We start from the raw sequence: 45,643 nt of genomic DNA on the forward strand, positions 1-45,643 counted from the left end.
GCCCCTGCACGGCCCCGGACCGGCCGTCTCGCGGGTGCGGTGAGTGTCGCCGGGCCGCGGGCGCGGTCGAGGTGTGGGTGGGGCCGTGCAGGGGAGTCCCCGCAGGGGCCGGCGTACGTGCCGGGCTCCGCCGCGGTGCGGGCTTCCGCGCCGGTCCCGAGGAGACGCCCCGGAGGGGCCGCACCCACCCCACCGGCGGGCGGCCGCGCCCCGATCCGTTGCCGGGCAACAAAACCAAGCCCGTCCGGCGATTGAGGACGGAACGGGTCACCCCGGACCGGGGCGAGGAATCAGGCGCCCCGCCCCGGAGGGAACGACGCGCCCCGCCCCGGAGGGGACCACGGTGCCCCTGGTACCACCAGGGGGGAACCCGTCACCGGGTCCGGAACGATCACCGCTTCCAGGCCGAAGACCTCGCGTACGAGTTCGGCCGTGACGATGTCCTCGGGGCTGCCCTCGGCGACGATCCGGCCCGCCTTCATCGCGACCAGGTGGTCCGCGTACCGCGCGGCCTGGTTGAGGTCGTGGAGCACCGTGACGACCGTGCGGCCGCGGGTGCCGTCCGGTGCCGGGGCGGCGAGCTGCCGCACCAGGTCGAGGACCTCCACCTGGTGCGAGATGTCGAGGTACGTCGTCGGCTCGTCGAGCAGCAGCAGATCCGTCTCCTGGGCCAGTGCCATCGCGATCCAGACCCGCTGCCGCTGCCCGCCGGAGAGTTCGTCCACCGACCGGTCGCCCAGCGTCGTGATGTCCGTGCGCTCCATCGCGTCGGTCACCGCCCGCTCGTCCTCCTCCGACCACTGCTGCCACCAGTGCTGATGCGGCTGACGGCCGCGGGCGACGAGGTCGGAGACGGTGATCGCCTCGGGGGCGACCGGGGTCTGCGGCAGCAGACCTATCGCCTGGGCGATCTGCCTGGTCGGGATCCGGGACAGCTCCGTGCCGTCGAGGAGAACCGCTCCGCCGCGCGGCTTCAGCAGCCGTCCCAGGGCGCGCAGGGTGGTCGATTTGCCGCAGGCGTTCGGGCCGACGATGACCGTCACCCGGCCGTCGGGGACGGTGAGGTCCAGCTCGTGGACGACCGTGCGGTCCTCGTAGGCGAGGGTCAGTCCGCGTGCGGTGAGCCGGCCGGCCGTGCCCTCGGCGACGGCGTCGGACGTACGGGTCGAGCTCATGCCTTGCCTCCATTGCGGCCACCGTGGCCGCGGATGATCAGCCAGATCAGGTACGGGGCGCCGACCGCCGCCGTCAGCACACCCACCGGCAGCTCGGTGGGTGAGAAGAGCCTGCGCGCCAGCAGATCGCCGAAGACGACGATCACCGCGCCGAGCAGAGCCGAGCAGAGCAGCGGAATCTGGGCGGTACGGGTCATCCGGCGGGCGATCTGCGGGGCGAGCAGCGCCACGAAGTCGACCGGTCCGGCCGTTCCCGTGGCCACGGACGCCAGCACCACGCCGAGCGCGACGAGCCCGAGCCGTACCCGGGAGAGCCGGACTCCGAGGGCCGTCGCCGTGTCGTCGTCCATCGCCACGGTCCGCTGGGCGCGGGCCGCCCACAGGACGGCCGGGGTCAGGACCACCAGCGTCCAGCCGATCGGCGCCACCTCGTTCCAGCCGCGGCCGTTGAGGGATCCGGTCATCCAGATCTGCGCCTGCTGAGCGACGAGGTAGTCGCCCTTCGTCAGGAACAGGGTGGTGACGGACCGCAGCGCGATGGCGAAGCCGATGCCGATGAGGACGAACCGGGTGGCGTGCAGCCCGCCGCGCCACGCGAAGGCGTACACCAGTGCGGCCGCGGCGATCCCGCCGATGACCGACAGGTACGGCAGGACGGTGTACGAGGTGACGCCGAAGGTCATCGCGCCGACCGTGAGGGCGCCCGCGCCCTGGCTGATGCCGATGATGTCGGGGCTGGCCAGCGGATTGCGGGCCACCGTCTGGATCAGCGCGCCGGCGATCCCGAAGGCCGTGCCGACGAGCAGTCCGACGACCATGCGGGGCAGCCGCAGCGTGCCGACGACCAGTTCGTTCCGCGACGGCTGTCCGAGGATCACCTTCACGACCTCGGTGGGCGCCACGAAGCTCTCGCCGACGCAGAGGTACGCGACGCAGACGGCGGCCAGCAGCACCGCGAGGACCGCCGCGACGACTGCCGCCCGCCGGTGCAGCAGGAACCGGCCGCGCGCCCCGATCCGGACGACGCCGTATCCGGCGGGCCTGACCCGGGTGACCGTGCCGCTCATGCGGGCACCGCCTTCCGGCGTACCAGGGTGACCAGGAACGGCACCCCGATCAGTGCCGTCATCACACCCGCCGGGACCTCGCTGGGCGGGAAGACGATCCGGCCCACGACGTCCGAGACGAGCAGCATCACCGGGCCGATCAGCGCCGCCATCGGCAGTACCCACCGGTGGTCGCTGCCGACGATCGCACGGGCGATGTGCGGGACGGCCAGGCCGATGAACGCGATCGGGCCGGCCGCGGCCACGCCGACGCCGGTCAGCACCGTGGCCCCGACACCGCCGACGATCCGCACCGTGGCGACCTTCTGCCCCAGCCCCTTCGCCACGTCCTCGCCCAGTGCCAGCGCGTCCAGACCCCGTGCGACCGACAGCACGAGCACCGTGCCGACCAGCAGGAACGGCCAGATCCGCTGGGCCACGTCGGTTTCGCGTCCGGCGATCGAACCGACCTGCCAGAAACGGAACTCGTCGAGCGCCGACGCCTTCGTCGTCAGTACCGCCATCGTCATCGACACCAGCAGCGCGTTGATGGCGGCGCCGCCCAGCGCGAGTTTCACGGGTGTCGCCCCGCCCCGTCCGCGGGACGCGATCGCGTACACGGCGACGGAGGCGATCGCCGCGCCGGCGAACGCGAACCAGACGTACCCCGTCAGCGTGTGGACACCCGCGTACGCGATGGCGAGCACCACGCCCACCGAGGCGCCCTGGCTGATGCCGAGGATGCCGGGGTCGGCGATGGGGTTACGGGTGATGCCCTGGAGCACCGTGCCCGCGAGGGCCAGCGCCGCGCCGACCATCAGCCCGATGAGGGTGCGCGGCACCCGCATCTGCCGGATCACTTCGGCGGCGTCGGAGTGCCCGCCGTGCAGCAGGGCGTCGAGGACCGCGGACGGCGCGATGGTCCGCGCCCCCACGGCCAGGCTGAGCAGGACGGCCACCAGCAGCGCCGCGACGGCCGCCGCCGTCGCGAGGGCGCGTCTGTGGCGGCGAGGTGCGGCGGTTTGCATCGGACCCAATCGGCAGGCTGGAAGAGCCTAGGTAAGGCTTGGCTAAGTCTAGGTGGGGCCTGTCGGGCGCCGGACGGCGAGGGGGCGGTTCGGCGGCTCGGCACAATGGATGCCATGGCTTCGCACCCTCTGACGGTCGGTTTCGACCTCGATATGACGCTCATCGACTCCCGGCCCGGCATCAAGGCCGCCTACCAGGCACTCTCCGCGGAGACGGGGACCTCGATCGATGTCGACCTGGTCGTCAGCAGGCTCGGTCCGCCGCTGGAGGACGAGCTGGTCAACTGGTTCCCGGCGGCTTCGGTGGCCGCCGTGGCCGACCGCTACCGGGAGATCTATCCCACATACGCGATCACGGGGACCACCGCGCTCCCCGGTGCCCGGGAGTCCATCGAGGCGATACGCGAGCGGGGCGGCCGGACGCTCGTCGTCACGGCCAAGTACGAGCCGAACGCCAGGCTCCATCTGACGCACCTGGGGATCGAACCCGACGTGCTCGTCGGCGGCCTCTGGGCGGAGGGCAAGGCGCTGGCGCTGCGGAAGCACGGCGCGCACGTCTACGTCGGCGACCACACCGGGGACGTGCGCGGCGCCCGTACCGCCGAGGCGCTGTCGGTGGCGGTCGCGACCGGCCCGTGCGACGCGGACGAGCTGCGGGCGGCGGGCGCGGACGTCGTCCTGCCGGACCTCACACTCTTCCCGGCCTGGCTGCGTACCTACGGGTGACCGGGATCCGTCCCGTCACCGTGCGGCCCGCCGTGCGGAGGCCGCCCACGCGGACCGCACCACCCCCGCCGCGGCGATCAGGAAGCCCACGCCCATCAGCATGCACACCGCGTAGGCGACGGGCGGGAACGGGTCGGTCCCGAGGAACAGCGGGGCGACGGTGACCACCGTGGCCAGCGCCCCGACGAAGAAGACGATCGCACCGACGCGGACGAGCCGGTCACCTGCGCCAGAAGGAGTAGTACTCACCCCGCCAGGGTAGTTGCCGACCCGGCGCGAGCGGCCCTCCACCCGGAGTGAGCGGCGTTTCGGCCAGAGTCCGGATGACCAGGCTTGACGAGGGGTACTGCACCTGTGGAGGCTTCTGCCAGCAGGGGAGCACGACCACTGGACGGCCTGACCTGCTGAGGCTTGGTTACGGCTTACGGTTTGAGATGGGGTGCGTGCTTTGCCGACTGGCAAGGTCAAATGGTTCAACAGCGAGAAGGGCTTCGGCTTCCTTTCCCGCGACGACGGTGCGGATGTGTTCGTGCACTCGTCGGTGCTCCCTGACGGAGTCGAAGCTCTCAAGCCCGGCCAGCGTGTCGAATTCGGCGTCGTCGCGGGTCAACGCGGTGACCAGGCGCTCTCGGTGGCGATCCTCGACCCGACCCCTTCCGTTGCGGCCGCGCAGCGCCGCAAACCGGATGAACTCGCGTCCATCGTGCAGGACCTGACGACCCTGCTGGAGAACATCACGCCGATGCTGGAGCGCGGCCGGTACCCCGACCGGGCGGCCGGCAAGCAGATCGGCGGACTGCTGCGCGCAGTCGCCGACCAGCTCGACGTGTGACCGTCCCCCTCCGCGGAGGTCGGACCGACCTGCGATTGGAGGGCGGCGTCACGCGAACGACAGCGCGTCCGGGCCGAGGGGCGGCACCAGCCCCTCGGCCGCCGCGCGCGTGAGCAGCCCGCGGACCGCCGCATAGCCGTTCTCGCCGAGGTCGGCGGTGAACTCGTTCACGTACAGCCCGATGTGCTGGTTCGCGACCGACGGGTCCATCTCCTGGGCGTGCTGCAGCACGTACGGCGCCGAGGCCCGCGGGTCGTCCCAGGCCATCCGCACCGAGGTGCGGATGGAATCGGCCAGCAGGTTCAGCTTCTCGGCACCCAGCGAACGCTTGGCGATGATCGCGCCGAGCGGGATCGGCAGCCCGGTCGTCGCCTCCCAGTGCACGCCCATGTCGGCGAGGTTGTGCAGTCCGTAGTTCTGGTACGTGAAGCGCGCCTCGTGGATGACGAGACCGGCGTCCACCTTCCCGTCCCGCACGGCGGGCATGATCTCGTCGAACGGCATGACGACGATCTCGCCGACGTCGCCCGGCAGGACGTCAGCGGCCCAGAGCCGGAACAGCAGATACGCGGTGGAGCGCTCGCTCGGCACGGCGACGGTCTTCCCCGTCAGGTCCGCGCCCGGCTCCTTCGTCAGGACGAGCGGCCCGCAGCCGCGGCCCAGAGCCCCGCCGCAGGGCAGCAGCGCGTACTCCTCCAGGACCCAGGGCAGTACCGCGTACGACACCTTCAGCACGTCGAGCTCACCACGCTCGGCCATGCCGTTGGTGATGTCGATGTCGGCGAACGTGACATCGAGGGCGGGCGCCCCGGGGACCCTGCCGTGCGCCCAGGCGTCGAAGACGAAGGTGTCGTTCGGGCACGGCGAGAAGGCGATCCTCACGGTGCCGTCAGTCGATTCGGTCATGGTGGGTCCAACCTTCCAGTACGGGGGTGAGCTTCCCGAACGCCCCGGTGAGTGCGGTCAGCGCGTCGCCGATGCGCCAGGCGTCCCGGTCGCGCGGGCCGACGGCGTTCGACACGGCCCGGATCTCCAGCACGGGTACGCGCAGCCGTTCGGCGGCCTCTGCGACGCCGAAGCCCTCCATGGCCTCGGCGGCGGCGTGCGGGTGGGCGGACAGCAGCGCGGCGGTGCGTTCGGCGCTGCCGGTCACGGTGGAGACGGTCAGGACGTCGCCGGTGACCGCGCCGGTGGCGGCGGCCACGTCCCGTACCAGTGCGGGTGGCGGTACGAAGCGGTCCCGGCCGAAGCCCAGGGCGGTGACGGGCACGAATCCGCCGGGGGTCTCGGCGCCCAGGTCGGCGGCGACGATCGCGCCCGCCACGACGAGGGAGCCGAGGGGGGCGACGGGTGCGAACCCGCCGCCGATACCGGCGGAGACGACCAGTGCGTACGGCTCCGTCCCGGCACCCGAGGCCAGGGCGACCCCGGCCGCGGCGGCCGCGGCGGCCGGGCCCGCGCCGCCCGCGAGGACATCGACGGGGCCGGCACGGTGCAGCTCGGCGCCGGGCACCTCGCGGACCTCCGGCCGGTCCGTGAACGCACGCGTGACCGCGTCCCGTTCCACCGGGACAGCGGTCACGACGAGCACGCGCACGAGGGGGTTCCTCCGGGGGCGGGAGGGGGTCAGCTGGTCTTCTCGAAGTTGAAGTGCCAGATGCCGGTGAGCTTCTTGCCCTTGGTCTCCACGATGCTGACCTGGGTCTTGTTCGTGGCCGTACCGGTCTGGCTGGAGAAGAAGGCGCTGCCCGGGATGGACCGGTAGGTCCTCTTGTACGGCTCCTGCTCGGCCTGCTGGCCGTTGATGAAGAGGGTCCAGCCGTTGTCCGCGATCCCCGGGTCGACGCCGAAGCGGACCTTGTCGTCCATCGCGACCTTGACGGTGTGCTCCGCCTTCTTGTTGTTCAGGCAGCCCTGGATCAGCGACTCCTTGATGGCGTCGCCGTCGTTGTAGCAGGTTGCCTGGACACTCACCGAGTCGTCGCCGACCGTCACGGTGGCGAGCGGCGTCGGCTTGTCGCAGGCGGACAGGACAAGGAGTCCCGCGGACACGGCACCAAGAGCGACGCCGATTCGACGGCCCTTACCGGAGAAGAACGCAACGGTCATGGGCCGAAGGCTATCGGTCGCTTCCGCTCACGCCACGCGGGGGTGCGGCGAGCCGCGCCGTGCGGCCCTGAGCAGACCCCGTACGGAGGCTGCGGCGCCGAGGGCGAGGATGCCCGCGGCGACCCACATGCCCAGTACGCCGTTGAGGGGGAGCGCGATGCCGATGCCGCCGCCGATCACCCAGGACATCTGGAGCAGCGTCTCGGACCGGGCGAACGCCGAGGTGCGCACCTCCTCGGGCACGTCGCGCTGGATCATCGCGTCCAGCGACAGTTTCGAGAGCGCCTGGGTGAATCCGGCCACCGCGCTGAGCGCGGCGACCATCAGAGTGGAGAAGAGGGCTGCGGCGAGGACGGCGACACCGAGCGCCAGGCCCAGCACCGAGGCGATGATCACCTCCGGGCCGCGGGCCCGGAGCCAGGAGCCCATCGCCGTACCGAGGGCGTTGCCGACCCCGGCCGCGACGCCGACGATGCCGAGCGAGATGGCGGCGCTCTGCCCGGCGAGGGGGTGCACCCGCAGCAGGAACGCCAGGAAGAAGATCAGGAAGCCGGAGAGGGCGCGGTGCGCGGCGTTGGCCTGGAGCCCGTGCAGGACGGAGGGTCCGACGGTCCGCAGCCCGGGCCGCTTCTCCTTCTCCCCGTTGTTCCTCCATGGCCTGCCCCTGGAGGAGGCGCGGCCCGGGCTGCCGGACGGCTGATGGCTGTGCGGCTCGACCAGCCGGGCCCGGCGTTCGCCCTTCGCCGAGTCGACCTTCCGCGGCAGGGTGAAGGCGAGGACGGTGCCCCCGATGAAGATCACGCAGGCGCCGTAGAGCGGCCAGGGCGGTCCGACGGTCTGCAGCCCGGCTCCGATCGGTGCCGCCACACCGGTGGCCAGGAGCCCGGCCAGGGTGACCCGTGAATTCGCCTTCACCAGGGAGAAGCCGGGTGGCAGCAGGCGCGGCACCACGGCGCTGCGCACCACCCCGTACGCCTTCGAGGCGACCAGTACGCCCAGCGCCGCCGGGTACAGCTCCAGGCCGCCGGTGGCGACCGCGCCCGACATGGTGAGCGCCAGCAGCGCCCGGGCCAGCATGGCGCCCGCCATCGCGGCGCGGCGGCCGTGCGGCAGGCGGTCCAGGAGCGGACCGATGACGGGGGCGAGCAGCGTGAACGGCGCCATCGTGACGGCGAGGTAGAGCGCGACGCGGCCGCGGGCCTCGTCCGTCGGCACGGAGAAGAACACCGTGGAGGCGAGCGCGACCGTGACCATCACGTCGCCCGCGCCGTTCACGGCATGCAGCTCGATCAGTTTGCCGAGCCCGGACTCACCGGCGCCGTGGGCGTGCGTCGCCTTGCGGATGCCTTTCGCGGTGCCGGTGAACGGCGTGTGCAAGGCATGACCGATCGACCGGCCCGTCCTGCGGAGCGGGCCGGATCCTTCGTGCGACCGGGCGGAAGCCACCTCGACATAGTGCCCCAGCCACAGGGGTAACGAACCGAGAACGGTGCGGGGCGTGGTGCGCGCCGCCCTGTCGGGTCAGTGCGGAGCCCCGCCGACCAGGCCGTTCCGGTGTCCGCCCGGGCCCGGCACGGCCGTTCCCGGGTCCGCCGGGATCCGGACACGACCGTTCCCGCGACCGTCCCGGCACGGACACGGCAGCGGATACGGCCTTGTTTGGGACGGGCAGGTGGGCGGGGAGCGGCGGAGAGGGTAGCGTGCGTAGCGCGTCACCGGCGGTTGTTCTTGGCCGCGCGCCTCTCGGCGATCCCGCAGAATGGGTTGCAGAAGGCGTGCCCGAGGCAGTCACAACGGGTGTGGACGTCGACGCGGCCCTCAGGTCCGCTCCGCCCGCAACCGTTATGGCCGAAATCGATTGATCTGCTGGCGCGCTCGTGAGACGGCGTATGGAGAGAAGCGAGACCTGTGAGTGCTGCTACGACGCGAAGCCGTACTGCCCGTACCCCTGCCCCCGACCGTCTGTGCGCCGAGGCGGTAGACCTCGCACGCTCGGCGGCCGAGGAAGTGGCCGCGCCGGGGGTGGTCGGTGAGCACGTGGCGACGGTCTCCGAGGGAGACCGGGTCGTCACGCACTATTTCGAGTGCAAGGAAGCCGGTTACCGGGGCTGGCGCTGGGCGGTGACGGTCGCCAGGGCCTCCCGCGCCAAGAACGTCACGCTCGACGAGGCGGTGCTGCTGCCGGGGACCGACGCGCTGCTCGCGCCCGAGTGGGTGCCGTGGAGCGAGCGGCTGCGGCCCGGCGACATGGGGCCCGGCGACCTGCTGCCCACCGAGGCGGAGGACCTGCGCCTGGAGCCCGGGTACACCGGTGAGGACGAGCCGCTGCCGAACTCGGTGGCCTCCGAGATGTCGGAGGAGCTGGCCGACCTCGTCGACGCCGAGGACGCGGAGCTGACGACGCGCCCGGAGACGACGCACCGTGGCTCGATCGCGGCGGTCGCGGACGAGCTCGGGATGCGGCGGGCCCGGGTGCTGTCCCGGTACGGGCTGCACGCGGCGGCCGACCGGTGGGAAGAGGCGTTCGGTCCGAAGACGCCGATGGCCCAGGCGGCCCCGGCGAACTGCGACACGTGTGCGTTCCTGGTGCCGCTCGCCGGGTCGCTGCGGCAGGCCTTCGGGGTGTGCGCGAACGAGTTCGGTCCGGCGGACGGACGGGTGGTCTCGCTGTCGTACGGATGCGGTGGGCACTCGGAGGCCGCGGTGATGCCGAAGCCGCCCAGGCCGGCGCCGCACGCCCTGGACACGATGCAGGTGGACGAGTACCCGCTGCGTCCGGCGCGGGACAGCGGGTCGGTCCCGACGGAGACGGACGGAACCGAGGACCTCGGCCACTCCTGACCCCGGCCGTACGTCCGCGGGTGCCTCGGCACCCGCGGGCCGTTTCCCGGCGCGCTCCGCCGGGCCGCGCCGGCCGTCCGCCCCCGGGTGGCCGTTGCCCGGGCGGGCATTTCACTCCTGTCCGGCGATCGAGGACGAAGCGTGCCGCATGGGCGTGCCGCACGTGCTTTCCGCTCGCGGTACCTTCGGGCGCACACTGGCGGCACGGGTGCACGCACGCGCACCCCGCCGCACACGGGTAAGCGCGTCACCGGACAGAGCGGAGTCAGAGCGTGAGCATGAATGCGACCGAGGGGGCCGATCCGTTCGGGACGGCACGGCTGCGGCGCGGGGTGCTCGATGCCTGGGGCGCCGGTCCGGCCCGGTTCCGCGAGGACGCCAACGCCGAGGAGGACCTCGCGCTCGGCGGCTACCGCGACCGCCTCGTCGTCGAGCTGGCCCAGAACGCCGCCGACGCCGCCGCCCGCGCGGGCGTACCCGGCCGGCTCCGCCTCACCCTGTACCCCGGCACCACCGGGGGTGCCGTCCTCGCCGCCGCGAACACCGGCGCCCCGCTCGACGCCACCGGTGTCGAATCGCTCAGCACGCTCCGCGCGTCCGCCAAGCGGGAGGGCCACGAGTCCGCCGTCGGCCGGTTCGGCGTCGGGTTCGCCGCCGTCCTCGCGGTCAGCGACGAGCCCGCGGTCATCGGCCGGCACGGCGGCGTCCGCTGGTCCCTCGCCGAGGCACGCGACCTCGCGAACGTGGCGGCCGTCGGCAGCCCCGGACTCGGGGACGAGCTCCGCCGCCGCGACGGCCACGTACCGCTGCTGCGTCTCCCGCTGCCCGCCGAGGGCACCGCACCCGACGGGTACGACACCGTCGTCGTGCTGCCGCTGCGCGACGGCGTCGCCGAGGACCTCGTCGGCCGGCTGCTCGCCGCCGTCGACGACGCGCTGCTCCTGACGCTGACCGGGCTCGACGAGATCGTCGTCGACACCCCCGACGGCGTACGGACCCTGCGCCGGTCCCAGCACGGTCCGTACACGCATGTCGAGGACTCCGCGCACGGCACGAACCGCTGGCGCACCGTCGCCCACCACGGGCCGATCGAGCCCGCCCTGCTCGCCGACCGCCCGCTGGAGGAACGGCTGCGCCCGCACTGGTCGGTGACCTGGGCGGTGCCCGTGGACGGGGAAGGGGCGCCGGTGTATCCGCGTACCGCTCCCGTCGTCCACGCGCCGACCCCGACCGACGAACCGCTCGGCGTCCCCGCCCTGCTCATCGCGTCGCTGCCGCTCGACACCACCCGCCGCCACCCCGCGCCCGGCCCGCTCACCGACTTCCTGGTGCAGCGCGCGGCCGACGCGTACGCCGAACTGCTCGCCGACTGGCGTCCGGTGTCCGTCGCCACCATCGACCTGGTGCCGGGACCGCTCGGCAGGAGCGAACTGGACGGTGCGCTGCGCGGCGCGATCCTGGAACGGCTGCCGCGCGTCGCGTTCCTGGAGCCCGCCGCCCCGCGCGACGCCGCGGCCGAACCGGACCGGTGGGACGCCTGGGACGCGGAGGCGGAGAACGCCCGCGAGGCCACCACCGCGCTGCGGCCGATCGAGGCGGAGGTGCTGGAGGGCGTCGGCGCCGGGACCGTGCAGGTGCTCGCCGAGGTGCTGCCGTGCCTGCTGCCCGCGGGACTTGAGCGCCGCAGCGAACTGCGCACCCTCGGTGTCGCCCGGGTCCCGCTGACCGAGGCGATCGACCGGCTCGCCGGTCTGGAGCGCGAACCCGCCTGGTGGCGGCGGCTGTACGAGAGCCTGTCCGGCGTCGACCCGGACCGGCTCTCCGGACTCCCGGTCCCGTTGGCCGGAACGGCGCAGGGCGTGGCGGGAAGCCCGGAGGGGACCGCACCTCCGCGTACCACCGTCGGCCCCCGTCAGGTCCTCCTCCCGCTCCCCGACGCCCTCACCGGACCGGTCCTGGACCGGCTGGCCCGGCTCGGCCTGAAGGTCGCGCATCCGGACGCCGCCCATCCGCTCCTGGAGAAGCTGGGTGCCCTGCCCGCCACCCCGCGCGCCGTGCTGACGACTCCGCAGGTACGCGCCGCCGTCGCCGGTTCGCTGGACGCCGGTGAGGTGTGGGACGAGGACGCGCTGGACGGCGAGGAGCTCGCCGAGACCGTCCTGACGCTCGTCCGGGACGCCGACCTGGCACCCGGTGACGAACCCTGGCTCGGCGCGCTCGCCCTCCTGGACGAGGACGGGGAACCCGCGCCCGCCGGTGAACTCGTCCTCCCGGGGAGTCCGTTCGCCCGCATCATGCGGGACGGCGAACTCGCCCTCTGCGACGAGGAGCTGACCGACCGCTGGGGCGAGCAGCCGCTGACCGCCTGCGGGGTGCTCGCCACCTTCGCGCTCGTCCGGGCCACCGACGTCGTCCTCGACCCCGATGAACTGGAGCCCCGCGAGGGCGATTTCGCCGAACCCGACGACGCGGGACTGCTCGACGCCGTCGACGTGTGGTGCGAGGACGTGCTCGACCAGCTGCCGGACACCCCGGTGCCGCCGGTCGCCACCGAGATCGTCGCCGTGCGCGACCTCGACCTGGTCGACGACGACGCGTGGCCGCAGGCGCTCGCCCTGCTCTCCCGGCCGCCGCTGCGTGACGCACTGACCCAGCCGGTGCGGGTGCTGCTCCCGGACGGTACGACCCGTTCCGTGCGCCCCTACACGGCGTGGTGGCTGCGCGACCACCCGGTACTCGACGGCCGCCGCCCGGCGGGCCTGCGGGCGGCGGGCGGCGACCCGCGGCTGTCCGGGCTCTACGACTCCGCCGACGCGACCGGTTTCGACGACGCCCAGGTGCTGCGCGCCCTCGGCGTACGGACATCCGTCGCGGCCCTGCTGGACGAGCCGGGCGGTGCGTCGGAGCTCCTGGGCCGGCTCGCCGACGAGCAGCGCCCGGTCGGCTCCGGACAACTCCACGAGCTGTACACGGCCCTCGCCGATCTGGACCCGGAGCAGGTCACGCTCCCCGACGAACTGCGGGCCGTGGTCGACGGTGAGGTGCGGGTCGTCGACGCGGCGGACGCGGTGATCGCGGACGCCCCCGATCTGCTGCAGCTCTGCGACGGGCTGCCGCTCCTGCCGGTGGCCCCGGCGTGCGCCGCCGAACTGGCCGAACTCTTCCAGGTGCGGCGGCTCGGCGAGACCGTCGAGGCGGCGGTGACGACGGACGGCGAGGAGCACCGGGTGCCGGATCCGGTACGGATCCTGCTCGGTGCCGGGACCCCGGAGACCTACGTCGAGCACGGTGAACTCCGTGCGGGCGGCGTCGAACTCGACTGGCGCCGCACCCCGGACGGCACCGTCCACGCCTCGACGCTGGAGGGTGTCGCGGCGGGTCTGGCGTGGGCGGCGGGCCAGTGGCCGCGCCGTTTCGAGGTCGCGGCGCTGCTGCAGGACCCCTCGCGCACGGAGGAACTGGCCCGGGACCGCTGGTTCGACTGAGGGCCGGGGAGCGGTGCGGCGCACCCGTGCCAGGGGCCGGTCACGTATTCGCAAATTATCCCCACGAGGCGCACAACCGTTCACACGTCCCGATCGTCTCGTATGTGGAGCCACCAGGCTCCACAGACGATCTTGGACCTGCGGACGGGCGATCAGCCTCCTCGGGTCCCCTTCTCCACATGGGGAATGAACATGCGTATACGTGCCACCGTGGCAGCCGTGACCGGCGCCCTGGCTCTCTCCGCTCTCGTCGTTCCGGCCTCGGCCCAGGCCGACGAGGCGTCGCACCACTCGGTGATCACCGACATCATGCGTGGGGCGTACACCGCCTCCGGCGCGAAGTCCGGCGCGCGTTCCGCCGCCGCCGCGTCGACGGACGACACCCCGCTGAACGTCACCTTCTCCAAGGTCACGGTGAACAGCGGCAAGCCGATCCCCGTGGGCACCACCAACACGGTCACCGTGCCCACCACGTACACCGTGACGCACGGCGCCGACGTGGACATCTTCGCCGATGACTTCGAGCTCGGTGTCGACCTCTACCGCGGCTCGTTCGACGACCCGACGAACGTGCTCTTCGGCGACGAGCTGCCCACCTGCAAGGCCGTCTCCTCGACGGTCGCCACCTGCAAGGGGCAGATCGACGTCTGGCCGCAGATCGACTTCATCAGCAACTCGGACGCCACGACCTGGAAGGCCGTCGGATACGCCGTCGACTACAACCAGGACCTGAACAGCGACGACTTCGACCCCAGCCTGGTCGTCTCCACGGCGCAGGACGGCCTGGGCACCACCCTGCTCCAGCGCTACTCGAAGCTGACGGTCAACGCCGCTCCGGAGCCGGTGAAGAAGGGCGCGACCATCACGGTCACCGGGAAGCTCTCGCGCGCGAACTGGGAGGACTTCGCCTACCACGGCTACGCCACGCAGTCGGTGAAGCTCCAGTTCCGCAAGAAGAGCAGCTCCACCTACACCACGGTGAAGACCATCAAGACCAGCACCACGGGCACGCTGAAGACCACGGTCAAGGCTGTCGAGGACGGTTACTGGCGTTACAGCTTCGCCGGTACGTCCACCACGCCGACCGTCACCACCGCCGGTGACTTCGTCGACGTGAAGTAGTAGTTCCCCAGCCGGTTCCAGAACCGGCTGCGCACGTGGTTCCATGCGGACGGCGGGATCTTCCAGGAAGGTCCCGCCGTCCGTACACCCATTTCTGTGCGTCTTCGTCCGGGCTGTCGAACCGGCGGGACCACTGACCCCATCGGGTCCCGCCGAGGCGAGAGCCATCCGGAGTCACCTGTCGGCGGTGCCCCTTCTCCACCGGAGAAACTCATGCGCATACGTGCCACTGTCGCCGCTGCGTCCGGCGCACTGGTCCTGTCCGCCCTCGCCGTTCCGGCCGCGCACGCGGCAACGGCGGACCCCGTCATCTCCAAGGTCACCATCAACGGCGGCAAGGACATCGTCCTGGGGACGACGGCGCCGAAGACGGTCACGGTCTCGGTCACCGCCTCGCACGCCTCCGGAATCGCCGACGGCTGGCTGGTCCTGTGGCACGGCACCGACCTGGACGAGGGCATGGACGGCGCGCTGCTGCCGACGGATGTGGCGACCTGCAAGGACAGCAGCGCGACCACGGCCACCTGCTCGCTCACCGTCAAGGTCGACCCGCGCGTCGACCTGACGAAGAACGCGCTGGCCGGCACCTGGCACATCCTCGCGGGAGTGGAGGCCGAGGACGGCTCCAGCACCTCCTACGACTCCTTCGCCACCACCCATGTGCAGCGCCTCTCGCAGCTGACGGTCAACGCCTCGCCGGAGCCGGTGAAGAAGGGCGCGACCATCACCGCCACCGGGAAGCTCTCGCGCGCGAACTGGGAGGACCACGGCTACCACGGCTACGCCACGCAGTCGGTGAAGCTCCAGTTCCGCAAGAAGAGCAGCTCCACCTACACCACGGTGAAGACCATCAAGACCAGCACCACGGGCACGCTGAAGACCACGGTCAAGGCTGTCGAGGACGGTTACTGGCGTTACAGCTTCGCCGGTACGTCCACCACGCCGACCGTCACCACCGCCGGTGACTTCGTCGACGTGAAGTAGCGACTCGGGGTCGCACCGTCGGTGACGACGCGACCCACCGGGCCCGCAGGGCCTACACCGGGAAGCGGCGGCTGACCAGTCGCCAGACGAACTCGACGGCAGCCGCCGCCACCACCGCCATCCCGACCGCCGTCCACGGAATGACCGCGCCGACCAGCTTCAGCGCGAAGAAGTTCTGCAGCCACGGCACCATCAGCACGACCAGGAACGCCCCGCCCATCGCCGCGACCAGGACGATCCGCCACCAGGTGTAGGGGCGGGCGATGATCGCGAGGACCCACATCGAGACCAGGAAGAGCGTCAGCGTCGCCGCGCTGGTCTCCGCGTCCAGCGCCCCCGTTCCCGTGTAGTGGTGGCGGGCGATCAGGTACGTCACGAAGGTGGCGACGCCCGCGATGACACCGGACGGGACCGAGTACCGCATGACCCTGCGGACGAAGTGCGGCCGGGCCCGTTCCTTGTTCGGCGCGAGGGCCAGGAAGAACGCCGGGATGCCGATCGTCAGCGTCGACAGCAGGGTCAGGTGCCGGGGCAGGAACGGGTACTCGACCTGGAAGCAGACCACCAGGATCGCCAGCAGCACCGAGTAGACGGTCTTCGTCAGGAACAGGGTCGCGACCCTGGTGATGTTGCCGATGACCCGGCGGCCCTCGGCGACCACCGACGGCAGCGTCGCGAAGCTGTTGTCGAGCAGCACGATCTGGGCCACCGCACGCGTCGCCTCGGAACCCGAGCCCATCGACACCCCGATGTCGGCGTCCTTCAGCGCCAGCACGTCGTTGACCCCGTCGCCCGTCATCGCGACGGTGTGGCCGCGGGACTGGAGGGCGGCGACCATCTTCTGCTTCTGCTGCGGGGTGACCCGGCCGAAGACCGTGCTCTCCTCGATGGCCGTGGCCATCTCGTCCGGGGCGGCGGGCAGCCGCCGGGCGTCCAGGGTGTGCTCGGCGCCGGGCAGCCCGAGTTTGCCGGCGACCGCGCCGACCGAGACGGCGTTGTCCCCCGAGATGATCTTCGTGGCGACGCGCTGGTCGGCGAAGTACTGCAGCGTCCGGCCGGCGTCCGGCCGCAGCCGCTGCTCCAGGACGATCAGTGCGGCCGGTTCGGCCCCGGCGGCGATCTCCGGACCGTCCAGTCCGTCCCGGGCACGGGCCAGCAGCAGCACCCGCAGCCCCTGTTCGTTGAGCCGCTCGATCTCGCCGAGCGCCGTGTCCCGTTCCGGGAGCAGCACATCGGGTGCGCCGAGCAGCCACGTCGACGCCCGTCCGTCGCCCTCGGTGAACGCGGCGCCGCTGTACTTGCGGGCCGAGGAGAACGGCAGCGCCTGCGTGCAGCGCCACGACTCGCCGTCCGGGGACGGGTACGCGTCGATGATCGCCTGCAGGCTGGCGTTGGGGCGCGGATCGGAGGCGCCGAGGGCGGCGAGCACCTGACGCAGGTACGCCTCGTCCGTACCGTTCAGCGCGCGCACCTCCGTGACGTCCATGCCGCCCTCGGTGAGGGTGCCGGTCTTGTCCAGGCAGACGACGTCGACCCGGGCGAGACCCTCGATGGCGGGCAGCTCCTGCACGAGGCACTGCTTGCGGCCGAGCCGTACGACACCGATCGCGAACGCGACCGAGGTGAGCAGCACCAGACCTTCGGGGATCATCGGCACGATGCCGCCGGCGGTCCGGGCGATCGAGTCCTTGACGTCGTCGTTCTTGACGACGAGCTGGCTGATGACGAGGCCGATGGCGGTGGGCACCATCATCCAGGTGACGTACTTGAGGATCGTGCTGATGCCGCTGCGCAGTTCGGACCGGACGAGGGTGAAGCGGGACGCCTCCTCGGCGAGCTGCGCTGCGTAGGCCTCGCGGCCGACCTTGGTGGCGGAGAACGCACCGCCGCCGGCGACGACGAAGCTGCCGGACATCACCGGGTCGCCGGCCTGTTTCACCACGGGGTCGGCCTCGCCGGTGAGCAGCGACTCGTCGATCTCCAGGCTGTCGGCCTCGGCCACCGTGCCGTCGACCACCACCTTGTCGCCGGGGCCGAGCTCGATCAGGTCACCGAGAACGATCTCGGAGGTGGAGATCTCCGCCGCGACCCCGTCGCGCCGGACGGTGGGTTTCGCCTCGCCGATCACCGCGAGGCTGTCCAGGGTCCGCTTGGCACGCCACTCCTGGACGATGCCGATGCCGGTGTTGGCGATGATCACGTAACCGAAGAGGCTGTCCTGGAACGGCGCCACGAACAGCATGACCAGCCAGAGCACCCCGATGATCAGGTTGAACCGGGTGAACACATTGGCGCGGACGATCTCGCGGACGGAGCGCGACGAGCGGACCGGTACGTCGTTTACCTCGCCGCGGGCGATCCGCTCGGCGACCTCGGCAGCGGTCAGCCCGTCGGGGCTGACGACCGGGGCGGGGAGCTTCATCGGGTGGACCGGATCGAGTTCGGAACCGGCGTCGATCATGGCCGGCCGGGTGCGGCCGGGTGTCTGCTCCCCGGAGGAGTGGAGTGCCCGGTGCTTCATGGTTCCGACGGTACGTGCGGAACGTCCGGTTCACCCGCCGGAGCCCCGGGGGATCGGGGAAGGACGGAAACGGTCCCCGGGCGGTACGGGGGTCAGGCGCGGTTCCGGCCCTCGTCGGTGGTGCCGGACGTGTCGTCACCGGCGGCGGCCGCCGCCCGCTTGATCGCCGCGTCGCGTCCTCGCACGTACCAGATGCCGATCAGTCCGAGCCCGGCACCGGCCAGACAGGTCCACACCCACCACGCGTGTCCCTGGTCGTCGAACCAGCCGTAGAAGGGCAGCTGTACGAGGAAGAGGACGAACCAGAGGATCGTGCCGCCGGTGATGGTGGCGACGACGGGCCCCTCCAGGGGCTCGGGTGCCTCGTGTGTCGGTGTCCACTTCGCCATGGGGTCAGTGTATGCGGCCCGTACGAGAGGTCCTTCGGGCCAGTCGGCCCAAGGGTCTACGCGCGGAGATAGCGATCTTCGGCTTATGTATTCATACTGAATCTGCTTAAGGGTGGCTCGATATATTCGTGTAAAGCTCCAAAGCTGACCATTTTTCCTCCCCCCTACGTACGACTGAGGTCATACATGTCCCCCTCGGCCACCGCTTCGGTCGACTCCGAGCAGCCTCAGGCTCCGCAGCCCCACGGCGGCCTGGACCGTTACTTCAAGATCTCCGAGCGGGGGTCGTCGGTCGCGCGCGAGATCCGTGGCGGATTCGCCACGTTCTTCGCGATGGCGTACATCATCGTGCTGAACCCGATCATCCTCGGCAGCGCGAAGGACATGTACGGGCATCAGCTCAACGGCGGCCAGCTGGTCACCGCCACCGTGCTGACCGCCGCGTTCTCCACGCTCCTGATGGGTGTCATCGGCAATGTGCCGATCGCGCTGGCCGCCGGTCTCGGCGTCAACACCGTCGTCGCCCTGCAGCTCGCCCCGCGGATGAGCTGGCCGGACGCGATGGGCATGGTCGTCCTCGCGGGCATCGTCGTCATGCTGCTGGTCGCGACCGGGCTGCGCGAACGGGTGATGAACGCCGTACCGAAGTCGCTCCGCAAGGGCATCGCGATCGGTATCGGCCTCTTCATCCTGCTCATCGGCCTGGTCGACTCGGGCTTCGTCTCCCGCATCCCGGACATCGCGCACACCACCGTGCCGCTCCAGCTGGGCAGCGACGGTCACCTCAACGGCTGGCCTGTCCTGGTCTTCATCCTCGGTGCACTGCTCACCCTCGCGCTGATCGTCCGCAAGGTGCCGGGCGCCATCCTGATCTCGATCGTCGCCATGACAGTCGTCGCGCTGATCATCGACGCCGTCGCCGATCTGCCGGGCGGGGCGTGGGGTCTGACCGTTCCGCAGTGGCCGGGCAACCCGGTCGCCTCTCCCGATTTCGGGCTGATCGGCAAGGTCAGTCTGTTCGGCGGCTTCGACAAGGTCGGTGCGCTCACCGGCATCCTGTTCGTCTTCACCGTGCTGCTGTCCTGCTTCTTCGACGCGATGGGCACGATCCTCGGTGTCGGCGACGAGGCCAAGCTGACCGACAAGGACGGCAACTTCCCCGGAATCAACAAGGTGCTGTTCGTGGACGGCATCGCGGTCGCCGCGGGCGGTGCGAGCTCCTCCTCCGCCTCGACCTGCTTCGTGGAGTCCACGGCGGGTGTCGGTGAGGGTGCCCGCACCGGCCTGGCGAGCATCGTGACCGGTCTGCTGTTCACGGTGGCGCTGTTCCTGACACCGCTGGCGACCATGGTTCCGTCGCAGGCCGCCACCCCGGCGCTGCTGGCGGTCGGCTTCCTGATCATCGCGGGCTCGGTCCGGGACATCGACTGGAACGACTACACGCTGGCGATCCCGGCCTTCCTGGCCATGGTGATGATGCCGTTCACGTACTCGATCACCAACGGCATCGGCATCGGCTTCATCGCCTTCTCCGTACTGCGGGTGGCGGCCGGGCGCTGGCGCGAGGTGCCGGTGGCCATGTACGTGGTCTCGGCGGTCTTCGTCTTCTACTACGCGATGCCGGCCCTCGGCCTCACGTCGTAACCCCTTCACTCGTCGCGTTCTGCGGGGCGGTGGTCGACCGGGTCACCCGGTCGTCCGCCGCCCCGTAGAACTTCTCCGTCTCGTCGACGGCCGCCTGGAAGCGTTCGTCGAAGTCGTTGCGCATGAGCGTCCGGACCACATAGTCCTGGACGCTCATTCCGCGTCTGGCAGCGTGCTGCCGGAGCCGGTCGAGCAGCTCACCGTCTAGCCGCAGGCTGAGCACTGTCGATCCCATGGCAGCAGGGTTACGGCTCCCGGCGTCGTTTCGCGTCACTTTCCGGATCTGACTCACTCGTTTGGGTGATCGATCGGTCGCGCGTATACCGCCGAGTGGTATTTAGAGTAGGTAATGAGTTACGCTAACGAACATGCCTGACCTGATCCACGACGGCGATAGTGCGGCCGCCGTGAGCTCCCTTCGTTCCGCCGTGATGCTGCTGGGGCGACGCCTCAAGCACCAGCGCGTCGACGAGTCGCTGAGCCCCACCGAGATGTCGGTGCTCGGCACGCTCGCCCGCTGCGGTTCGGCCACCCCCGGTGAGCTGGCCCGCAAGGAACACGTGCAGCCTCCGTCGATGACCCGCATCGTCGCGCTGCTGGAGGCCAAGGGGCTGGTCAGACTGGAACCGCACCCCGATGACCGTCGTCAGAAGATGGTCAGCCAGACCGAGCAGGCCGAGGCCATGCTCGAGGAGAGCCGCTCCAAGCGGAACGCCTGGCTGGCCTCCCTCGCCGAGGGCCTGGACGAGGACGAGTGGGAGACGCTGCGCAAGGCTGCGCCCGTACTGGAGAAGCTCGCCCACCTGTAGCGGCAGCGCCGGGCCACGGTCCGGTTCTCCGCCACCGCCCCGTCAGTCAGCGAAACGTCCACGCCGAGGAGGCGAACCCTTTTGAGTACGGGATCCGGAGCAGACTCCGCCCCCGCACCGACGTCCACCCACGAGAGCAAGCCCGGCGGGACCTTCTCGTCGCTGAAGATCCGTAACTACCGCCTGTTCGCGACGGGCGCCGTGATCTCCAACACCGGTACCTGGATGTCCCGCATCACGCAGGACTGGCTCGTTCTGAGCCTCACCGGGTCCGCCGCCGCCGTCGGCATCACCACGGCCCTCCAGTTCCTCCCCATGCTGCTCTTCGGCCTGTACGGCGGCGTCGTCGCCGACCGGCTCCCGAAGCGCAAGCTCCTTCTCATCAGCCAGGCGGCCCTCGGGCTCTGCGGCACCGCCCTCGCGGTCCTCACCCTCTCCGGGGTCGTCCAGGTCTGGCACGTCTACCTGATCGCCTTCCTCCTGGGCATGGTCACGGTCGTCGACAACCCGGCCCGCCAGTCCTTCGTCTCCGAGATGGTCGGCCCCGCCCAGCTGCGCAACGCGGTCAGCCTGAACTCGGCGAACTTCCAGTCCGCCCGGCTGATCGGACCCGCCGTCGCAGGTGTCCTGATCACCACGGTCGGCAGCGGCTGGGCCTTCATGTTCAACGGCCTGTCCTTCGCCGCCCCGCTCGTCGGCCTGCTGCTGATGCGTCCGAGTGAGCTGCACAAGGCCATCGTCGTCCCCCGCGCCAAGGGTCAGCTGCGCGAGGGGCTGCGTTATGTCTCCGGCCGTCCCGAGCTGATCTGGCCGATCGTCCTCGTCGGCTTCATCGGCACCTTCGGCTTCAACTTCCCGATCTGGCTCACCGCCTTCGCGGACGAGGTCTTCCACGGCGGCGCCGGGATGTACTCGTTCTTCAACATCCTCATGGCGGCCGGTTCCCTGGCCGGCGCCCTGCTCGCCGCCCGCCGCCGCTCCTCGCGGCTGCGGATGCTGGTGGCGGCGGCCACCGCGTTCGGACTCCTGGAGATCGTCGCGTCCGTGTCGCCGTCGGTCTGGCTCTTCGCGGCCCTGCTGCTCCCGATCGGCATGATCGGTCTGACGACCAACATCAGCGCGAACACCAGCGTCCAGATGGCGGCCGACCCGGCCATGCGCGGCCGGGTGATGAGCCTGTACATGATGGTCTTCGCCGGGGGGACGCCGGTGGGCGCCCCGATCGTGGGATGGATCAGCGACGCGTACGGGGTGCGGACCGCCATGGCGGTCGGTGGCACCTTCGCGATGGTGGCCGCCCTGGGCGTCGGCTTCATGCTGGCCCGCGCCGGCGGCCTGCGCCTCCAGGTCGACCTGCGGCCCGGCCGGCCGCATGTGCGGTTCGTGCCGCGCGAGCAGCTGGCGACGGCGGCCTGAGAAGCCTCCGTACGGCACGCGCCACGGCCCCGACCGGGGAGACACCGGTCGGGGCCGTGGCGCGTCGCGACGGCCCCGCCGGCCCGGGGCGGAGTGGTACGACGGGTGCGCGCGGCGGCCGGGCGGCGCGGGTGCGGTGCGACACTCGGCCCATGAGCCGCATGAGACTCTTCGTCGCCGTCCTGCCGCCCGACCCGGCCGTCGCGGAGCTCCGCCGTGCCGTCGCCCCGCTGCACGCCCTCCCGGGCGCCGCCGGGATGCGCTGGACCGGCACCGACGCATGGCACTTCACGCTCGCCTTCCTCGGCGTGGTCGACGACGCGCTCCTGCCCGAACTGCACGAGCGACTGGGGCGCGCCGCCCGTCGCACCGAGCGGTTCCCGCTGCGCATCCACCGCGGCGGCCGGTTCGACGGCCATGTCCTGTGGGCCGGGGCCGCGGGCGCGCTCGACACGATGAGGCTGCTCGCCGAGCGCGCCGACGCCGCGGCCCGCCGAGCCGGGGTCCCGATGGACGAGCACCGCCGCTACACCCCGCACCTCACCCTCGCGCGCAGCCGCACCGACACCGACCTGCATCCCTACGTGGAGGCGCTGGACTCGTTCGAGGGCGTGGCGTGGGAGGTCGGTGAGATCGCGTTGGTGCGGAGCAATCTGCCGGTCGCCGGGGTGCCGGGCGAGCGGCCGCGGTACGAGGTGGTCGGGTCCTGGTCGCTGGGGCACTGAGCGGTGCGGTTACGCTCGAAGAGTGGACCCGAAGACCAGAAACCGCATCATGGCGGTCGTGCTCGTGCTGATGTTCGCCGTCGTCGCCGTGACGGCCGCCGTAGGAGGCTGACGCCGGCGCGCGTCAGCCCGCCTCCAGCCCCCTCGCCGTCTCCTTCGCGAACGCCTCGGGGTTGTCCAGCATGATGTTGTGGCCGCACTCCGGTACCTGCGCGACCCGTACCCCGCTCCGGACGAGCTCTTCCTCGCCGGGCAGCGGCCCGTCGGCCGCCGGGCGCAGGAAGGTGCGCGGAATCTCCAGCCGCAGCAGCAGCTCCCGCATGGTGGGTGTGGTTCCGCGAGCGAGGTGCACCGCGCTGCGGTGCAGTGCCTCGGGGCCGGCGAGCCGCATGGTCGACCACCAGTGGGGCCCCACCCGGTCGCGCACCTCCCGCCGGCCGTGACTCAGGAATTCCTCCTCCGTGTACGCGGCGATTCCGCTGGTACCGGGGCGCGGGGGACCGGGTACGACGGGGTCGAGGTTGGCGTCGACCAGGACGAGCCGGGCCACCAGCCCCGGGTGGCGCGCCGCGAGCACGATGGCCACCGCGCCGCCCATGCTGTGCGCGACGACGTCCGTGGCGGACGCGTCGGCGGCCCGGAGTGCGGCGGCGATCGCGTCGGCGTGCTCCTCGAGCGTGTAACCGAAATCCGTGGGCCGGTCGCTGATACCGAAGCCGAGCATGTCCATGAGCAGTGAGCGGTGGCCGGCGAGCAGCGGATGGACGGCGCTCGCGGTGAAGTACGGACCGGACGAGGCGCCGAGTCCGTGCAGGTAGACACGGGTCCGTGTGGTGCTCCCAGGTATCTCCACCCATCGGATGCGTGCGCCGTCCGCCGTCACCTGTGCGTTCTGCATCTCCGCAGCTCCCCTCCGCAAGCCGAAACCATCGGTGAGACAATACATCGGTGCCGATGTATTGGTCCATGGGAGAGGATGCACGGATGCTGGAACTGGCCATCCTGGGATTTCTGTACGAGCAGCCGCTGCACGGTTACGAGCTGAAGCGGCGCGTCGCCCACCTCACCGGCCATGTGCGCCCGATCGCGGACGGCACGCTGTATCCGGCGATCAAGCGGCTGGAGCGGTCGGGCTGGCTAGCCCGCCGGACCGAACCCGGCAGCCGGGCCGCACCCCGCCACATGCTGACGCCGACCGACGAGGGGCGTGCGGAACTGCGGCGCCGTCTGCGCGACGCGGACCAGTTGGACATCAGCGACGAGAACCGCTGGTTCACCGTCCTCGCCTTCCTGCGCCACCTTCCGGACCGCACCCGGCAAGCGGCCGTCCTGCGGCGGCGGCTGGCGTTCCTGCAGGAGCCGAGCAGCTTCTTCTACGACGCCGAAGGTGTGCGCCCGCTCGGCGCCGAGGCGTTCGACGATCCGTTCCGCCAGGGCGTCCTCAAGATCGCCCGCGCCACGAGCGAGGCGGAACTGGACTGGCTGGCAACGACGCTGAAGGATCTGGAAACCGGCGGGCCGGCCCGGTGACCACTTGCCTTGAGCGGACTCGAAGGCGTTGGGTTGGGGTTCATGAAGTACACGCAGCTCGGACGCACCGGACTTGAGGTCAGCCGACTCGTCCTCGGCACCATGAACTTCGGCCCGCAGACCAACGAGGCCGACAGCCACGCGATCATGGACGCCGCGCTTGACGCGGGCGTCAATTTCTTCGACACCGCCAACGTCTACGGCTGGGGCGAGAACAAGGGACGCACCGAGGAGATCCTCGGCACCTGGTTCGCCAAGGGCGGTGACCGCCGCGACAAGGTCGTTCTCGCCACCAAGGTCTACGGGAACATGGCCGCCGAGGGCGACGCCTGGCCCAACCACCACAAGCTCTCCGCCCTCAACATCCGGCGGGCCGTCGACGCCAGCCTCAAGCGGCTGCAGACCGATCACATCGACCTGTACCAGTTCCACCACATCGACCGCACCACCCCGGTCGAGGAGATCTGGCAGGCCATCGACGTACTGATCCAGCAGGGCAAGATCCTCTACGCCGGCTCGTCCAACTTCCCCGGCTGGAAGATCGCCCAGACCAACGAGACCGCCCGGCGTCTCGGTTCGTACGGCCTGGTCAGCGAGCAGTGCCTGTACAACCTCGCCGAGCGCCGCGCCGAGATGGAGGTCATCCCGGCCGCGCAGGAGTACGGACTCGGCGTCATCCCGTGGTCCCCGCTGCACGGCGGACTCCTCGGCGGTGTCATCCGCAAGGAGCGCGAGGGCGGCGCGGGCCGTTCGGCGACCGGCCGGTCCGCCGACGCACTCGCCAACACCGCGGTGCGGGCGCAGATCCAGGCGTACGAGGACCTGCTGGAGAAGCACGGCCTGGAGCCCGGCGAGGTGGGGCTGGCCTGGCTGCTGACCCGCCCGGGGGTGACCGGACCGATCTCCGGGCCGCGTACCCGCGAGCAGTTGGACTCGGCGGTGCGCGCCGTGGAACTGGAGCTCTCGGACGAGGTGCTGGCCGCCCTGGACGAGATCTTCCCGGGTCCCGGCCCGTCGCCCGAGGCCTTCGCCTGGTAGTCGGTCCGACGGACCGGAGGAATGCCTGAGCCCGGCTCCGCGGCGGATGTCCGCGGAGCCGGGCTCAGACCGTGCCGGGTGGCCGCTACTTGAGGTAGACCAGGCCGTCGGTGGTGATCGCCGGCCGCCCCGAGGTGGCGACGACGACGATCTTCACGGCGTGCTTGGCGCTCGTGGACCAGCTCTTCGTCCACAGCGCGTCGCGGTACTTGGTGGTGGACGACTTCAGGTCGACCGTGGCCGTCTTCACGCCGTCGACGTAGACGTACGCCTGGCCGGAGGTGGCGGCCCGGGAGACCACCCAGGCCGCCGACCGGCCGGTGAACGTCCAGGTCAGGCTCGCGCTCTTGGACGAGCTGGAGTACGACTTGCCGCCGAGGTAGCTGGACGACGACTTCGTCGTCCAGGTGCCCGTCTTCGTGGCCGAGGTCTCCTGGAGGATGACCGGGGTGCCGGAGACGGAGGCGGCCGCGGTGTTGCCCGCGAGGTCGTACGCGGTCATGGACCAGGCCGTCGCCACACCGGACTTGGCGGTCTGCGAGGCGCTCGTGGTGGCCGTCCCGTACGTCTTGGCGAGCGGCGCGGTCAGCCGGACCTCCTTCAGGGACGCGGCGTCGGTCGCCTTCCACTTCAGGGTGAGCGGAACGGCGGTGGTGTTCACCGTGCCGGTGCGCAGGGCGAGGTTCGGCTTGGTGGTGAACGTGGGAGCCGTCTGATCGGCGATCACGGTCGCGGCGGCGGACGTGACCGTCTTCCCCGACTGGTGCGTGGCGCGGACCTGGATCTTGTGGGTGCCGGCGCCGAGTGTGGCCTTGGCCGAGGTGGCGGTGGCCGCGGCCGTGGCGACGCTCTTGCCGTCGACCAGGAGCTCGTACCCGGAGATCAGGGTGCTCGGTGTGGTGGCCGACCAGCCCACGGTGATGGCGGACTTGGCGTAGTACGTCGCGCCCGACAGGCTCGCGCCGGTCACCGACTTGACGGCGAGTCCGGTGACGGGCCCCGCCGCGTAGCTGCGGATGGTCGGCAGCTGGCCGTAGAGCTTGGTGCCGGGGCACTCGGTGGCGTAACCGTCGCGGTGGCCGGAGATCGTCCTGAACGGGTACTGCGTGCCCGCGACGAACTTGGTGTTCGCGAGGTTGTTGCCGTCCGCGCCGGCGGTGAGCATCGTGGTGCCCGCCGGGTCGACCTTGTACTGGCCGAGCTTCCAGGCGGCGATCCTGGCCACCGAGGTGATCGCGGCGGTGGACGCGCCCGCGTCCGTGTAGGTGCCGATGACGGAGATGCCGGCCGACTCCCGGTTGAAGCCGTAGGTGTGCGCGCCGAGGACGGGCCGGTCCACGCCGCCCTTACGCCCCTCGAAGACCGTCCCGCACTTGTCGACCACGAAGTTGTAGCCGATGTCCTTCCAGCCGTTGCTCTGCACGTGGTACGCGTACAGGCTGCGGACGATGGCGGGGGATTCGGTGCAGGAGTAGTCGTTGGTCCCCGCGGTGTGGTGGACGAAGACGGCCTTGACCGTCTCGTTGTACTCCGGCGCCTCCGGGCTGATCGACTCGTCGGCACCCCAGCCCGCGCGGGACGTGATCGGGGGACGCGGCACGGTGGACGTCGGCGCGGGCGGCAGCGTCGCGGACGGCGAGGTGCTCGTGGTCGGCGTGGGGCTCGCCGTGGCGGTGGCGCTCGGCGACACCGTCGCGCTCGACGACGGCTCCTCGGCGACGGTCGGCTCGGGGGCCGGTGACGAGGTGTCGGTCGCCCCGGACGTCGGCGTGCCGGTGGTGGCCGACGGGTCGGCCGGGTCGACCGGGTCGGCCGGAGCGTCGCTCTCGGCGACGAAGGCGGCCGGGTCCGCGTTCAGGGCGGAGCTGCCGCCGGCGGACCCGGGGCCCTTTCCCGGGTCGACGGTGTCCAGCCGCAGGCCCGACGGGAGTTCGGCGGAGACCTTGCCGCCCGCCGTCACCCGCACCTCGACGCCGTCGGACGGCCCGACCCAGCGCGGCTCGGTGGCCCCGCGGACTCCGGCGCGGCCGCTCTCCGTACGCCCGTCCAGGTCGGTTTCGAGGGGCAGCCAGGACGTCCAGTTCCCGTCGGCGACGGACCGGGTCCGTACCTCGACCGTTCCCGTCACCTTGGCGGCCGGATCGGTCCAGGTGACGCCGAGCATGCTGAACGGGGCGGTGTCCCGTCTGCCGAGCGTCGCGGAACCGCCGTCGGCGGACACCTTGAGCGCCGCCTCGCGCACATGGGTTCTGACGGGTCCCGCCTTGCTGTCGGTGCCGTCGCCGGAATTGCCGGTCATGCCCTGGAACACCAGGACACCGGTCACGGCTGCCGTTGCAACGGCAGCCGTGGTCCACAGTCTTCGCCGCGATCTCAAGTCATTTCCCTGGGGAGAGGGGGACAGGACGGTTCGGGTCGGTCGGTTCGGCGGCAGGTGGGGGAGCGGCCACGGGGTAGTCCGACGAGCTGAGCAACCCGCCGTGGTACGGCGGGTTGCACAGCATCCCACTGCCGGTCCCGGCCGGACGGACCGCCCCCGCCCTTACCGCGTGGTCATCGCGAGGCGAACCGGTCGAGCGCCGCCAGGACCGCCCGAGTGGTGGCCCTCCCGCCCAGATGTCCCGCCCCGTCGATCACGGTCAGCTCGGCGTCCGGCCATGCCTTGGCCAGCTCCCAGGCGGTGGTCATCGGGCCGCCCAGGTCGAACCGGCCGTGCACCAGCGCCCCGGGGATCCCGGCCAGCCGGCCGGCGTCCCGGATCAGCTGCCCCTCCTCCAGCCAGGCCCCGTGGGAGAAGTAGTGCGCGCAGATCCGTACGAGTGCCCGGCGCGCGCGGTCCGGCCGGCCGCTGTACGGGGGCGGTCCGGTGTACGTCTCCTGGGAGAGCACGGCGTCCTCCCAGGCGCACCAGTCGGCCGTCGCCCTCGCCCGTACCGCCGCGTCCGGGCTCTCCGTCCGCCGGGCGTAGGCGGCCACCAGTTCACCGTCGCCCGCCGCCTCCGGGACGCCCGCCCGGAACAGGTCCCACGCCTCCGGGAAGATCTGCCCGACGCCCCGGTACAGCCAGTCGATCTCGCTGCGCCGGGTCGTGGTGACGGCCGGGATCACGATCTCGGAGACCCGGTCCGGATGCTCCTCCGCGTACGCCAGGATCAGTGTCGACCCCCAGGACCCCCCGTACAGCAGCCACTTGTCGATCCCGAGACGGATCCGCAGCCGCTCCATGTCGGCGATCAGGTGGGCGGTCGTGTTGTGCCGCATGTCGGTGGCGGGATCGCTCGCGTGCGGGGTCGACCGCCCGCAGCCCCGCTGGTCGAAGAGGACGACCCGGTACCGGTCGGGGTCGAAGTACTGCCGGGTGTGCGCGCCGCACCCCGATCCCGGGCCGCCGTGGACGACGAGCGCGGGCTTGCCCTCCGGATTGCCGCAGACCTCCCAGTACACGGAGTTGCCGTCGCCGACGTCGAGCATTCCCTGGTCGTACGGTTCGATCGGCGGGTACTTCTCGTCGGGCTCACGGTCCACGGCTGTGCCTCCCCGGTCAGGTCGAAGGGGTCAGGCTAAGGCGCGGCGTAACCTTGCTGCCGTGAATTCCACTCCCCGGGTCCTGGCCGCATTCGACGGACTGCTCGCCGCAGCCGAGCCCGAACAGCGCGGGGCGCTCTGGCAACTCGCCGAACAGAACCGGGAGTTGGATGCCAATCTGGTACGTCTGCCGCCCGGTGCCGAAGTGGGTGAGCACCAGGAGGACGCGCTCGACGTCCTCCTCGTGGTCGTCGCGGGCGGCGGCCGCATCGTCACGGGGGCGGAGGTGCTGGAGCTCGCCCCGGCCACGGCGGTCCGGCTGCCCCGCACCTCCCGCCGCGCCCTCGACGCGGGCCCGGACGGACTGGCCTACCTGACCGTCCACCGTCGCCGGCCCGGGCTGACCGTCAAGGTGTCGGTCGAGGCCCCGGCGGCGTCCGAGGGCGGCGAGGGGCCCTGCATGCTGGACCGGGTCTGCCCCGAGTGCGGGCGCCTCTCGCAGGACCCGGTGCCGGTGTTCTGCAGCCGGTGCGGGGAGCGGTTCCCGGAGCGGTGAACCCACCCGTAACCCCCTGCCAATACATCTGATACAGAGCTAAAATGGACAGATGATGGCGAGTGATCTCTCCGATGAACTCGCCGGACTTCTGCCCCGTATCCAGCGGCTCGCCCGGCGGAGACTCTGGGCCGGGCTGCCCGCGCCCCGGTTGCGCGGGGCCCACGCCGAACTGCTGCGGCTGGTGGCGACCCACCCGGGCATCCGGGTCTCGGCCGCGGCCCGCGAGCTCTGCCTCGCGGCCAACTCCGTCTCCACGCTGGTCAACCACCTGGTCACGGAAGGTCTGTTGCGGCGGGAGGCCGACCCGGTCGACGGCCGTGCCGCGCTCCTCCTCGCGACCCCGGCGGGCATTCGCCGACTGTGTGAGTGGCGTGCCCGCCGCGACGCGCTCTTCCGTGAGCACGTGGCGGGACTCGACACCGCGGACCGGGCCGCGCTGACCGCCGCGCTCCCGTCGCTGCACAGGCTCGCCGAGTCACTGCGTGAAGCGGAGCCCGCGCGGCCGCCGGGGGATGCGGAGCCCGGGTGGCCCCCGGAGGTGGGGGAGCGCTGGTGCGGTTGCGAAAGGGAGGAGACCCCATGACCCCCGCCCTCAGCTGCACCGGTCTGACCTACTCCTTCGGCGCCTCGAAAGCCGTCGACGGCCTGGACCTGCTCGTCCGCCCGGGCGAGGTCTTCGGGCTCCTCGGACCCAACGGCGCGGGCAAGACCACCACCCTGCGCGCGATCACCACGCTGCTGCCCGTGCCGCCCGGCGTCATCGATGTGTTCGGCCATGACGCGGCCCGGCAGAAGATGGCCGTGCGGCGCCTGCTGGGATACGTACCGCAGCAGTTGTCGGCCGACGGCAGCCTCACCGGACAGGAGAACGTCGCCCTCTTCGCCCGCGTCTTCGACGTGCCCCGCCGCCAGCGCGCGGCCCGGGTCGGGCAGGCGCTCGACGCGGTCGGACTGGGGCCCGAGGCGCACCGCCTCGCCGCCACCTACTCCGGCGGCATGGTGCGCCGCCTCGAACTCGCGCAGGCACTGGTCAGCGCGCCCCGCCTGATGATCCTGGACGAGCCGACCATCGGCCTGGACCCGATCGCGCGGGACGGCGTCTGGGACCGCATCACCGAGATCCGGGCCGGTACCGGAATGACGGTGCTGGTCACCACCCATTCCATGGACGAGGCCGACCGGCGCTGCGACCGGATCGCCCTGATGCACCTCGGCCGGCTCCGCGCGCTCGGCACGCCCGCCGAACTCAAGAACGAACTGGTCGTCCACCGCAGGGAGACCGGCGGCACGGCTCCGCCACCGACCCTGGAGGACGTCTTCCGGTACCACTCCGGAAGCGGCCTGGACGATCCCGGATCTCCCGAGGAGAAGGGAGCCTTCAACGATGTCCGCCGTACCCGTCGCACCGCGTCCCGCCTCGGCTGAACCGGGCTCGCCCGAAAGCCGGTTCGCCCTCCTCCTGGACCCGCCCCCCGCCCGCACCGGCTGGCGCGTGGTCCCCGCGCGGGTCGCGGCGATGTGCGCCGTCGAAATGCAGAAGCTGCGCCACGACCGCACCGAGATCTACACCCGCGCCGTCCAGCCCGCCCTCTGGCTGCTGATCTTCGGCGTGACGTTCTCCCGTATCCACGCCATCCCCACCGGCGGCGTTCCGTATCTCGACTTCCTGGCGCCCGGCATCATCGCCCAGTCCGCCATGTTCATCGCGATCTTCTACGGCATCATGATCATCTGGGAGCGGGACTCCGGCGTCCTCACCAAACTCATGGTCACGCCGACACCCCGGACCGCGCTGGTGACCGGCAAGGCCTTCGCCGCCGGGGTGAAGGCCGTGATCCAGGCGGCGGTCGTCATCTTGATCGCCGCGCTGATCGGTGTCGGCATGACCTGGAATCCGTTGCGGCTGCTCGGTGTGGTCGTGGTCGTCGTCCTGGGGTCGGCGTTCTTCTCCTGCCTGTCGATGTCGATCGCCGGGATCGTCCTGACCCGCGACCGGCTGATGGGCATCGGCCAGGCCATCACCATGCCGCTGTTCTTCGCCTCCAACGCGCTCTACCCGGTCGCGCTGATGCCGGGCTGGCTCCAGGCGATCAGCAGGGTGAACCCGCTCAGCTACCAGGTGGACGCCCTGCGTGGCCTGCTCATCGGTACGCAGGCCCACCTGGGGCTCGACTTCGCGGTGCTCTCCTGCGCCGCGCTCGTCGGCATCGTCGCCGCCGGTTCGCTGCTGGGCCGGCTGGCCCGCTGAGCCGCCCCCGGGACCCGGCCCCGGGGGCGCGCCTACCGGGTGCGGGGGCGGTCGAACCAGATCGTCAGCAGGATCGGCACGAGCCCCACCCAGAAGAACACCTGCGGGATGCCCCGGTCGGTCCACGGCACCGCTGCGATCGTCACCGCGCAGAGCGTGCCCAGCACCGCCTGGGCGAGTACCAGCCGCGCCCAGAACATCCGCCGCAGCAGCGAGCGGACGCTCAACTGCACCCCCGCGCGCAGCTTCCGGTAGCGCAGCCATGCGCCGAGCGCCCAGACCACCCCGATCAGCGCCAGCGTGTAGAGCCGCATACCGAGCGGCAGCGGCAGTTCGGGGCCGTCACCGTCGGACGGGAACAGGTTGATCGCCCCACCCGCCAGCACCAGACTCAGCACCGCGAACCACCGGGTGCCGCGCAGCATCTGGAACACCGCCCGGTCCAGCCCCTGGCGCATCCGGCCCGAGGACGGGTCGGCGGCGAGCGCCGTCGCGTACACCTCGGCCTGCTGCTTCGGCCTCACTCCCGGCACGGCGGCCTGGGCGTCCGCCCGCAGGCCCAGCGCCCAGGCGTCGTTGGGGTCGATCCGCAGGGTCTCGCGCAGGGCCAGCTCGCTGATGTCGTTCCTGCCGTTGAGCTGCGCCGCCTTCCACAGTGCGGCGTACGTCCAGGTCTCCTCCGGGCCCAGCCGGACCGCCTCCTGCGCGGCCTCCAGCGCTTCGGGCCAGCGTGGCTGCCACGCGTTGAGCGCCTCGGAGAGCGCCCCGTACGACTGGTAGTCGTGCGGGGCGACCCGCACCGCCTCCTGGGCCGTCGCCAGCGCCTCGTCGATGCGGCGCAGCCGGCGCAGCACGTAGACCCTGGTGATCAGCGCGTTGATGTACTCCGGGTCAATCGCGAGCGCCGCCCCGGTCGCCTCGACGGCTTTCTCGTACTCCTTGGCGCGCTGGTGGCAGCGGCCCAGCAGGGACCAGGCACGGATGTCCTCGGGGTCCTGCGCGAGCCGTCTGGCCAGCACCGCCTTCGCCTCGTCGACGCGGTCGAGTGCGAACAGGGAGGACGCCTGCTCGGTCAGTTCGTTCCCGGCGGTGGTCAAAGCTTGCGCTTCCTCTTCAGATAGGCGAGCAACTCGTCATACATGCCGCCCTCGTTGGCGAACATCGCCACATTGCGCGCCGAAGCGAACCACGGGTCGGTGGACGGCCGGACCTCTTTCGCGGCCGCCAGCAGGTCCTTCATGTTGATCATCCGGACGGTGCCGGTCCGCGTCGAGTCGAGCAGCGCCCGCTCGGACGCGGACTCGCAGAGATGCGCCAGGTCGGCACCGGACAGGTCCTCGGTGATCTTGACCAGCTTGCCCAGGTCGACGGATTCGATCGGCCGGTCACGCAGGTGGTAGCGGAGGATCGCCTCGCGCGCGGGCGCGTCCGGCGGCAGTACGAGCAGGGTCCGGTCGAGCCGCCCTGGGCGGCGCAGCGCGAGGTCGACATCCCAGGGGACGTTGGTCGCGGCGAGCACGAACACCCCGTCGTTGGCCCCGTCCACGCCGTCGAGTTCGGTGAGCAGCTGATTGACGGTGTTGCGCATCCCGCCGTGGTGCATACGGCTCCGCTTGGCGCCCAGCGCGTCGACCTCGTCGAGGAAGAGCACGCACGGCGCCTGGCGGCGGGCGGTCTCGAAGACCTCGTGCATGTTGCGCTCGGAGTTGCCCATCCACATGTCGAGCACGTCGCTGATCGACACGGACATGAAGCTCGCCCCGAGCTCGCCCGCGACGGCCCGCGCGATGAACGTCTTTCCGCACCCGGGCGGCCCGTACATCAGCAGCCCGCCGCGCAGACTCTTCCCGTACAGCCTGCCCAGCTCGGGGTTGCGCATCGGGGCGAGGAACGCGGCTTCGAGGCGCTCCTTGATCTCGTACATGCCACCGACATCGGCGAGCGTCACGGAACCGGGGGCCTCGGTCTCCCAGGTACCCGCCTGCCCCGGAGCTTCCTGGCCCTCCACGGGGACGGGGGTCTCGGGCGTCTCGGAGGTGACGAAGCGGGGCGGCACTGCGCTCCGGATCTCGTCCTCGGCGGCGCGCCAGTCGAACCCCGTCGACGGCGGCGTCGCCGGCTGTTCGGGTGCGGCAGGGGCTTCGGGCGCTTCGGTGGCGGGTGCGGGGGCGGGTACGCCCATGGCTCGGATCATGAGTGCCCGCGCATCGGAGTCGCCCGGCGCATGCTGGAGCGCCACTGCGGCCTCGCTGACCGCGGCGTCGTTCAGTCCCTCGGCCAGGAGCAGCTCCGCGAGATGCAGCCGAAGAGGCACGTCGGCGGGGGCTGCGGCGACAGCGGTACGGAGACTCTGGATGAGGGGGGACTCGTTGGACATGACAACACCCTATTGAGGGGGTGTGTCAGGCGGCCAGCGGGTGGGCCCGCGCACTCAGCCCTTACGAGCGGCGTACCCGAGGAAGGCGGTCCAGGCGGTGGGGGAGAGGGCGAGTGCGGGGACGGTGAGGTCCTTGGAGTCGCGGACGTGCACGGTGTGGGGGCAGGTCGCGACCTCGACGCAGTCGCCGCCCTGGTCGCCGCTGTAGCTGCTCTTGAACCAGTTGACGTCGGTGCTCATTCTTCCCCTGCCACCTCTTCAATCAGTTTCATGGACGCTTCCGGGCTGAGCGCCTGCGCCCGCAGAATGCCATACTTGCCGAACAGATCGCCCAGGTCGGGCTGTTGGTTCACGAAGAAGCTGCCGCTCTGTCCTTCCACGTAGGCGAGGCGGTTTCGGTCAGCCGTCTCCAGCAGAACGAACGGGCCGTTGAGTCCCGCGTGAGTCGACCGGTCCGGTGACATCACCTGAATCTGTACGTTGCGCAGTTGAGCCACGTCGAGGATGTGACGGAGCTGCCTTCTGCGAACCTGACGACCTCCGATCGGTCGCGTGAGCGGGTGCAGCTCCAATACGAACCCGATGTCGGCCGCCGGTCTGCGGGTGAGCAGCGCCTGCCGTTCCAGCCGAACCGCGACTCGCCCCTCGATCTCTCCATCGTCGAGGGCCGGGTGGTGGTTGGTGAAGACCGCACGGGCGTGTTCCTCCGTCTGAAGGAGGCCGGGCACCGCATGTGTTTCGTACTGCTGCCGCACGCAGGCGCCGGTCTCTGCCTCGGCGAACTCCTCAAACCATGAGGCCATGTGGCTGGGCCGCAACTCTGCTCCCACGGCCAGCAGTGCACCTTGTGCACCCACCACCTCGTCCGCCCGCGCGATGAACTCTCCCTTCGGTGGCCGCTGCCCCCGCTCCACCATCGCCACCTGCGACTTCGAGAAGCCGATCTTCAGTCCCAGTGCCTCCTGGGACAGCTCCGCGCGCTCCCGGTAGAAGCGCAACAACGTCCCGAACATCTGGGCGTTGCCGCCCCCTTGGCCGCCGGAGTGCACAACCCGCCTCCCAAGTGCACAACAGTGCACAGATGCTTTGTGTCCCTGGTCACGGTACGTGTGGGACGCGAGGCTCTCCGTATGGAACGGAAAAGTTCACTGGACCCGGTCCCCTCGTGGGTGCCTGCGAGCGGGCATGCCCTCCGGTGCGCGGGCATCCACTTCGACGCCGTACGGATCGGCGGTGCGAGTGGCGACCAAGTCGCTCACGAATTGATGCAGTTCACCGATTTCCGGGCGGGCCCCATCGTGCGCTCCCGGATCGGGACGCGGAGCATGTACTTCCTGTTGCCGCCGCAAAGCGCGAGCGCCTATCGCTGGCCGGCCGACGCCGAGGTGATGAGCCGCGACGGGCGGGCGGCGGCGTTCGTCGGGGTGCCCGCGCTGCACGGGCTGACCTGGCCGCTCGACTGGCGTTCCCTGCCCACGGCCGAGGCGCAGTTCGTGGATGTGGAGCTGCTGCACGAACTGACGGTGACCGTGCTGACGGATGAGGCCGAGGTCCCCTGAAGGGGCTCTGGCGACAGGCGTGTTGCCGTGCGCAATGTCCGTTTGTGTGGTGAAGCGTGAGTCGGGTGCGGTACGGTGACGTCGTCATCACGCTCTGTATGCATCCGCATACGGGGCGGCCCCCGGCGGTGCTACCAACACCATTCCGAGGGCCTTCACCACGAGTGGATAGAAGAGGTCCACCGGGATGCTTTGGCATGCTATCGCGCCGTCTCGGCGCTTCACGAAGGCCTCGCACGACGTCGTGCGCCATTCGCGCCTGAACAGCGACGCGAAGATTCTTCTCCTGTACGTGCAGGGGCTCCCCGAAGGTCTGGCCGACAGGCCGCTGAGTGAGCATGCGCGGAAACTCGGGATCACCGGGCGGGCCTATCAGCGGGCCAAGAAGTTGCTGGTCGAGGACGGGTTCCTGCACGAGTGGCACCAACAGAACGACCGGGGCCGGTGGGTGACCGTACAGCTCTTCGGCAACTCCCCGGTCACGGGCGAGGCGGCGGTCGGGCTCCGGGACGGGTTGGGTGCAGCGGCGCCACCGATGGTGCAGAAACCGGCGGTCGGTCAACCGAGGGGCCGGGTGGTCGGTGGCTATGAACCGGTAGTTGAAGAACTGGGTGAGAACTCATCCCGCCCACCCACCGAAGCCGATGCCGTACGCGAACCTGAGCCGGTATCCGGACCCGTACCAGAGGTCGACGCCGCGCCGGAAGTGGCCGAGGGGGAGCGGGTGTTGCTGTCGTTGCGACATGTGTGCCGGGAGCTGCACCTGGGCGTGCGGGAGGCGCGGAGTCTCGCCGAGGCCGCTGCCGAGTGGTTGCGGCGCGGGGTCTCGGCCGCCGACCTGCGGCGTGCACTGACCAGCGGACTGCCCGAGGACGGTGTGCGGTCGGCGGTGGGATTCCTGCGGCACCGGCTCGCGGCGAAACTCCCCGAGGCGGCGCCGCCGCCCGTCGAGTCCCCTCCTGTGCCGCAGGTCCGCACACCGGTGACCTGCAAGGGGCCCGGTGACGATCACGTCTTCCGTCCGGTGGAGGACGAGACGCACTGCGGTCCGTGCCGCCGCGAGGAGGCTCGGCGGCACTGGCTCGCCCAGGCGGCAGCCGTCGACGATCCACCCGTGCACACTCCCTGGCGCGAACGTGTCGCAGCCCTCGCCGCGGGCCACGCCGAAGGCGGGGAATCCCCGAGCCCAGGGTGAGGGAGTCCGTCGCGGGCCGACGTCTCCCTCGATCTGTGACGCTCGGTGAGCGGGAGGCTGTCGCGGACCCCACTCGTGAGCTGAGCGGGTGGTGAGTCGCCTCGAAGCGTCGGCGCTTTCGTCGGCGAGCTCCTGGACGACGCCGGAACCGGGGCGTACCGAATCGACGTCGATCGCCAGAACGACGCCAGTGCGAAATACCGAGATGACAAGACGGAGACCGCGACATGACTACCGCCGAAAACCATGCCCAGCCCGCACCTCCGGCCCGGGTGAACGACTATGACAGCTTCGCCGAGTCGTACTCGGCCTTGAGTGAGACGAGCCTCCTGAACGCCTATTACGAGCGGCCCGCGATGCTGTCCCTCGCCGGGGACGTGGCCGGCCGTCGGCTTCTCGACGCCGGCTGCGGCTCCGGCCCCTTGTTCGCCGCGCTGCGCGATCGGGGTGCCCTCGTCACCGGCATCGACTCCAGCGCCGGGATGGTGGAGCTGGCGCGGCGGCGGCTGGGTGCCGACGAGGCCTTGCACGTCGCCGACCTGGCCGACCCGCTGCCGTTTGCCGACGGTGCGTTCGACGATGTCCTCGCGTCGCTGGTGCTGCACTACCTGGAGGACTGGGGGCCGACGCTGGCCGAGATGCGGCGGGTGCTCAGGCCCGGCGGCCGCCTGATCGCGTCGGTGCAGCACCCTTTCGTGGACTACGCGATCCAGGATCCTCGGCCCGACTATTCCGCGACCACCAGCTACACCGCCGACTGGGCCGACCTCGTGGGGCAGGCCGCCGCGATGACCTTCTGGCGCAGGCCACTGCACGCGATGACCGACGCCTTCACCGCGGCCGGCTTTCGCCTGGCCGTCATCAGCGAGCCGCAGCCCGATCCGGCCGCCCGCGAGCTCTACCCCGACGACTTCCAGAGCCTCTCGACCAAAATGTGTTTCCTGCTCTTCGTTCTGGAGGCGCCCCCGGCTACCGGCTCGGCCGAGTAACGAGCCCTTCGGTTCGCTGAGACGGAAGCCCGAACGACTTGGTTCGTTGAGAAGGCGACTCGATGGAGTGAGACGGGACAGCCTGCGCCCCGGCGGCACCTCGCCCGGACCGAGAGGCTTCCTGTCGACATCAAGTATCTTGACGTCGAGATGAATCTCCGGCAGGCTGCTTCCGAATCTCTTGACGTCAAGATATGTCGGTTGCGGATCGGAGGCCGGAGATGCGGCGCGGCACACAGGCCGGGAAGGGCCGGGAAAACCGACAGCGCGAGCCGGGTCTCCTGGCGCAGCTCCGCCGTCCGCCGGGCGGCCGGGACGGGCGGATCATGCTGCTCGGCCAGTTCCTGGACAGAGCGGGCTCGGGGGTGTGGGGCGCCTCGTCGGTGCTGTACTTCACCTTCGTCACCGGCCTGGACGCCCGGAAGCTGGGCCTGCTGCTGGGCGCCGCCGGGGTGGCGGGCATCGTCGGATCGCCGCTGGCGGGCCGCCTGGCCGCTCGCTCTCCGGTGCGCGCGCTGCTGATCGGCTGTCACCTCCTCCGCCTCGTGACCCTCGGCCTGATGCTCGTCTGCACCGGGTTCTACGTGCTGTTGCCGGTGGTCGCCGTCACCTCACTGGGAGACCGGGCGGCCAAGACACTGGAGATGCTCTTCGCCACGCGACTGGCGGGTGAGCGGCGCACCACGTACCAGGCGCTGTCGCGCAGTTCGGCGAACGCCGGGTACGCGTTCGGCGCGGGGATCGCCGCCGTCGGTCTGGCCGTGGGGACGCACGGCGCCTACCGGGCCCTGATCCTGGCCGACGCGCTGTCGTTCCTGGTGGCCGCGGCGCTGGTGTGGCGCACCCGGGAGCCGCGCGACCCCGGGCGGGTGACGGCGCGGTCCGGCGGCGCGGCCACCGCGGACCGCTCGCCCGCGCCGAACCCGTGGCGCGACCGCGGGTACCTTCGGTTCGTCCTGCTGGACATCCCGATGAACCTGGACGACTCGATCCTCAACGTCGGGCTGCCGCTGTGGCTGGTGAACCACACGGAGGCGCCGCGCGCCATCGTCCCGGCCTTCCTGGTGATCAACACCGTGCTCGTCGTCGTCCTGCAGATTCGCGTGTCGGCGAGGGTCGGTGAACCGCGCCAGGCCGCGAGCGCGGTGCTCGTGTACGGGGTGACGACGCTCGGGTGCTGCACGGTCCTGGCCACCGCCACCGGGGGCGGGGCCTGGTCGGCATCGATCGCCCTGCTCGTCTCGGCGGCGCTGGTCACGGGGGCGGAGCTGATGCGGTCGGTGAGCTCCTGGGAGCTGGCCGTCTCGCTCGCGCCCAGGGAGGCACGGGCGCCCTACCTGGGGGTGGCGGGCATGGCCCAGTCCATCCAGAAGTCCGCCGGGCCGCTGCTGATGACCGGCGCGGTGCTGACCGCCGGGCCGGCCGGCTGGCTCGTCCTCGGGGTGGCGGTCGCGGGGCTCTCCGTCGTCCAACGCCGAGGATCACTGCGGCGGTTGGACGCCGTGCTCCCGGTGGCCGCCCCCGTCGGCAGCAGGCGGACCGCCCCCCAGCTCTGAGCTCCGGCGAGGCCCGGCGCCGCTCCGGGCCCGGGACCGCGTGGGTCAGTCCTGGTAGCCGTTCTCGGCAAGGATCGCGTCGATGCGGGAACGGTGCGCCGCCTCCCACGCGTCGAGGGACTCGTCGGCCTCCTTGGCCAACTTCGCCCGCGCGGCGCGGAGTACCTGCTCCTGTCGGTCGTGGGGAGTGACCACCACGCCCTCCTCGTCGGCCACCACGACATCGCCGGCGTTCACGACCACCCCGCCGCAGCGCACCTGCCCGCCCAGCGGCACCACGGCCTTCTTGGCCCCCGGGAACGGGATCACGCCCCGGGCGAAGACGGGAAAGCCCATCTCGCGCACCTCGGCGAGATCGCGGATCACCCCGTCCACCACGAACGCCGCGATCCCACGGCGCTGTGCGACGGCGCAGACGTTCCCCCCGGCGACGGCGTGGTCCACGTCGCCCGCCTCGACGACGATGACCGATCCGGGCTCCGCGCGGTGGATGGCCGCGTGCAGCATGAGGTTGTCGCCCGGAGGGCAGCGCACGGTGAAGGCCGGCCCGGCCACCCGCCGGGCCGAGGGCCACAGCGGACGTATGCCGATGTCCATGACCTGCTCGCGGCCCAGCACGTCCGCGAGGGTGGTCGGGGGAATGTCGTTGAATCCGGCGAAGTCGTTCATGTCCCTGCTCCGTTCGGTGGCGTCCTGCCGTCCCCGGTCGGGAACGGCCGCTCGTCGGTCGCTCTGCGGGGCTCCACGGCTCATCTCCCCGGATCCTCGCCCGTGAGGCCGTCGACGGACTCACGGATGAGGTCGGCGTGGCCGGCGTGACGGGCGTACTCCTCGACGAGGTCGAGGAGGATGCGGCGGAGATTGGGGCGTTCGCCGCCGCGCGTGGTGTACGCGCCGAGCTGGTCCAGGCCGCCTTCGGCGAGCGCCTTGCCGACGACGGCACGCGAGCGGGTCACGGACTGCTGCCAGCGGGCGAGCAGTTGCCCGGGGGTGTCCGCGGCGGCGGAGCGGTAGTCCCAGTCGGGGGCGGCGTCCCAGTCGACGGCGTCCCAGGGAGCACCGACGGGGGCGTCGAGCCACAGCCGGGCGAAGTGGCTGTCCTCCACGTGCGCCAGGTGCTTGAGCAGGCCCCCGAGCGTGATGGTGGACGCGCCGACCGTGGCGTTCAGACCGGCTCCGTCCAGGCCGGAGCACTTCCAGGCCAGGGTGGCCCGCTGCCGTTCCAGGGCGCCGAGGACAGCGGCCGCCTCGCTGCCGGCTATCGGGGGTTCGGGCCAGACATCCGCAGTGGTGTCAGTCATGGCCGCAGACCTTAGCGAACGACTCCGGCAAGGCGGCCCGGAGGACTGCCCGGGGGCGACAGGCGCCTCCCGCGGCGGACTCCCCGCCCGTCGAACCGGGCCGCACCGCGGACTCCCCGCCCGTCGCCCCGTTCGAAACCTGAACAAGATCCCGTATGCCGCTCCTCGGCGGTCCGCCCAACAGCCCTGCTGGTCAACGTGGTTCGACGGACGGTCGCACGTCACCCTCCGTGGTGTGGCGAATCCACCGTCGCCGGGGCGGAGCGAGGAGAATGACAACGTCTTCGGCCGACGAAGGAGGACCAGTGGTCGATGCCTTGGTGAGCCACGGAACGGGGACGGCCGAGCCGGTCGCGGTGACCGCCGCCGACCGGGCGCAGTGGCGCGACCGGCTCCTGCGGGCAGGGCGGGACCTGTTCGCCGCGTACGGCTACGCGCACACGACCGTCGAGCAGCTCTGCGCCGAGGCGCGCGTGCCGGTCCGCGCCTTCCACCAGCAGTTCCCCTCCCGGGAGGCGCTGTTGATCGCGCTGTACGACGAGGTCGCGACCAGCGGACTGCGCGCGTCCGAGGAGGCGATGCTCTCCGAAGGCATGGAGGAGTGCGCTACGGAGGAGCGGTTCCGCCGCCTCTTCGCCGCCTATGTACGCGGAGTGACCGCCGATCCGCGGGCGGCGCGGGTGGCGTTCGTCGAAGCGCTGGGCGTGAGCCGCGCGGTCGACGACCATCTCGCGATGTGGCGGACCATGTGGGCCGAGTTCCTGCGCTGTGAGGCCAGGCGCGCCGCCGAGCGGGGCGAGGTGGGCGACGGCAACCAGCGGGTCGCCGTCACGGTGATGACCCACTCGGTCGAGGAACTCCTCGCCCACCACGCCCGCCGCCCCCGCCAGGTCACACCCGAGTGGCTGACCGAGGAGCTCACCCGACTCTCCCTGACCATGCTCGGCTCGCCCTGACATCCCCCGTCCGCCGCGACCGGCAAATAATGGGGGAATGGGTGACGGAGAGAAGACGGACACCGGCGACGAGATCGCTGCCGTCCTGGCCGGTGTCGGTCCACGGCTGAGAGCCCTGCGCCGGCAGCGCGGCACGACCCTCGCCCAGCTCGGTGAGGCGACCGGCATCTCCCTCAGCACCCTCTCGCGCCTGGAGTCGGGCGGCCGCCGACCGACCCTCGAACTGCTCCTGCCGCTGGCCAAGGCGTACGGCGTCCAGCTCGACGAACTCGTCGGCGCCCCGCCCACCGGTGACCCCCGCGTCCATCTGCGGGCCGTCAACCGGGACGGCAGGACGTTCGTGCCGCTGACCCGGCACCTCGGCGGGGTGCAGGCGTACAAGCTGGTGCTGCCCGGCGGGAGGCCGCCGGCCGAGGCGCTGGAACCCCGGGTGCACGAGGGCTACGAGTGGCTGTACGTGCTGGCGGGGCGGCTGCTGCTGGTGCTGGGCGACCGGGACGTCGTCCTCACCGCGGGGGAGGCCGCGGAGTTCGACACCCGTACACCGCACGTGTGGGCCGCGGCGGGACCGGAACCGGTGGAGGTCCTCAGCCTGTTCGGGCCGCAGGGCGAACGGATGCACGTGCGGGCGCGACCGGTCAGGAAATGAGGGCCCCCGGCCGCCCGGATGTCACGCCTGCGGGCGACCGCCCGCGTACGGCCCGCCCACGCCCCACGCCTGGTGCATCGCGTCGGCGAACGTCGCAGCCAGCTTCTGTTCGCCCGTGGGGCCCGGGTGCGTGCCGTCGTAGGTGTCCGTGTGGATGTCGTACCCGGCCGGGCGTGACGCCAGCAGGATCGGTGACGCCGGTCGGTCGAGGTCGGCGACCGCCTTCGCGAGCAGCTCGTTGAAATGGTCGCACTCCGCGGCGAACGGGGCGTCCGACTCGGCCCGGACGTTCGGGATCACCGGCAGCAGCACGGCTCTGATGCGCGGGTTGGCGGTGCGGGCGGCGGCGATGAACGCACGTACGTTCCCGGCGGTCTGCCCGCTGTCCGTGTAGAAGCCGAGATCTATCAGGCCGAGTGAGACGAGCAGTACGTCGGCGCCGGCCGCGGTCACCGCGTCCGCGATCACCGGGGCCATGTGCAGCCACCCCTCGCCCCAGCCCGCCAGATGGCGGCGGGCCGATACGGGGAATTCCGGGGCGCCGTACGCGGATGAGTCCGGGGCGTTCGTCACGGTGTCGTACAGCTCGGTGCGCGGGCCGACGATCTCGTACGGGCCGTCGAATGCCGCTTCGAGGTGCTGCCACATCCGGTAGCGCCAGGTGAAGTCGCCGGCGCGCCCGATGGTCATGGAATCGCCGACGAACATGAAACGCATTGCGCCATCATGGCGGATCACCGCTCCGGGCTGCGACGTGACGATGGACACTTGATCCATGCGCCCGTATCCGACTGTCACCTGCGTCGCCGCGATCCTCGCCCTCACCGGGGCGGTCGCGGCCCCGGCCGCGGCCGACGACGGGACCGCCGACCACAGCTTCACCATCGAGGACCCCCGGATCACCGAGTCCAGCGGCCTCGCCGCCAGCCACATCCACCCGGGCGTCTACTGGACGCACAACGACAGCGAGGACGGGCCGTACGTCTACGCCGTCGACTCCCGGACCGGGAAGACCGTCGCGACCATCACCATGCGCGGGGTCGGCGCACCGCGCGACGTGGAGGCGATCTCGCTCGGACCCGACGGCAATCTGTACGTCGGCGACATCGGCGACAACCTGAACGGCAGCTGGGACCACGTCTGGATCTACCGGTTCCCGGAGCCGAAGGTGCTGAGGAACGCGACGGTCCGGGCGACCCAGTTCGACGTGAAGTACGCGGACGGCGCGCGCAACGCCGAGGCGCTGATGGTCCATCCGAAGACCGGCCGGGTCTACATCGCCTCGAAGAACGAGAGCGGCGGCGGACTGTACGAGGGTCCCGCCGAACTCGGTACCGGGCGGACCAATGTGTTCCGCCGGGTCGGGAAGGTGCCGTGGGTGACGGACGGGGCGTTCTCGCCGGACGGGAAGGAACTGGTGCTGCGCTCCTACTTCAGCGCCCGTGCCTATGCGTTCGACCACGGGCGGCTCGGCGCCGACCACCCGGTCGACGCACCGCTGCAGGGGCAGGCCGAGTCGGTGACGTACACCGCGGACGGCTCCGCCCTGATGTTCGGTTCCGAAGGTGCGCGGAGCGAGGTGATCCGGGTCGGCATCGACGACGGGAAGGGCGGCGGCGGCTCCGCGGCGCCGTCGCAGAGGAGCGGCGGCGCGTCGCCGGCCGCGGACGGCACGGGCGGCGCGGGCGGAAGCAACGAGGTGAAGGGCGGCACGCTGCTCGGCGCGCTGGTGCTCGCCGCCGTGGGCGGACTGGTCTTCATGAACCGGCGCCGCAAGCAGGACTGAACGCCCCGCCCGGCCGCCGCTCCGGCGGTCCGGGCGGCCGGGCGGACGTAGGGTCGGTCATCTATGACGAACCACGGGCCCGAGGCCTTCGCCACCCAGCGGCTGGACGCACTGCCGCTGCGCGCCGTGCACGCCGATGAGATGGCGGTGGTCCTCGCCGACCCCGCCCTGCACACGTTCACGGGCGGCGCCCCGGAGGACGTGGACGCCCTCCGGATCCGCTACACCCGCTGGGAGGCCGGCTCGCCCGACCCGGCGCAACGCTGGTGGAACTGGGTTCTCCGGGTCCGTGCCGACGGCCGGCTCGCGGGCTGGGCGCAGGCCACCGTCAGCGGTCCGCAGGCCGAGATCGCCTGGGTCGTGGGCACCCCGTGGCAGGGGCTGGGCTACGCGAAGGAGGCGGCCGCAGGGCTGGTGGCGCACCTGACGGACCGCGCCGCGGTCCGTCAGGTCGTCGCCCACATCCACCCCGACCACACCGCATCCGCCGCGGTGGCCGCGGCTGCCGGACTCGTCCCCACCGACGTGTGGGAGGACGGGGAGCGGCGGTGGCACCGCCCGGACGCCACTTCCGGAGCCGCCTGAGAGGCGGACCGGCGCGGGTGCGACCGGCTGTCGCCGCCCGGGCGGTCGGCTATCCCTGGTCCGGACCCGGCTCGGCAGCGCCGCCCGGGGCCGCTTCGGCTTTGGTGTAGAGGATCTCGCGGGCCTGCTCCGCGGCGCGGATGATGCTCTCGCCGACGAAATCGAGGAAGCGGGCTATGTTCTCGAGGCGGGCGGCGGCCGGGGTGCCGCGGCCGAGGACGGCGACGCCCTGCCGTGCGGTCTCGGCGAGTTGGACGTTGGCCCGGGCGCTGTCGACCATCGACTGGTACCAGATGTCGTTGTCGACGACATAGCGCTCGCGGCGGCGTTCGTCGCGTTCCCGGCGCACGAGGGTCATGCCCTCGAGCGCGGTGATGGCCTTGGAGACGGACGCCGGGCTGACCTGGAGGCGCTGGACGAGCTCGGCCGCGGTGAGGCTGCCCTCGTTGCTGGTGTAGAGGCAGGTCAGCACCCGGGCCAACATCTTGGGCAGGCCAGATTGCATGAGGACGGTGGTGAACATCTCCTCGTACTCGCGCACGGCCTCGGCGTCGCCTCCGGGGGCCTGCACCGACGCGTCCGACCCGCGGGGTACGGCCTGCCTGCGCCGGTGGGTGCGGTGCTCGGTGGCCCGCTGGGCCAGGGCGGCGCGGTAGGCGGTGGGTCCGCCGTTCCGCATCACCTCGCGCGTGACCGTCGAGGTGGGGCGTTCGAGGCGTCTGGCGATCTCCGCGTAGGCGTCGCCGTCGGCCAGCCCCGACGCGATCTGCTGGCGTTCGGACTGGGTGAGCCTGCCTCCCGGCATCGCGATCTCCTTCGTACTCCCGTGGGGCCTTCAGCATAGCGTTCACTCTCATTCAATGCAACGAGTGGGGAGGGGGAGTGTTGCGTTAAGCCTCAAGTCATTGCAATGATATTGCGGCTCTCACCTGCATTGA

Annotated in this window: 46 protein-coding genes; 24 read left to right on the forward strand and 22 right to left on the reverse strand. The window is 71.4% G+C overall.

Translation table 11 applies throughout. The features are described 5' to 3' along the window. Positions 1-290 precede the first annotated feature (290 nt). From ACFVXE_RS29500 to ACFVXE_RS29510, 3 genes are read right to left on the reverse strand one after another with little or no spacing between them, the layout of a single operon-like run. On the reverse strand, positions 291-1,175 hold the full coding sequence (locus tag ACFVXE_RS29500) for an ABC transporter ATP-binding protein (protein WP_389675700.1): 885 nt from the start codon (positions 1,173-1,175) through the stop codon (positions 291-293). Next, on the reverse strand, positions 1,172-2,242 hold the full coding sequence (locus ACFVXE_RS29505) for a FecCD family ABC transporter permease (protein ID WP_389675702.1): 1,071 nt from the start codon (positions 2,240-2,242) through the stop codon (positions 1,172-1,174). The genes ACFVXE_RS29500 and ACFVXE_RS29505 overlap by 4 nt, the downstream gene beginning before the upstream one ends. Continuing rightward, positions 2,239-3,249 carry a FecCD family ABC transporter permease gene (locus ACFVXE_RS29510; protein ID WP_389675704.1) on the reverse strand — a complete coding sequence of 337 codons (1,011 nt, stop codon included), beginning with the start codon at positions 3,247-3,249 and terminating at the stop codon, positions 2,239-2,241. Before ACFVXE_RS29510 ends, ACFVXE_RS29505 begins: the two co-directional genes overlap by 4 nt. A 114-nt stretch (positions 3,250-3,363) precedes the next feature. Between ACFVXE_RS29510 and ACFVXE_RS29515 the strand changes: the two genes are divergently transcribed. Continuing rightward, the gene (locus tag ACFVXE_RS29515) at positions 3,364-3,975 is read left to right on the forward strand and encodes an HAD family hydrolase (protein ID WP_389675705.1); all 612 of its coding nucleotides are present in this window, start codon (positions 3,364-3,366) and stop codon (positions 3,973-3,975) included. Between the two features lie 15 nt (positions 3,976-3,990). Here ACFVXE_RS29515 and ACFVXE_RS29520 read toward each other — a convergent pair whose 3' ends face one another. Then, positions 3,991-4,224, reverse strand: a complete 234-nt coding sequence (locus ACFVXE_RS29520) for a hypothetical protein (RefSeq protein ID WP_389675707.1) — start codon at positions 4,222-4,224, stop codon at positions 3,991-3,993. A gap of 199 nt (positions 4,225-4,423) precedes the next feature. Here ACFVXE_RS29520 and ACFVXE_RS29525 point away from each other — a divergent pair, with 199 nt between their 5' ends. Beyond that, entirely contained in the window at positions 4,424-4,807 is a 384-nt protein-coding gene (locus tag ACFVXE_RS29525; protein ID WP_389675708.1) for a cold-shock protein, read from the forward strand. A gap of 48 nt (positions 4,808-4,855) precedes the next feature. Here ACFVXE_RS29525 and ACFVXE_RS29530 read toward each other — a convergent pair whose 3' ends face one another. From ACFVXE_RS29530 to ACFVXE_RS29545, 4 genes are read right to left on the reverse strand one after another with little or no spacing between them, the layout of a single operon-like run. Next, positions 4,856-5,713, reverse strand: coding sequence for a 1,4-dihydroxy-6-naphthoate synthase (locus ACFVXE_RS29530; protein WP_389675710.1), 858 nt, complete (start codon positions 5,711-5,713; stop codon positions 4,856-4,858). Further along, on the reverse strand, positions 5,697-6,404 hold the full coding sequence (locus ACFVXE_RS29535) for a futalosine hydrolase (RefSeq protein WP_389675712.1): 708 nt from the start codon (positions 6,402-6,404) through the stop codon (positions 5,697-5,699). Before ACFVXE_RS29535 ends, ACFVXE_RS29530 begins: the two co-directional genes overlap by 17 nt. 29 nt (positions 6,405-6,433) lie before the next feature. Then, positions 6,434-6,916 carry a DUF2771 domain-containing protein gene (locus ACFVXE_RS29540; protein WP_389675714.1) on the reverse strand — a complete coding sequence of 161 codons (483 nt, stop codon included), beginning with the start codon at positions 6,914-6,916 and terminating at the stop codon, positions 6,434-6,436. Between the two features lie 27 nt (positions 6,917-6,943). Continuing rightward, positions 6,944-8,362: an MFS transporter gene (locus tag ACFVXE_RS29545; RefSeq protein WP_389675715.1), complete on the reverse strand. Its 1,419-nt coding sequence runs from the start codon at positions 8,360-8,362 to the stop codon at positions 6,944-6,946. A gap of 462 nt (positions 8,363-8,824) precedes the next feature. On the opposite strand from ACFVXE_RS29545, the gene ACFVXE_RS29550 reads away from it, so the two are divergent. From ACFVXE_RS29550 to ACFVXE_RS29565, 4 genes are all read left to right on the forward strand, one after another. Beyond that, positions 8,825-9,757: a DUF3027 domain-containing protein gene (locus tag ACFVXE_RS29550; protein ID WP_389675717.1), complete on the forward strand. Its 933-nt coding sequence runs from the start codon at positions 8,825-8,827 to the stop codon at positions 9,755-9,757. A gap of 278 nt (positions 9,758-10,035) precedes the next feature. After that, positions 10,036-13,242: a sacsin N-terminal ATP-binding-like domain-containing protein gene (locus ACFVXE_RS29555; RefSeq protein ID WP_389675771.1), complete on the forward strand. Its 3,207-nt coding sequence runs from the start codon at positions 10,036-10,038 to the stop codon at positions 13,240-13,242. A gap of 192 nt (positions 13,243-13,434) precedes the next feature. After that, the gene (locus ACFVXE_RS29560) at positions 13,435-14,364 is read left to right on the forward strand and encodes a hypothetical protein (protein WP_389675718.1); all 930 of its coding nucleotides are present in this window, start codon (positions 13,435-13,437) and stop codon (positions 14,362-14,364) included. A gap of 213 nt (positions 14,365-14,577) precedes the next feature. Then, positions 14,578-15,348: a DUF5707 domain-containing protein gene (locus ACFVXE_RS29565; RefSeq protein WP_389675720.1), complete on the forward strand. Its 771-nt coding sequence runs from the start codon at positions 14,578-14,580 to the stop codon at positions 15,346-15,348. A gap of 52 nt (positions 15,349-15,400) precedes the next feature. Here the strand turns inward: ACFVXE_RS29565 and ACFVXE_RS29570 are convergent, their stop codons facing one another. After that, the gene (locus ACFVXE_RS29570; RefSeq protein ID WP_389675721.1) at positions 15,401-17,869 is read right to left on the reverse strand and encodes an HAD-IC family P-type ATPase; all 2,469 of its coding nucleotides are present in this window, start codon (positions 17,867-17,869) and stop codon (positions 15,401-15,403) included. Positions 17,870-17,961: 92 nt separating this feature from the next. After that, on the reverse strand, positions 17,962-18,258 hold the full coding sequence (locus ACFVXE_RS29575) for a DUF2530 domain-containing protein (protein WP_389675722.1): 297 nt from the start codon (positions 18,256-18,258) through the stop codon (positions 17,962-17,964). A gap of 186 nt (positions 18,259-18,444) precedes the next feature. Here ACFVXE_RS29575 and ACFVXE_RS29580 point away from each other — a divergent pair, with 186 nt between their 5' ends. Then, positions 18,445-19,902, forward strand: a complete 1,458-nt coding sequence (locus ACFVXE_RS29580; protein ID WP_389675724.1) for an NCS2 family permease — start codon at positions 18,445-18,447, stop codon at positions 19,900-19,902. On the opposite strand, the gene ACFVXE_RS29585 is transcribed toward ACFVXE_RS29580, so the two are convergent. Beyond that, positions 19,892-20,137, reverse strand: a complete 246-nt coding sequence (locus tag ACFVXE_RS29585) for a hypothetical protein (RefSeq protein ID WP_389675725.1) — start codon at positions 20,135-20,137, stop codon at positions 19,892-19,894. The two genes, ACFVXE_RS29580 and ACFVXE_RS29585, sit on opposite strands and share 11 nt — an antisense overlap. A 133-nt stretch (positions 20,138-20,270) precedes the next feature. On the opposite strand from ACFVXE_RS29585, the gene ACFVXE_RS29590 reads away from it, so the two are divergent. The 3 genes from ACFVXE_RS29590 to thpR all read left to right on the forward strand — a co-directional run bounded on the left by ACFVXE_RS29590 (position 20,271) and on the right by thpR (position 22,852). Then, positions 20,271-20,711 (forward strand): MarR family winged helix-turn-helix transcriptional regulator, encoded by a 441-nt coding sequence (locus ACFVXE_RS29590; protein ID WP_389675727.1) that lies wholly within the window; start codon positions 20,271-20,273, stop codon positions 20,709-20,711. An 81-nt stretch (positions 20,712-20,792) separates the two neighbouring features. After that, positions 20,793-22,127, forward strand: coding sequence for an MFS transporter (locus tag ACFVXE_RS29595; RefSeq protein WP_389675729.1), 1,335 nt, complete (start codon positions 20,793-20,795; stop codon positions 22,125-22,127). A 161-nt stretch (positions 22,128-22,288) separates the two neighbouring features. Continuing rightward, entirely contained in the window at positions 22,289-22,852 is a 564-nt protein-coding gene (thpR, locus tag ACFVXE_RS29600; protein ID WP_389675772.1) for an RNA 2',3'-cyclic phosphodiesterase, read from the forward strand. A 124-nt stretch (positions 22,853-22,976) separates the two neighbouring features. Here thpR and ACFVXE_RS29605 read toward each other — a convergent pair whose 3' ends face one another. After that, complete coding sequence (locus tag ACFVXE_RS29605; RefSeq protein ID WP_389675731.1) at positions 22,977-23,750, reverse strand: alpha/beta fold hydrolase; 774 nt, start codon at positions 23,748-23,750, stop codon at positions 22,977-22,979. 86 nt (positions 23,751-23,836) lie between these two features. Here ACFVXE_RS29605 and ACFVXE_RS29610 point away from each other — a divergent pair, with 86 nt between their 5' ends. Then, the gene (locus ACFVXE_RS29610) at positions 23,837-24,382 is read left to right on the forward strand and encodes a PadR family transcriptional regulator (RefSeq protein ID WP_389675774.1); all 546 of its coding nucleotides are present in this window, start codon (positions 23,837-23,839) and stop codon (positions 24,380-24,382) included. 42 nt (positions 24,383-24,424) lie between these two features. Further along, positions 24,425-25,420 (forward strand): aldo/keto reductase, encoded by a 996-nt coding sequence (locus ACFVXE_RS29615; RefSeq protein ID WP_389675733.1) that lies wholly within the window; start codon positions 24,425-24,427, stop codon positions 25,418-25,420. A gap of 85 nt (positions 25,421-25,505) precedes the next feature. Here the strand turns inward: ACFVXE_RS29615 and ACFVXE_RS29620 are convergent, their stop codons facing one another. Further along, entirely contained in the window at positions 25,506-27,797 is a 2,292-nt protein-coding gene (locus ACFVXE_RS29620) for an N-acetylmuramoyl-L-alanine amidase (RefSeq protein ID WP_389675734.1), read from the reverse strand. 176 nt (positions 27,798-27,973) lie between these two features. After that, positions 27,974-28,945, reverse strand: a complete 972-nt coding sequence (gene pip / locus ACFVXE_RS29625) for a prolyl aminopeptidase (protein WP_389675735.1) — start codon at positions 28,943-28,945, stop codon at positions 27,974-27,976. 61 nt (positions 28,946-29,006) lie between these two features. Here pip and ACFVXE_RS29630 point away from each other — a divergent pair, with 61 nt between their 5' ends. From ACFVXE_RS29630 to ACFVXE_RS29645, 4 genes are read left to right on the forward strand one after another with little or no spacing between them, the layout of a single operon-like run. After that, complete coding sequence (locus ACFVXE_RS29630) at positions 29,007-29,501, forward strand: cupin domain-containing protein (RefSeq protein WP_389675737.1); 495 nt, start codon at positions 29,007-29,009, stop codon at positions 29,499-29,501. Between the two features lie 52 nt (positions 29,502-29,553). Next, positions 29,554-30,087 carry a MarR family winged helix-turn-helix transcriptional regulator gene (locus ACFVXE_RS29635; RefSeq protein WP_389675739.1) on the forward strand — a complete coding sequence of 178 codons (534 nt, stop codon included), beginning with the start codon at positions 29,554-29,556 and terminating at the stop codon, positions 30,085-30,087. Then, entirely contained in the window at positions 30,084-30,929 is an 846-nt protein-coding gene (locus tag ACFVXE_RS29640; RefSeq protein WP_389675740.1) for an ABC transporter ATP-binding protein, read from the forward strand. The genes ACFVXE_RS29635 and ACFVXE_RS29640 overlap by 4 nt, the downstream gene beginning before the upstream one ends. Further along, the gene (locus ACFVXE_RS29645; RefSeq protein ID WP_389675741.1) at positions 30,889-31,752 is read left to right on the forward strand and encodes an ABC transporter permease; all 864 of its coding nucleotides are present in this window, start codon (positions 30,889-30,891) and stop codon (positions 31,750-31,752) included. Before ACFVXE_RS29640 ends, ACFVXE_RS29645 begins: the two co-directional genes overlap by 41 nt. A 32-nt stretch (positions 31,753-31,784) precedes the next feature. On the opposite strand, the gene ACFVXE_RS29650 is transcribed toward ACFVXE_RS29645, so the two are convergent. From ACFVXE_RS29650 to ACFVXE_RS29665, 4 genes are read right to left on the reverse strand one after another with little or no spacing between them, the layout of a single operon-like run. Then, positions 31,785-32,849 (reverse strand): tetratricopeptide repeat protein, encoded by a 1,065-nt coding sequence (locus tag ACFVXE_RS29650; protein WP_389675743.1) that lies wholly within the window; start codon positions 32,847-32,849, stop codon positions 31,785-31,787. Then, a complete protein-coding gene (locus ACFVXE_RS29655) occupies positions 32,846-34,129 on the reverse strand; it encodes an ATP-binding protein (protein WP_389675744.1) in 1,284 nt (427 codons plus the stop codon). The genes ACFVXE_RS29650 and ACFVXE_RS29655 overlap by 4 nt, the downstream gene beginning before the upstream one ends. Before the next feature lie 54 nt (positions 34,130-34,183). Then, positions 34,184-34,369, reverse strand: a complete 186-nt coding sequence (locus ACFVXE_RS29660) for a DUF397 domain-containing protein (RefSeq protein WP_389675746.1) — start codon at positions 34,367-34,369, stop codon at positions 34,184-34,186. After that, positions 34,366-35,142 carry a helix-turn-helix domain-containing protein gene (locus ACFVXE_RS29665; RefSeq protein WP_389675748.1) on the reverse strand — a complete coding sequence of 259 codons (777 nt, stop codon included), beginning with the start codon at positions 35,140-35,142 and terminating at the stop codon, positions 34,366-34,368. The genes ACFVXE_RS29660 and ACFVXE_RS29665 overlap by 4 nt, the downstream gene beginning before the upstream one ends. Positions 35,143-35,259: 117 nt before the next feature. On the opposite strand from ACFVXE_RS29665, the gene ACFVXE_RS29670 reads away from it, so the two are divergent. The 4 genes from ACFVXE_RS29670 to ACFVXE_RS29685 all read left to right on the forward strand — a co-directional run bounded on the left by ACFVXE_RS29670 (position 35,260) and on the right by ACFVXE_RS29685 (position 39,428). After that, positions 35,260-35,688: a hypothetical protein gene (locus ACFVXE_RS29670; RefSeq protein ID WP_389675749.1), complete on the forward strand. Its 429-nt coding sequence runs from the start codon at positions 35,260-35,262 to the stop codon at positions 35,686-35,688. 187 nt (positions 35,689-35,875) lie between these two features. After that, a complete protein-coding gene (locus ACFVXE_RS29675) occupies positions 35,876-36,883 on the forward strand; it encodes a hypothetical protein (RefSeq protein ID WP_389675751.1) in 1,008 nt (335 codons plus the stop codon). A 227-nt stretch (positions 36,884-37,110) separates the two neighbouring features. After that, positions 37,111-37,872, forward strand: a complete 762-nt coding sequence (locus ACFVXE_RS29680) for a class I SAM-dependent methyltransferase (RefSeq protein WP_389675753.1) — start codon at positions 37,111-37,113, stop codon at positions 37,870-37,872. Between the two features lie 221 nt (positions 37,873-38,093). Next, positions 38,094-39,428 (forward strand): MFS transporter, encoded by a 1,335-nt coding sequence (locus ACFVXE_RS29685; RefSeq protein WP_389675755.1) that lies wholly within the window; start codon positions 38,094-38,096, stop codon positions 39,426-39,428. A 45-nt stretch (positions 39,429-39,473) separates the two neighbouring features. Here ACFVXE_RS29685 and ACFVXE_RS29690 read toward each other — a convergent pair whose 3' ends face one another. Next, positions 39,474-40,097 carry an RraA family protein gene (locus tag ACFVXE_RS29690; RefSeq protein WP_389675776.1) on the reverse strand — a complete coding sequence of 208 codons (624 nt, stop codon included), beginning with the start codon at positions 40,095-40,097 and terminating at the stop codon, positions 39,474-39,476. Positions 40,098-40,177: 80 nt separating this feature from the next. Next, positions 40,178-40,729, reverse strand: coding sequence for a DinB family protein (locus ACFVXE_RS29695; protein ID WP_389675757.1), 552 nt, complete (start codon positions 40,727-40,729; stop codon positions 40,178-40,180). A 305-nt stretch (positions 40,730-41,034) separates the two neighbouring features. On the opposite strand from ACFVXE_RS29695, the gene ACFVXE_RS29700 reads away from it, so the two are divergent. Then, positions 41,035-41,685: a TetR/AcrR family transcriptional regulator gene (locus ACFVXE_RS29700; RefSeq protein WP_389675759.1), complete on the forward strand. Its 651-nt coding sequence runs from the start codon at positions 41,035-41,037 to the stop codon at positions 41,683-41,685. A gap of 37 nt (positions 41,686-41,722) precedes the next feature. Continuing rightward, on the forward strand, positions 41,723-42,334 hold the full coding sequence (locus ACFVXE_RS29705) for a helix-turn-helix domain-containing protein (RefSeq protein ID WP_389675761.1): 612 nt from the start codon (positions 41,723-41,725) through the stop codon (positions 42,332-42,334). A gap of 21 nt (positions 42,335-42,355) precedes the next feature. Here the strand turns inward: ACFVXE_RS29705 and ACFVXE_RS29710 are convergent, their stop codons facing one another. After that, entirely contained in the window at positions 42,356-43,051 is a 696-nt protein-coding gene (locus tag ACFVXE_RS29710; protein WP_389675763.1) for a GDSL-type esterase/lipase family protein, read from the reverse strand. A 58-nt stretch (positions 43,052-43,109) separates the two neighbouring features. Between ACFVXE_RS29710 and ACFVXE_RS29715 the strand changes: the two genes are divergently transcribed. Continuing rightward, the gene (locus ACFVXE_RS29715) at positions 43,110-44,120 is read left to right on the forward strand and encodes a WD40 repeat domain-containing protein (protein ID WP_389675765.1); all 1,011 of its coding nucleotides are present in this window, start codon (positions 43,110-43,112) and stop codon (positions 44,118-44,120) included. A gap of 63 nt (positions 44,121-44,183) precedes the next feature. After that, positions 44,184-44,705: a GNAT family N-acetyltransferase gene (locus tag ACFVXE_RS29720; RefSeq protein WP_389675767.1), complete on the forward strand. Its 522-nt coding sequence runs from the start codon at positions 44,184-44,186 to the stop codon at positions 44,703-44,705. Positions 44,706-44,754: 49 nt separating this feature from the next. Here the strand turns inward: ACFVXE_RS29720 and ACFVXE_RS29725 are convergent, their stop codons facing one another. After that, positions 44,755-45,510 (reverse strand): helix-turn-helix domain-containing protein, encoded by a 756-nt coding sequence (locus tag ACFVXE_RS29725; RefSeq protein WP_389675769.1) that lies wholly within the window; start codon positions 45,508-45,510, stop codon positions 44,755-44,757. Between the last annotated feature and the right edge of the window lie 133 nt (positions 45,511-45,643).

The sequence above is a fragment of the Streptomyces sp. NPDC058231 genome (assembly GCF_042882275.1).
Classification (GTDB): domain Bacteria; phylum Actinomycetota; class Actinomycetes; order Streptomycetales; family Streptomycetaceae; genus Streptomyces.

What these genes read in the sequence shown, in the direction of transcription:
- ACFVXE_RS29500 (WP_389675700.1), bottom strand. Translation starts at nt 1,175, where the DNA reads ATGAGCTCGACCCGTACGTCCGACGCCGTCGCCGAGGGCACGGCCGGC.
- ACFVXE_RS29505 (WP_389675702.1), bottom strand. Translation starts at nt 2,242, where the DNA reads ATGAGCGGCACGGTCACCCGGGTCAGGCCCGCCGGATACGGCGTCGTC.
- ACFVXE_RS29510 (WP_389675704.1), bottom strand. Translation starts at nt 3,249, where the DNA reads ATGCAAACCGCCGCACCTCGCCGCCACAGACGCGCCCTCGCGACGGCG.
- ACFVXE_RS29515 (WP_389675705.1), top strand. Translation starts at nt 3,364, where the DNA reads ATGGCTTCGCACCCTCTGACGGTCGGTTTCGACCTCGATATGACGCTC.
- ACFVXE_RS29530 (WP_389675710.1), bottom strand. Translation starts at nt 5,713, where the DNA reads ATGACCGAATCGACTGACGGCACCGTGAGGATCGCCTTCTCGCCGTGC.
- ACFVXE_RS29540 (WP_389675714.1), bottom strand. Translation starts at nt 6,916, where the DNA reads ATGACCGTTGCGTTCTTCTCCGGTAAGGGCCGTCGAATCGGCGTCGCT.
- ACFVXE_RS29555 (WP_389675771.1), top strand. Translation starts at nt 10,036, where the DNA reads ATGAATGCGACCGAGGGGGCCGATCCGTTCGGGACGGCACGGCTGCGG.
- ACFVXE_RS29560 (WP_389675718.1), top strand. Translation starts at nt 13,435, where the DNA reads ATGCGTATACGTGCCACCGTGGCAGCCGTGACCGGCGCCCTGGCTCTC.
- ACFVXE_RS29565 (WP_389675720.1), top strand. Translation starts at nt 14,578, where the DNA reads ATGCGCATACGTGCCACTGTCGCCGCTGCGTCCGGCGCACTGGTCCTG.
- ACFVXE_RS29570 (WP_389675721.1), bottom strand. Translation starts at nt 17,869, where the DNA reads ATGAAGCACCGGGCACTCCACTCCTCCGGGGAGCAGACACCCGGCCGC.
- ACFVXE_RS29575 (WP_389675722.1), bottom strand. Translation starts at nt 18,258, where the DNA reads ATGGCGAAGTGGACACCGACACACGAGGCACCCGAGCCCCTGGAGGGG.
- ACFVXE_RS29580 (WP_389675724.1), top strand. Translation starts at nt 18,445, where the DNA reads ATGTCCCCCTCGGCCACCGCTTCGGTCGACTCCGAGCAGCCTCAGGCT.
- ACFVXE_RS29585 (WP_389675725.1), bottom strand. Translation starts at nt 20,137, where the DNA reads ATGGGATCGACAGTGCTCAGCCTGCGGCTAGACGGTGAGCTGCTCGAC.
- ACFVXE_RS29590 (WP_389675727.1), top strand. Translation starts at nt 20,271, where the DNA reads ATGCCTGACCTGATCCACGACGGCGATAGTGCGGCCGCCGTGAGCTCC.
- thpR (WP_389675772.1), top strand. Translation starts at nt 22,289, where the DNA reads ATGAGACTCTTCGTCGCCGTCCTGCCGCCCGACCCGGCCGTCGCGGAG.
- ACFVXE_RS29605 (WP_389675731.1), bottom strand. Translation starts at nt 23,750, where the DNA reads ATGCAGAACGCACAGGTGACGGCGGACGGCGCACGCATCCGATGGGTG.
- ACFVXE_RS29610 (WP_389675774.1), top strand. Translation starts at nt 23,837, where the DNA reads ATGCTGGAACTGGCCATCCTGGGATTTCTGTACGAGCAGCCGCTGCAC.
- ACFVXE_RS29615 (WP_389675733.1), top strand. Translation starts at nt 24,425, where the DNA reads ATGAAGTACACGCAGCTCGGACGCACCGGACTTGAGGTCAGCCGACTC.
- ACFVXE_RS29635 (WP_389675739.1), top strand. Translation starts at nt 29,554, where the DNA reads ATGATGGCGAGTGATCTCTCCGATGAACTCGCCGGACTTCTGCCCCGT.
- ACFVXE_RS29640 (WP_389675740.1), top strand. Translation starts at nt 30,084, where the DNA reads ATGACCCCCGCCCTCAGCTGCACCGGTCTGACCTACTCCTTCGGCGCC.
- ACFVXE_RS29645 (WP_389675741.1), top strand. Translation starts at nt 30,889, where the DNA reads ATGTCCGCCGTACCCGTCGCACCGCGTCCCGCCTCGGCTGAACCGGGC.
- ACFVXE_RS29655 (WP_389675744.1), bottom strand. Translation starts at nt 34,129, where the DNA reads ATGTCCAACGAGTCCCCCCTCATCCAGAGTCTCCGTACCGCTGTCGCC.
- ACFVXE_RS29660 (WP_389675746.1), bottom strand. Translation starts at nt 34,369, where the DNA reads ATGAGCACCGACGTCAACTGGTTCAAGAGCAGCTACAGCGGCGACCAG.
- ACFVXE_RS29665 (WP_389675748.1), bottom strand. Translation starts at nt 35,142, where the DNA reads ATGTTCGGGACGTTGTTGCGCTTCTACCGGGAGCGCGCGGAGCTGTCC.
- ACFVXE_RS29670 (WP_389675749.1), top strand. Translation starts at nt 35,260, where the DNA reads ATGGAACGGAAAAGTTCACTGGACCCGGTCCCCTCGTGGGTGCCTGCG.
- ACFVXE_RS29675 (WP_389675751.1), top strand. Translation starts at nt 35,876, where the DNA reads ATGCTTTGGCATGCTATCGCGCCGTCTCGGCGCTTCACGAAGGCCTCG.
- ACFVXE_RS29680 (WP_389675753.1), top strand. Translation starts at nt 37,111, where the DNA reads ATGACTACCGCCGAAAACCATGCCCAGCCCGCACCTCCGGCCCGGGTG.
- ACFVXE_RS29685 (WP_389675755.1), top strand. Translation starts at nt 38,094, where the DNA reads ATGCGGCGCGGCACACAGGCCGGGAAGGGCCGGGAAAACCGACAGCGC.
- ACFVXE_RS29690 (WP_389675776.1), bottom strand. Translation starts at nt 40,097, where the DNA reads ATGAACGACTTCGCCGGATTCAACGACATTCCCCCGACCACCCTCGCG.
- ACFVXE_RS29695 (WP_389675757.1), bottom strand. Translation starts at nt 40,729, where the DNA reads ATGACTGACACCACTGCGGATGTCTGGCCCGAACCCCCGATAGCCGGC.
- ACFVXE_RS29705 (WP_389675761.1), top strand. Translation starts at nt 41,723, where the DNA reads ATGGGTGACGGAGAGAAGACGGACACCGGCGACGAGATCGCTGCCGTC.
- ACFVXE_RS29710 (WP_389675763.1), bottom strand. Translation starts at nt 43,051, where the DNA reads ATGCGTTTCATGTTCGTCGGCGATTCCATGACCATCGGGCGCGCCGGC.
- ACFVXE_RS29715 (WP_389675765.1), top strand. Translation starts at nt 43,110, where the DNA reads ATGCGCCCGTATCCGACTGTCACCTGCGTCGCCGCGATCCTCGCCCTC.
- ACFVXE_RS29720 (WP_389675767.1), top strand. Translation starts at nt 44,184, where the DNA reads ATGACGAACCACGGGCCCGAGGCCTTCGCCACCCAGCGGCTGGACGCA.
- ACFVXE_RS29725 (WP_389675769.1), bottom strand. Translation starts at nt 45,510, where the DNA reads ATGCCGGGAGGCAGGCTCACCCAGTCCGAACGCCAGCAGATCGCGTCG.